The sequence below is a fragment of the Tabrizicola sp. genome (genome assembly GCF_041919135.1).
In the GTDB taxonomy this organism is placed as follows: Bacteria; Pseudomonadota; Alphaproteobacteria; order Rhodobacterales; family Rhodobacteraceae; genus Tabrizicola.
The window spans coordinates 54639-111259 of sequence record NZ_JAYRUJ010000011.1 but is presented as its reverse complement, the minus strand read 5'-3'; the positions used below and the strand labels follow the sequence as shown (position 1 = coordinate 111259).

The following is a 56621-nucleotide window of genomic DNA, read 5'->3' as shown; positions in this document are numbered from 1 at the left end:
TCAACCCGCGCTCCTCGATCTCCGGCTCGACCAACCTGGAGGTGCGCGAGACCAAGCACCTCTACCTCCGCCAGCGCGCGCTGCGCGACAAGCTGGAGGCCTGGATCGACTCGAAAACCGACTGGCCGATCCTGACCACCTCGATCGCGAAGAAATGGCTGAACGACGGCGACGGCTTGCAAGACCGGGGCATCACCCGCGACCTCTACTGGGGCATCCCGGTGAAGAAGGGCGACCAGCCCTGGCCGGGGATGGAGGGCAAGGTCTTCTACGTCTGGTTCGACGCCCCCATCGAATACATCGCCTGCACCGCCGAATGGGCCGATGCCAACGGCAAGGCCGAGGCCGACTGGGAACGCTGGTGGCGCACCGACAAGGGCGCCTCGGACGTGACCTATTACCAGTTCATGGGCAAGGACAACGTGCCCTTCCACACCCTCTCCTTCCCCGCCACGATCCTCGGGTCCGGCGAGCCGTGGAAGCTGGTCGACTACCTCAAGTCCTTCAACTACCTCAACTATGACGGCGGCCAGTTCTCCACCAGCCAAGGCCGGGGCGTGTTCATGGACCAGGCCCTGTCGATCCTGCCCGCCGACTACTGGCGCTGGTGGCTTCTGTCCCACGCGCCGGAATCCAGCGACAGCGAGTTCACCTGGGAAAACTTCCAGACCTCGGTGAACAAGGATCTCGCCGACGTCCTCGGCAATCTCGTCTCCCGCGTGACCAAGTTCGCGGTGTCCAAGTTCGGCGCCCAGGTCCCGGCGGGCGGCAGCTTCGGCCCGCTGGAAACCGCGCTGATCGCCGACCTCGGCGCGCGGATCGCCGACTATACCGCCCACATGCAGGCGATGGAGGTCCGCAAGGCCGCCGCCGAGCTGCGGGCGATCTGGGTGATCGGCAACGAATACCTGCAATCCGCCGCGCCCTGGTCGGTGGTCAAGACCGATCCCGAACAGGCGCAGGCGATCATCCGGCTAAGCCTGAACCTGATCCGGGTCTATGCCGTGCTCTCGGCCCCCTTCATCCCCGACGCCTCGGAAGCGATGCTGAAGGCGATGGGAACGACCGACCGCAGCTGGCCGCATGACGTCCCGGCCGCGATGCGCGCGCTGCCCGCGGGCCATGACTTCAGCGTGCCCGAGAACCTGTTCCGCAAGATCACCGACGAGGAGCGCGCCGACTGGCAGGCCCGCTTCTCGGGCATCCGCAGCTGACCTGACGGAAAAGAATCCGTTTGCAGCCGCAGAAACCGCCCGTCAGCGGCGGTTTTTTGCGCGGAACGCCGCCGATCGGGAAATAATTCCGACCCTCCGCATAACTTGAGGAGGCAAGAGATCGTGAACGGTGCTATCCCTGACGGCGTCGGAAACCCGAACCGCTGCCACGTCAGGAGAAACCGATATGTCGCAAGCTCTGCCCCGGCGCGCGCGCGCCTATGGCACATATGCCGCCATCGCGCTGTTCATCGTCGTCTATCTGGGGGTATTGGGTGTGGTTCTGGCCCCGCGTGAGACCATCGCGGTCCAGTCGGGGGCCATCTTCATGGATGAGGAGTGAAGGCGCGTTCAGATGATCGCGCCCTCGACCAGGGCGCGCCCTTCGGCGATCCGGTCGTAGTGGAAGGCTGACAGGTCCAGCGAGCGATAGCCGCCGTGGACGATCCATTCGGCCGTGCCGCGCCCCATGGCGGGCGATTGCTGCAGCCCGTGGCCGGAGAAGCCGTTCAGGAACAGGAAGTTCGCGACCTCGGGATGCGGGCCGGTGACGGCGTTCTGGTCCAGGAGGTTGAAGTCATAATGCCCGGCCCATTCGCTGATCACCTTCACCGCCTCGAAGGCGGGGATGCGGCTGGCGATGGCGGGCCAGATATGCTCCATCCAGATGTCCTGCTCCATGGCGAAGTCGTCGAACGCGGCCTCGCCGTCGGGTTCGGCATGGCCGCCCGCCATGTAGGTGCCGCCGCCGACCTCGCGCACATAGGCGCCCGAGGGGTCAATGGTCAGCGGCAGGGGCCGCGAGAGCGGCGCCTCCGCCTGGATCACCCAGTTGAAGCGTTTGCGCGGCTGGATCGGCAGGGCGATCCCGGCCATTGCGGCGACGCGCCCGCCCCGGGTTCCGGCCGCGTTGACCACCATGCCGCAGCCGATGGTCCGGCCGGATTTCAGCCGGACACCGGCGACGCGGCCCCGGGCCAGGTCCAGCCCCGCCACCTCGTCCGCCAGATATTCCACCCCCGCCTCGCGCGCCTTGCGGTGGAACCAGTCGAAGACGGTGGAGCCGTCGAAATAGCCCTCGTCCCGCAGGTTGAGGCTGCCGAGGGTGATGTCGTCCACCCGGTAGAACGGATATTCCTCTAGGATCTCCTCTGGCGTCAGAAGCCGCGTCCCCGCCCCCGCCGCGGCCTGCACGGCATGGTTCCGGCGCAGGACCTGGGCGAAATCCTCGTTGTCCGCGAGGTAGAGGTAACCAAAATTCTGGATCTTCAGCTCGGGCACACGCGGGTCGCCGCCCATGCGCTGGCGCAGGTTCTGCACGAAATCCGCCCCGAACTGCGAGATGCGGACGTTGAGTTCGGTCGAATACTGCTGGCGGATGCAGGAGAAGCTCAGCGTCGTGGCCGCCTGGGCATAGGTCGGGTCGCGCTCGATCACCAGGATGCGGCCCTGAAAGCCCAGCTGCGTCAGCCACCAGGCCGTGGACGAGCCCATGATCGCGCCGCCGATGATGATGACGTCATAGCGGTCGTGCCGCGGTTCCGCCTGAAAACCCTGCATCATGTTCTCCCTGCCCGGTGGCCGGGGTTTAGCCCGCCGTGCGGGTGGCGGCAACCGGCCGGGACCGGCTGCCGCAGGAAGGTCAGTTGCTCATCTGGGAATGGTCCATGCCTTCCATGCCGCCCTGCCCCATCGGCGGATCGATCTGGAACTCGATCTCCACCCGGCCGGCCTTTTCGAAGATCAGCGTGGCCTTGTGCATCTCGCCTTCGGTCAGGGCGCCGTTCAGGCCCATGAACATGATGTGATAGCCGCCGTGCTCCAGCTTCACGGTCTCGCCGGCGGGCAGGTCGATCGCCTCGATATGGACCATGGTGCCGACGCCATCGGCGCCGACGCGGCTTTCATGGACTTCGGACTTGGCGGCGATCTCGCTTTCGACGCCGATCAGGCGGTCGGCCTCGGTGCCGTTGTTGACGATGCCCATGAAGCCGCCGGCGGCCTTGGCGCTGGCTGCGGGCTGCGGGATATGGGGGTGGATGATCTGCAGATCGCCTGCGGTGACATCATGGGCCATTGCCGGGGCGGCAAGGAAAAGGGTGGCCAGAAGGGCCAGGATACGGGACATGACGGACTCCATCCGTTGCTGGGTTGGTCGGGAAAGTAAGGGAAGCGCGGTCAGGCCGCGGGCGGGCCCTGCGGGCTGTGGCCGGGGTCGCGGACGCGCGCCATCGCGCGGGGATCCTGCCTCGGCGCCGGCAGGGCCAGCGCCACGGGCATCAGCCGTTGCGGCAGCGCGGCCGGCGGCGGCAGGTCCAGCGCCGTGACGATCTGGCAGGCCAGGCATTGCACGCCCGGCGGGTGGCCCTCGGGGCCATCGCCGCACAGCTCGCCGCCATGGGCCTGCACGAAGGCCAGCGCGGCATCGCCACTGTCGGGTGCGCGGTGGCCATAGGCGCTCGCGGTCAGCGAGACCGCGAGGACGACCAGCAGGGCCAGCCGTTGCACCGTGAGGAGAAACCGCAGCAGCATGGCCCTGTCATGGGCCAAACCGCGCAGAGGGTCAACCGGCGATGCCGTCCTGCGGCATCGCGGCGGGCGGGACCAGCGCCGCGGCCAGTTCGGCCAGCTGCGGCGCCAGCGGGTTGGTCCGCCGCCAGACGAGCCCGATGGTCCGGCTTGGACGCGGATCGGGCAGCCGGTGCAGCACCACCTCGGCGGACCGCGTCTCGACCGTCGCCGCCATTTCGGGAATCAGCGTCACCCCGATCCCCGCCCCCACCATCTGCACCAGCGTCGAAAGCGAGGAGCCCTGCATGATCTCGCCCGCCAGCGCCGGGGGCAGCTTGCAATAGCTTATCGCCTGGTCGCGGAAGCAATGCCCCTCCTCCAGCAAGAGCAGCGGCATCTGGCGCAGGTCCTCCAGCGCGGGCACCGGCTCCCCGGCCATGGCAGAGGGGCGGACCAGCAGGAAATCCTCGTCGAAAAGCGGATGTTCGGCCAGCGAAGGCTCGGACACCGGCAGGGCGACCAGCGCCAGGTCCAGCCGCCCCTCGGCCAGGTCGCGCATCAGGCGCGGCGTCACCGCCTCGCGCGGGCGCAGGTCGAGGTCGGGGAAACGCTCCGACAGCTGGCGGATCAGTTGCGGCAGGAAATAGGGCGCGACGGTGGGGATGATCCCCAGCCGCAAGCGGCCGGCCAGCGGCCCGCTCCCGCTGCGGCCCAGCGCGGCCAGTTCATCCACCGCGCGCAGGATCTCGGCCCCGCGCAGGGCGAAATCCTCGCCCAGGGCGGTCAGCCGGACCTGACGCGGCCCGCGTTCGACCAGCGGCGCGCCCAGGATCTCCTCCAGTTCCTTGATCTGCAGCGAAAGCGCGGGTTGCGAGATCGACGAGGCCTCGGCCGCGCGGCCGAAATGGCGCTGCCGGGCCAGGGCGTCGAAATAGCGCAGGTGTTTCATGGTCAGTTGTGTCATAAGTTCAGCTTATCGCCATAATTGGAAAATGAAAATTCCCTTTATCGCGTGGCAGTGCTAGCAGCAGGCCGGACGGAAGGGACGAGTCGCTCGCCCCCTCGCGGCAAAGCAAGAAGGAGAGCAAGATGGACGGCAACGACAGCGCAGCGGCGGGCAAATGCCCGGTGATGCATGGGGCGATGACCACCACCACGACCTCGGTCACGGAGTGGTGGCCCAGGACGCTGAACCTGGACATCCTGCACCAGCATGATTCCAAGGTGAATCCGCTGACCGGCTTCGACTACCGCGAGGAAGTGAAGAAGCTGGACTTCGAGGCGGTGAAGCGCGACCTGATCGCTCTGATGACCGACAGCCAGGACTGGTGGCCGGCCGACTGGGGCCATTACGGCGGCCTCTTCATCCGCATGAGCTGGCACGTCGCCGGCACCTACCGCATGGCCGACGGCCGCGGCGGCGCGGGCACCGGCAACCAGCGGTTCGCGCCGCTGAACTCCTGGCCGGACAACGCCAACCTGGACAAGGCGCGCCGCCTTCTCTGGCCGATCAAGAAGAAATACGGCAACCGCCTGTCCTGGGCCGACCTTCTGGTCCTGGCCGGGACCGTCGCCTACGAATCCATGGGCCTCAAGACCTATGGCTTCGGCTTCGGCCGCGAGGACATCTGGGCCCCCGAGAAGGACATCTACTGGGGTTCGGAAAAGGAATGGCTGACCGACCAGCGCTATCCGACCAAGGAAGACCGCAAGTCGCTGGACAACCCGCTGGCCGCCGTGGTCATGGGGCTGATCTACGTCAACCCGCAGGGCGTGGACGGCCAGCCCGACCCGACCCGCACCGCCCATGACGTGCGCGAGACCTTCGCCCGCATGGCGATGAACGACGAGGAGACCGTGGCCCTGACCGCGGGCGGCCATACCGTCGGCAAGACCCATGGCAACGGCGACGCCTCGCTGATCGGGGCCGAGCCGGAAGGCGCGGGGCTCGAGGAGCAGGGCCTGGGCTGGATGATCCACGCCACCCGCTCGGTCGGCCGCGACACCGTGACGTCGGGCCTGGAGGGCGCCTGGACCACCCATCCGACGAAATGGGACGACGGCTATTTCAAGCTCCTGTTCAAATATGACTGGTGGCTGAAGAAATCCCCCGCCGGCGCCTGGCAATGGGAGCCGATCGGCATCGCCGAGGAGGACATGCCGGTCGATGTCGAGGATCCCTCGATCCGCCGCATGCCGATCATGACCGACGCCGACATGGCGCTGCGCTTCGACCCCGGCTTCCGCAAGATCGCCGAACGCTTCCGCGACGACCACGCCTATTTCAGCGAGGTCTTCGCCCGCGCCTGGTTCAAGCTGACCCACCGCGACATGGGTCCGAAGGCGCGTTACCTGGGTCCCTGGGTCCCGGCCGAGGATCTGATGTGGCAGGATCCGGTCCCGGCCGGCTCCACCGCCTGGGACGTGGCGGCGGTCAAGGCGAAGATCGCAGGCAGCGGCCTGTCGGTCCCGGACATGGTGGCGACCGCCTGGGATTCGGCCCGCACCTATCGCGGCTCGGACCACCGGGGCGGCGCGAACGGCGCGCGCCTCCGTCTCGCCCCGCAGAAGGACTGGGAGGGGAACGAACCCGCCCGCCTCGCCCGCGTGCTGGCGGTGCTGGAGCCGATCGCGCAGGCGGCCGGGGCCTCGATCGCCGATGTGATCGTGCTGGCGGGCAATGTCGGCGTGGAACAAGCGGCGAAGGCGGCCGGGTTCGAGGTGACGGTGCCCTTCCATGCCGGACGCGGCGATGCCACCGACGCCCAGACCGACGCCGAGAGCTTCTCGGTGCTGGAGCCGCTGGCGGACGGGTTCCGCAACTGGATGAAGCAGGACTATGCCGTCACGGCCGAGGAGCTGATGCTCGACCGCGCGCAGCTCATGGGCCTGACCGCGCCCGAGATGACCTGCCTTCTGGGCGGCATGCGGGTGATCGGCGCCAACCATGGCGGCACCCGGCACGGGGTCTTCACCGACCGCGTCGGGGCGCTGACCACGGACTTCTTCACCGCGCTGACCGACATGGGCTACAAATGGGTCCCGAAGGGGCCGAACCTCTATGACATCGCCGACCGCAAGACCGGCGCGGTGAAATGGACCGCCACCCGCGCGGACCTGGTGTTCGGCTCGAACTCGATCCTGCGCGCCTATGCCGAAGTCTATGCCCAGGACGACAACCGCGAGAAGTTCGTGAAGGACTTCGTTGCCGCCTGGACCAAGGTCATGGAGGCCGACCGCTTCGACCTCCGCACCTGATCGCTGTTACCAGTACCCCTGTTACCAGTGATGGACGGCCCGGGAGGAGACTTCCGGGCCGTTTGCATCAGCCGCTCCAGCCCGAGGCCGGGGTCTTCAGCACCACCTTGGTCCAGCGGTCCTGCTCGTCGCGGAAGCCTTCGTATCCCCTTGCGGCCTCCTCCAGCGGCAGGCGGTGGCTGATCAGGAAGGTCGTGTCGATCTCGCCCTCGGCGATGCGGTGCAGAAGGCTTGGCATATAGCGTTGCACATGCGTCTGGCCCGCGCGCAGCGTCAGCCCCTTCTGCATCACCGCGCCGGTCGGGAAGGTGTCGGCAAAGCCGCCGTGGACGCCGGGGACCGAGACCCGCCCCCCCTTGCGGCAGGCGTGGATCGCCGCGCGCAGGGCATGGATGCCATCCACCCCGATCCCCACCGCCTGTTTCGCCCGGTCCATCACCCGGTCGGGGGCAAGGCCGTGGCTCTCCATCCCCACCGCGTCGATCACCGCGTCGGGGCCGATGCCGCCGGTCATCTCCAGCAGCGCCTCGGCGACATGGGTCTCGCGGTAGTTGACCGGCTTCGCGCCCAGGCTTGCCGCCAGGTCCAGCCGGTGCGGGTGATGGTCGATGGCGATGACCTGCCCCGCCCCCATGAGCAGCGCCGACTGCGCGGCGAAAAGGCCGACCGGACCGCAACCCCAGACCGCAACCGTGTCGCCGGGCCGGATGTCGCAGTTCTCGGCCGCCATCCAGCCGGTCGGCAGGATGTCCGACAGGAACAGCACCTGGTCGTCCGGCAGGTCATCCGGCACCGGGATCGGCCCCACGTCCGAAAACGGCACCCGGACATATTCCGCCTGCCCGCCCGCATAGCCCCCGGTCAGATGGCTATAGCCGAAGATGCCGCTCATCGCATGGCCGAACAGCGTCTCGGTCGCGTCCTGGGTTTCCACCGGGTTGGAATTGTCGCAGGCCGAGTAAAGCCCCGAGGCGCAGAAGAAGCAGGTGCCGCAGGAGATGGTGAAGGGCACCACCACGCGCTGCCCCTTCCTCAGGCTGCTGCCGCGCCCGGCATCGACCACGCGGCCCATGAACTCGTGGCCCAGGATGTCGCCCGCCCGCATGCCCGGAATCACCCCGTCGTAGATATGCAGGTCCGAGCCGCAGATCGCCGTCGAGGTCACCTCGATGATCGCGTCGCGGGGATTGAGGATCTGCGGATCGGGGACGGTCTCCACCCGCACGTCCTTCGTGCCTTGCCAGGTCAAAGCGCGCATCGCGGCCTCCTATTCCTCGGGGCGGCGGCGCGCCGTCGCGATCTCGCCGGTTTCCATCAGCATCTTGAACCGCTTCAGCTCATGGCGCGACTGCACCCCCGGCGCGCGGCCCGAGGCCCTGGCGACCATCTGGCCCAGCGCGCCGAACGGCGGGTCCCAGGCGATGATCGCGGTGACGATGGTGCCGCGCCCGGCAGGCGCGTCGGCGAACATGACCTTGCCCGAGGTGTCGATCTCCGACCCCTCGACCGAGCGCCAGGCGATCACCTCGCCGGGCTGGTCGGTGACGATCCGGGTCCTGACCTCGACCGTCCGGCCCATGGGGGCGCGGATCGTCCAGCGGGTCAGCCCGTCCTCCTCCGAAACGCTGTCCAGGTTCGCCATGAACTGCGGCAGGTTGGCGAGGCGGCGCCAGAAGGCGTAAAGCTCGGCCCGCGGGCGGGCGATGGTGACGCTATGGCCGGTGACCGCGTATTCCCCCCAGCGCGTCCGCCGGGCGGTCCGTCCGGGGGCGCTGTCGCGGTTGCCCCGTGGCGGCTGTGCGCCCTGCCAGGCCAGCACCGCCACCGCCGCGACCCCGCCGCCCAGGATCAGCCAGCCCAATGTCCTGCGTCCCGCCATGCCCCTTCCCCCTGCCGTGCCGGGGGGGAACCGGCGGCGGCGGGCTTTGTTCCGGGGTCCGATTCCGCCCGCTTACACGATCAAAGCTATAGACATTTTCCGGTATCCCTGCATTCTACCCCGGACGCCCAGGGAAGGAGACGACCGCATGTCCGGGCCGGACGACCGCAAGACCGCTGCCGGGCAGGCCGCCTGCGGAGGACGCGCATGATCCGCCTTTTCCGCCGTCCCGAAGGCGGGGCCCGATCCTACGCCGCGCTTGGCCTTTTTGCCGCCGCCTACCTGGCCGCGCTGGCCCTGGTGCTGGCGCCGGGCGTGATCCGGCTGGCCGGCGCGCTGACAACCCCGTGACTCCGGCTTGACCCGGCCCCCGGACGGCCCTGCAATGGGACCATCCACCGCGAATCAGTGATGTTGCCGAACGAGCCCCTGATCCCCAAAGGCGCCGCCTATTTCCCGGCCCCCGATCCCGGGCCGACGCGGAACTATGCCTTCCTCCTGGTGCCGGGCTTCACCCTTCTCGCCTTCGTCTCGGCGGTAGAGCCGCTGCGCATCGCCAACCAGCTGTCGCAAAAGCCGCTCTACCGCTGGCGCCTGCTGTCCGAGACCGGCGAGATGGTCGCCAGCTCCTCGGGGATCCCGGTCGGCGTCGACGGCCGGATCGAGGTGCTGGACAAGACGACCCGGCTGATCGTCTGCGCCGGCAATCCGCAGATGGCCGCCGCCAGCCCCGCGATCGTGGCGGCGGTGCAGCGGCACCACCGTTTCGGCGGCATCGTCGGCGGGGTCTGCACCGGCGCGATCGCGCTGGCCAGGGCCGGGCTGCTGGACGGGCGGCGCTTCACCCTGCACTGGGAGAACCAGCCCGGCTTCGTCGAGACCTTCCCCCGCCTCGCCCCCAGCCCCGCCCGGTTCGAGGTCGACGGCCCGCTCCTGACCTGCGGCGGCGGCGCGGCCGCGACCGACATGATGCTGTCGATCATCGCCGAGGATCACGGCAGCGCCTTCGCCGCCATGGTCTCGGAAATGTGCCTGCGCACCGTGATGCCCGGGGTGAACGCCGAGCAGCGCAGCTCGACCGCGGCGCTGATGTCCTCGCGCAATCCGGTGCTGGTGGCCACGATCACGCTGATGAACCGCCATCTCGATCAGCCGCTCTCGATGGAGGAACTGGCCGCCGCCGCCGGCTATTCCCGCCGCCATCTCGAACGGCTGTTCCGCGATGCGGTCGGCAAGTCCCCGGCCGACTTCTACCGCGGCCTGCGGCTGGACCTGGGGCGCAACCTGCTCAGCACGACCGAGATGACCCTGCTCGAGGTCTCGCTCGCCTGCGGCTTCGCCACGGTGTCGCATTTCTCGAAAAGCTTCCGGGCCCGCTTCGGCACTGCGCCCACCCGGCTCGCCCAGGGGATGCGCCCGGCCGCCCGCACCGCGCCGGCCAGGGCCGCGCCGCAGGAACCCGCCGCCCGCCCGCTGCGCTGATCTTCCGGATTGTTGCCGTATTCGCGGCAACGGCGGTCGAGAATCGCGAATCGGCGGAAATCCGTCACCTGATTTTTCCGGCTTTGTCGCCGCCTCAAGCTCGGGTTATCCATTTTCTTACCCCTTTTCGCGGCAAGGTTGCGGGTCCGCCAGGCGTCTTCCTCCGGAAGAAACGCCCTTCGGCCCCAGATTGCGCACGGAAAGGCCATAATTCCCGTCCAGGTTAGGGCGGGCTCGCAGGCTTGGCAGAAGATCGGGCAGTGATCCGGCCTTGCCCAGTGATGTGTCAACATTCAATTCGGGCCTCGGGCCCGGGTCAGGATAGCTATGGCCTTGCAGTCCCTGAATGCCTTTCTCATCGCCTTGCGGATGATGGAAAGTGGCGGCGATTATCATGCGGTCAACACTCTGAACTTCCTCGGGGCCTATCAGTTCGGCGAGGCCGCGCTGATCGACCTCGGCTATGTCCGGCGCGATGGCGACCCCTACGACAACAACTATGCCGGCGGCTGGACCGGCAAGCACGGCGTCGATTCGGCCAAGGAATTCCTTGCCAGCCGCACCGTGCAGGACCGCGCGGCCGAGGCCTGGGTCAAGCTGATGTGGCATTATATCGAGGCCGAGAACCTTGACCGCCACGCCTGGACCGAGGTCGGCGGCAGGGAACTCGCGCCCAGCGGGATGCTGGCGGCCAGCCATCTTCTGGGCACCTACGCACTGGAAGAATACATCCGCACCGACGGCCGGGCCGATCTGCGCGATCCCTACGGGATGCCGATCTCCAGCTACATCGCCCGGATGGCCGATGTCGACGTGCCCTTCGGCCCGAAGGAACCGCGCAAGACGCTGTCGACCTCGGGGCGCAACGACTCCTGACCTGTCAGCGGCCGCCCGGCCGGATCTCGCTCTTGGCGGGTTCCAGCCGGGCGCCGCCGTTGGCCGCCATCAGCCGGGTGCCCATGCGCTCGATCTTGTACCAGCCGGTCGGGTGGCCGGTCGCCGCGCGGAACAGCCCGCGGATCGCCGTCAGATACAGCAGCTGGCGATAGCCGAAGCGCAGGATCGGGATCAGCAGCAGGGTCTTCACCTCGAACCGCCGCTCGAACCAGAAGGCGGTCAGCGTGCGCAGGACCTCGATCCCCGTCATCACGAAATAGCTGGCGAACAGCAGCACCGGCAGGGTCGAGCCGGGGAAGGCCTCGCGCAGGAAGAACATGTAATAGGCCGAGGTCAGCGCCGTGATCAGCAGGATGTCGTCCAGCATCGCGAACATCAGCGAGACCGGCCCGAACCAGATCGAATCGACCAGCGCGAAGCCCACCGGCATCCCCGAGGTCAGCACGCTCCGGTGCTTCCAGCTGACCTGCAGCATCCCCAACTGCCAGCGCAGCCTTTGCCGCATGAAGGCCCGCACGTTGACCGGCGCCTCGGTGATCGAGCGCGCGCGCTCCTCGAAGCGCACGCGATAGCCGGCGCGATGCACCGCCACGGTCAGGTCGGCATCCTCTGTGATCGTCTCGCCCGAGAAGCTGCCCCCCTCGCGCACCGCCTTCAGCCGCCAGGCCCCCGCCGCGCCCGGCACCACCAGGATGCCGTCGAAGAATTCCTGCGCGCGGCGCAGGACGTTCTGGGTGACCATGTATTCCTGGTGCTGGAAGTCGCTCAGGATGTTCTGCCGGTTTCCGACCTCGACCAGCCCGGCCACCGCCCCCACCGCCTCGTCCCTGAAGGGCTGCACCAGCCAGCGGATGGTGTCGGGCAGGAAGATGGAATCGGCATCCGCCACCACCAGGATCGGCGTCTCGATCTCGGACAGCGCGAAATTCGCCGCATGCCACTTGCCCGCGTTCTCCTCTTGCAGCAGCCGGACCTGCGGATGCTTCTCCACCAGGCCGCGCACCACCTCGGCGGTGCGGTCGGTCGAACCGTCATCCACCACGATGACCCGAAGGTCGGGATAGTCCGAGCGCAGGACGGACTCGAGGCAGGCCGCGATGACCTTTTCCTCGTTGAAGGCGGGGATCACCACGGTAACGGGCGGGGTGAAGCCGGGGTCGACCTTCCCGTGCGACTGCCGCAGCAGCGACAGGGCGATATAGGCCAGCGAGAATACGGCCGAGATCACCAGCATCACGAAGAACAGCACCGTCACGCTGTTCAGGAAGAAGTTGGCCACCCGGAAGGCAAGCCAGTCGCCAAGGCTGGTCGGGGGGGCCTCGGCCGCGGGCGCCGGCGCCGGCTCCTGGGTCATGGTGGCCAGCCCCGGCGACAGGAAGCTGAAACCGTCCCGCGCCAGGCGCGTCAGCAGGTCGGGCAGCACCGTAATCGCCCCCTTGCCCGGCACCCGCAGGTCCAGCGTGATCACCTGGGTCAGCTCCGGCTCGCCCTCGCGCAGGATGCGGTCGGCGAATTCGTCGGGGTCGATCGGGCCGAACGGGCTGTCAAAGCTTGACCGCACCGGAATGAGACCGCGCTCCAGCAGCCCGGATTCGGCCAGGAAGGCATCCTCGCTGAACGACGGCGGCCCCGCCCCCGGCCGCAGCAGGACCAGCCGCGCGGGCTTTTGCAGCAGCGCGGTCAGGTACAGCTGCTCGAAGTTCAGCATCATCCGGCCCGAAATCTCGGATTCGGCCCGGCCCGGCAGCGGCGGCAGCATCCGCAGCCCCAGCACATGCCCCGCGGCGGCCAGCTTGCGGGCCGAGCCGTCATGCTGCAGCACGCTGGCCAGGTCGGCGAAGAAGGCGGCCTTGACCCCGTGGCTCAGCAGCGTCGCGATCACGGTATCGGCGTCCTCCTCATCGGGCAGGCCGTCGAAGGCCAGCATCAGCCCGCCCCGCACCTCCAGCCCGCGCCGCGCGACCTGCCAGGGCAGCGGCAAGGGATCGTAGCGTTGCCCGACGATCTTCTCGCCCGCCCCGTCCAGAAGGACGAAGCGCCGCCCGGTCCGCGCCGGAGTGATGGCCGCGATCGCCGGCCCCCCGGCCTCGGTCAGCACCTGCCGCGACAGGTCTACCTTCTCCTCCAGCAGGATCTGCGCCAGCCGGCCCTGGGCATCGGCCTGCAGGATCCGCCAGATCGCCGGATCCTCATAGCCAAGCGGCCAGACCGCGACCGCCTGGCCGGGGTCCAGCACCGCCAGCTGGTTGTGCATCGAGGCCGCATCCATGAGCCACAGGTCGTTGACCTGCCGCTCGGCATCCAGAAAGCGCAGGCGCGAGGCCCCGGCCCCGGCATCCATCACCGGCATCGCCCCGGAACGGTCGGCATGCGACAGGGCCTCGGCATAGCCCAGCCGCTCGGGCCAGCCCTGCCCTTGCCAGGACCGGGCAAAGGTGCCCAGCGCGACCACCAGCTTTTCCGCCGGGATCAGCGCGCGCACCTCGGTCACGGCGGTCTCGAACCAGTCCTGCGGCGCGGGAGAGGCCAGGGGCGAGCTGTCGCTGCGAAAGCCCAGCACCACCGCCCGCTCCAGAAGCGTGACCAGCTCGGGATCGCGCCAGAACCCCGCATCGGGCGTGGCGATCAGGCACAGGCCAAGCGGCCGCCCCGCCTGCGTGGCCATGACATATTTCAGCCGCGACAGGGCCCGGCGCAGCAGGATCGGGTCCAGCCGCGGATGTTCCTCCAGGTTGATGCAAAGCTCCGGCCGTGCCTCGCGCGACAGAAGATCGGCCAGTTCGGAGGCCAGCCGTTCCAGCGTCGGGCCGGGCGAGAGCAGCGCGGCAAGTTCATCGGTGCGGGTGCTGGCCGTGATCCGCGCCACCGGCAGGATCCCCTCTCCCGGCAGGTCCAGCTCCTCGGCCAGTTCGTCCAGCGCCAGGTTGCGGTTTTCCCACAGCGGCACCACGGTTCCGTTCGGCGCGCCCAGCAGGAAGGCGTCGGCCATGACCCGGTCCAGCTGGCCGCAGCGGGCGCGCATGCCGGTAAGCGCCGTGCTGTCGGCCGCCGGCAGATAGCCCAGCACCTCCCGCTTGCGCCCCTCGGCCCGCCGGTCGCAGGGCGAGGCCGAATTGCCCTGCAACGTGACCAGCGCATCCAGGGGCCGGGCCGCATGTTCGCTCGCCTCGAAGTCGGGGGACCGGGGCAAGGGCGGGTCGACCAGCAACCTCTGGCCCAGGTCCCAAAGCCATATGCAACCCAGGATTGCAAGAACGACCAGAAGAAAGACAACGACCCTGCCGCGAACGCCGCTCCGGTCTTCAAAGACATGATCCGGCTCTTTATCAGAAGCCTTGTCCAAGCAGCGCACTCTCTGATCGGCCCGAACGACCCAGACCAAAGGATAGTTGCATTACCCATTTGGCGCAAACCATGCCGCCAGATGGCGCAGGCTCACCGCAGGGCGTGCCCAATCGCCGCAAGGATCACGCCATTGGTGTTCAGATCGCTGTAATCCGGCATCGCCTGCATCGTGCTGGTGAAGACCCCGACCGAGAATCCCAGCCCCTCGATTCTCGCCTTGTCGCGCATGATGGCCAGCAGGGCGTCGCAATAGGGATGGCTGCGCAGCGCCGCCCAGAGGTAGGCCGACTTCGCGCTCAGCAGCTCGGCCCGGTCGCGGAACTCCTCGGTGTCATGCTCCGGCGCCTCGCCCAGCGCGCGCACCACCCAGGCCGCCGGCCCCAGCTGGCCGATCCGCAACCCCTGGTACGAGAACCAGGGCGCAAAGTTCAGCGGCGCTTCCGAGGCGCATTTCATCCGGCCGGTCGTCTCGAACCAGTCCAGCTGCGCGTCGAACAGCACTTCGGCGACCAGCTCCGCCTTCGGCTCGGGGCCCTGTTCGATCAGGTCCAGCAGCACCGGCTCCACGCCGACCGGGGCGATCGCCGCCACATCGTAAAGCACCCCGATCTGCCGGTCGGCGGCGCTGCCCGCCACCGCATCGGCCAGGGGCGAGACCAGCCCGAAACCCCAGGGCGCCAGCCCGCGCCGGATATAGGCCGTGCAATGCGAGGCGGTGGTGTCGATCCAGCGGCCCAGCACATGGCTGTAGGGCCGCCCCCCCGGCAGCGCCGCCGCCAGATCCCAACCCGCCAGAACCAGGGCCGCCCGCTCCCGTTCTAGCAGCCCCGCCGCCACCGTCGCGTCCAGCGCCACCGCAAAGCGGCCCGCATCGCAGATGTCGAAACCGGGCGTGACCACCGCCTTGTCGTCGGTGCGGAACATCGCGGGCGGCAGGGGGTGGCCATCGACCTGGGCCAGGGGCAGGTTGTCGACCAGAAGCGCCACGCGGGCGCGGGCCTCGTCCGCGCCGATCAGCGCCAGCTGGCGCGCGACGCGGATCCCGTGCAACTGGCTTGCCAGGTCCCACATCGTCGCCTCGCGGTTGACGATGCGCGTCCGCCCCTGCTGCACCGTCCCGGCGCAAAGCCCGGTCGCCGGATCGGTGAACCGCTCGATGAAGCGCCAGGCCAGCCGCGCATCCGCCATCAGCCGGGCGCGCTCGCCGGCGTCGGGGCCGCGCGCCAGCACCGGATCCGTCAGCCGGCGCCGCCGCAGCGACCAGAGGCGCTCCAGCACCGGCTCGGAGGCGACCAGATGGCTGGCCAGGCCGGGCAGCGTGTGAAAGAAGGCCTGCCGCGACTGGGCCGCCTGCAGGAACCGCTGCACCATCCCGGCGCGCAGCACGGGCTGCAGCACATGCTCGGGCCGGATCACGATGACATGGTCCTCCAGCGCCGAGAGCCGCAGCACGGCATCCGGCCCGGCCGGACCCAGTTCGCGCGGCGTCAGGCGCAGGCGGCCGTCCGCGCCGATCCCCTGGCGCGGCCAGACCGCCGGCTCGGCCGAAAGGTGCAGCGCGATCGCGCCCTCGTCCGGCCGCGCGCCGTCCTCGATGCATCGCGGCAGCGGCGGGCCGGGGTCGGTGGCGCCGGTGGCGCAGAAATGCACCGTGCCGGGCAGTTCGCCGAATTCCTCCGCCCGGCCCGCCAGCGTCAGCGGCACGCCCGCGCCCGCCAGTTCGCGCACGAAGGCCAGCACCGCCTCGCGCTCCTCCTGGATAAAGCCGGTCTCGACCAGAAGCGCCACGTCCAGCGTCAGGCCGGTGCCCGCGTACAGCCGGCGCCGGGCCGGGCTGGCCATGTCGATCCGGCCCTCGCGCAGGCCATCGGCCAAAAGCGCCGCGATCCCCGCCGCGCCCTCGGCCAGCCCCTTCGCCTCGCCCCCCGCCAGCGACAGCGCCAGAAGGACATCGCCCCCCCCGGCCAGCGCCGCCCCGATCCGCGCCTCCAGCCCCGGCGCATCCAGCCGGGTCCAGATCCCGCCGGTCGCCACCAACTCGCCCCGTCCGGCGACGGTGGGGGTGAAGGGCCCGTCGCCCGCGCGCAGATGCACCCGGAATCCCGCCCCGCGAAAGGCGGTGTGGTCGATGTCCGCGACATCGCCCCGGTCGACCAGCGTCACCACCGGAAAGCCCCGGTCCGCGGCCGGCCCCTCGGCAAAGGCGCGCACCACCGCGTCGCGCAACGCGCCCGCGCGGCGCAGCTGGTAATAGCGTTCGTTCCGCCCCGTCATCCCGATCGGCAGCGCCAGATCGAACAGCCCCGGCTCCTGCCGCGCCAGCCGCGCGAGAAGGTCGCACAACGGCGCATGCCCGACCCCCGGCGCAGTCAGCCCCGCCAGATCCGCCACACAGGTCAGCGGCAGCCCCGCCGCCAGGAAGGTCGTCGCGATCCGCTCCACCAGGCCCGGATCCATCCCCGGCCCGATCCCGTCCAACAGCAGCGAGACCTGCGCGACCTTGCCCTGCGCCCGCGCCGCACCGCCGATCACCGGCAAGAGGGCTACGCCGCCCTGCAGCAGCCGACGGCGGGTCAGGCGGATCATTGCCCCACCTCCACCTCGGACAAGGCATCGCGGACGGTCCGCAGCTCGATCAGGCCGCGCGCATCCAGGAAGGCGGCGCAGGAAAAGATCTCGTCCATCATGTCCGCCGACACCTCATATTCGCCCGGCACGCCCGGCGTGATCCCATGGAACAGCAGCACCAGCCAGGTTCCGTCCCGCGCGCTGGCGACCATCTCGCCGCAGACCTCGGCCGCGGTCATCGTGTTCACCACCTCCAGCCGCCCGATATGGCGCGGGTCGAGGGCGTCGCGCGGGTTGCGCCCGCCATGGCCCTGCCAGGACAGATGCGCCCGGAAATGCGCCATGACCACGTCCAGCGTCGCATCCGAAAAGGCCCCGAAGGGCGAGGAGAAGGAGACCGGCGCCACCCCGGTCCGCTGCGTGAGATCCGCGGCCGAGCCCGCGACCTCGGCCGCCATGGCGGCGGGGTCCATCTCCGTCAGCCGGGTATGGCTTCGCGCATGCGAGCCGATCTCCCAGCCCGCCGCCTGGAATTCGCGCACCTCGTCCCAGGTCATCGTCCAGTCCTCGGGCGCCCTCGTCTCGCCGATCAGCCCGGTCGGCACGAACAGCGTTCCCGCCAGCCCGTGTTTCCGCGCCAGGCGCAGCCCGTGCTCGTATTGCGCCCGCGAGGCATCGTCGAAGGTGATCGTGACCAGCCCCGTCGGCGTCTCGGCCCCGGCCGGGGGGCAGAGGGCCAGCAGCAGGGCGGCAAGGGCAAGGATCCTCATGGCGCGACCTCCATGACCACGCTCCGGCTCAGGCTGCTCTCGGCCGGGCCGGCGGTCTCGCTCACCCGCCCATCGGCGCGGATCACCCCGACATAGGGTTCCCGGAATCCGATCGCCGGGGCCTTGACCAGGGGCGACCCCGCGAACAGCGGCGCGATCGCCACCCCCTCGCAAAAGGCGCTGTCATGCACCACCACCGCAAGCGCCGCCTTGCGCGCCAGCCCTTCGGCCAGGGCGGTATGGAAAGGCGCCGGATCGGGCAGGCCGCCGCCGTCCAGCTGCGCGCAGCCGTCGAACCGGGCCAGAAGCCTTGGCGCCTCGCCCAGCTCGACCAGGTTCACCCCGCGCGCGAGGTCCAGCTCGCCCCCCGCCGACCGCAGCCCCGACGCCCCCGCGACATCGCCCGAGGATTCCACCTCATACCGCAGGATCGGCGCCGGTTTCAGCACATCGGTAAAGACCTCGGAGGCCCCGGCCTCCAGCACCGCCTCCAGTTCGGCCCGGCTGTTGATCGTATGCACCCAGGTCAGCACCCCCGTCGCCGCGCGCGCCCGCAGGGCAAGGCCCGCCTCCAGCCGCTCGGGCGGCATCACCAGGCCCGGCAGGTCCATCCTCGCCAGCCAGCCCAGCACCGCGTCGCTGTCGCCATCATACTGGTACAGCGTCCAGATCACGTCATCATATCCCATGTCGCGCACCCTGGCCCAGTCCTCGGGCTGGTAGACCTGCGGGATCAGACGCCCCAGCAGGTCCGGATAGGTCTCGGCGATCGCGCCATAGGCGTCCAGCGCGCCCGCCTTCAGGTCCAGCACGACCCGCACCCCCTCATGCCCGCGCAGCCAGTCGGCCAGGCTCGCCAGGGTGCAGGGATGCCAGGGGGCGGCCCTGGCCCGCGCCTCGAACTCGGCCATCGGCAGCGGCCCCGCGGGCAGCGCGCCGTCCTTGGCCAGAAAGCCCGCATCCCAGTCGTGCAGGCAGACCAGCCGTTCGTCCGAGGTCCAGGCCAGGTCGATCTCGATCAACTCGAAATCCCCGCCATTCGCCTCCAGCGCCTCATGCGAGTTGGTGTAGTCCATCCCGTTCCAGCGCCCCCCCGCATGGGCGATGCGCGGCAAGGCGTCCAGCACGCGCTGGCGGTCGTTCCGGGGCAGGCGCAGGATGTCGCGCAGATGCAGGCCCAGCGCCGTCTGCCGCGCGCCGGTGAATTCCTCGACCCGCCCGTCGCCCGCGATCAGCGCGACATAGGGCTCCTCGTACCACAGGTCGCGCCATTTGCTCAGGCCCGTGCCCGCGAACAGGGGCTCCAGCCCCGGCTCGATCTCGTAGCACACCACGCTGTCATGCGAGACGATGACATAGGCGGCATAATCCTTGCCAGCGGCTTCCATCGCCGCCTGGAACCCGCCCTCCAGCGGCACCTCGTCCACCTGCCGGCCGCCATAGCCGCAGGTATCGACATGGCCCAGCTTCACCGGCGTGCTGTCCGGGTTCAGGCCCAAAAGCGTAAGGCCCCGAATCAGCGCCACCTTCTCGCCGGTATCGGGATTCATCACCCAGGAATTCCCGGTCAGATACCCGGCCGAGCGGATCGCGACCTCGCCGCCCAGCCCGTTGGGCGGGGTATAGTCGATCACCTTCTCGGCGGCGAACTGGCGCCGCGCGGCAAGGTCCTGCCTCACCTCGTCGCGGAAGGGCGCCGCATCCGGCGCGAAGGCCGCCGCCAGCACCTCGGGCGCGACCGGCACCCCGTCCCCGACCGCGATCTGGCGCAGCCCGGGGCTGTCCAGGCTTCCCGCCAGCAGGCAGGTCTCGGCCCCCGCGGGCGCCGGGGTCGCCGCCAGCACCGAGGTGCGGGCGCAGCGGTCCAGCCAGGCGAACCGCTGGTCCCCCGGGAACCCCGCCACCAGTTCCGGCAGGGTGATGTCGGCGCTCAGGTCGAAATCCACCGCCGTCACCGCCAGCGCCGGGTTCAGCTGAAACAGGACCGGCACCTTCAGCCGCCGGTCGCCCAGCACCACCTCGCCCCCGGCGGCATCCAGCACCAGCCCCTCGGCGATCTGCGGAAAGGCCCACATCGCGGCAAGATAGCCCCGCCCCGCCCCGATCAGCCCGTCCACCCGGTCGCCCAGCGTCGGCCCGTCGGCCAGAAGGTCGCGCCCGAAGCCCAGCGCCGGCGTCGGCGCCCCCATGAGGCCCAGCACCGTCGGCCCGGTGTCCAGCGTGGTGCCCGGCTTGTCCACCAGCCGGGGCGCCAGGCCGGGCGCGAACAGCATCAGAAGATTGCGCCGCTCGCCCGACTCCAGCGCCTCGCGCGCCAGGTTCGGCATCGCCATATGGTCCGAGGCGACGACCAGCAGCGTGTCCTTGAAGGCCGGGTTCGCCCGCACATGCCGGATGAACCCCGCCGCCAGCCGGTCGGCGCAATGGACGGCGTTCAGGAACTCGTTCCCGCCGTCGCCATAGGGCCGGTCCGCGCAGGCGGCCGAGGCGAAGCCGAAGGGGTGATGCGTGTCCAGCGTCAGCATCACCAGCCCGAAGGGCCCCTCCCCCGCCGCCAGCGCATCGAAGCGGTCGGTCGCCAGGGTGTAAAGGCTGTCGTCGAACAGCCCCCATTCGTTGACATAGGCCGGATCGGGCAAGAGCGGCTGGAGCTGGGTCTTGCCCTCGACCAGGCCGAAGCCGTGGCTGTCGTAGAAGGTGCCCTTGCCGGCAAAGCCCAGGTCCGCCCCGCCAAGATAGGACAGGGCGTAGCCCTGCGCCTTCAAGAGGTCGCCCAGGCAGCTCGCCCCCGGCAGGAACTCGTCGAACCCCGCGCCCGAGCCGATCAGCGGCATCCCGCACTGGCTGGCCACCATGCCGGCAATGGTCCAGCCCGCCTCCTCGACCTCGCCCAGATCGGTGAAGCTGACCGCCTCGGCCTCCAGCGCCTTCAGTTCCGGCATCAGGCCGGGAAAGCGGGTCTCGTCGAAATAGCTGCGCTCGACCGATTCCAGATACAGGAACACCAGGTTGCGCCTTTCCCCCGCAAAGGCCAGCCGGCCGACCGGGACAAAGCCCTCGGGCGGCGGCCCGGCGCTGGCCATGGCGCCGTGCCGCGCGCTTTCCTCCAGCCGGACAAGGTCGCCCACCGCCGGATGCAACCACAAGGCGGCAGCCAGCAGCGCCGTCCCGGCCAGCCCGCGCGCGTGCCCGAAGCGCGGCGCCGCCGGGGTGCGGACCAGCCACCAGACCAGCCCCGCCGCCAGAAGGCACCCCGCCACCGCCGCCACCGCCGCCGCGATCAGCCCGTAGAAGGCCCCGAACCCGGCCGCCGCCAGCCCCGTCCGCAGATGATAGACCACCGAGGCGTCGATCCCCGAGCCGGTCAGCCGGTCCGCGACCAGCCAGGCCACCGACAGCAAGAGGCAGGCCAGCACCCCCGCCACCGCCAGCGCCACCCCGGCGCGAGAGCCCAGCGCCCGCCACCAGGCCGCCACCGCCAGGGCGGCAAGGCCCAGGCTAATCCACATCGGCGCCCCCGAAGGCAACGGAACGGTCGCGGCATGCACTCATTTCGGCGTGTGAGGGACCACCTCCAGCGCATCGCGGGCGGTCATCAGCCGGATGGCGCCCTCGTCGCGCAGCCGGGCGGCGCAGTCCAGCACGCCCTCGAACTGCGCGACCGAATTCTCGTATTCATAGCTCGGCACCTCCACCACCCGGTGCCAGATGTAGACCAGCCAGTACCCCTCGCGGCCCGCCCGTTCCATCTCGGCGCAGATCTCGTCCACCGACTTCTGGTTCGACACATGCTCGCGGTTGATGTGGTAATGGTCGGTCCGGTCCATGAGGTTGATCCCCTCGTTGCCCCAGCCGCGGAAATGCGCCTTGTAATAGACGCGCACCCGCTGCAGCACCCGCTCGTCGTAATCCCCGTTGGGCGAGGCGAAGGTCACCGGGAAGATGCCCGTCCCCAGATAGATCTGCGACGCCGGGACGCCCAGTTCCATCTCCAGCACCTCGTCGCTGGCCTGGCTCAGCATGTAGGCATGGGTATAGCCATGCGCGCCGAACTCCCAGCCATGGCCCGCCAGGCTGCGCGCATCCTCCCAGGTCATGTCCCCCGGCGCGCCGGTGATCGGCCGGGTCTGGCCGAACAGCGTGCCGGGAATCCCGCGCTCGAAGAACTCGGGCATCTGGTTGCGGAAGAACTGCGACGTGACGTTGTCCACGGTGAAGGTGACGATCCCGACCTCGGCCCCCGCCGGAGCGGCAAGGAGCGCGACCGCAAGACCGAAGGCCCGGGACAGACCGGAACGCCAAGGTCCGGGCCCGACTTCGGTGCGGGAAACCTCGCGCATGGCTACTCCCGGTGACGAATGCGACTCTGGCCCCGACAAGGGCCATGCCGCGACTCTAGCCGCGAGGGCGACTTTGGAAAACGGGAACTTGTTGCCCCGGCGCGGGATTTCCCAGGGCGCGGCCTTGCGCCGCACCCCAGGCCCGCCGGATCGCGGCCCCGGCACCCGGATCGGCCGCGAAGGCCGGGATCGACGGCGCGAACCGCCCGCCGGTCCCGGCCGGGATCGTCGCGCCGCCCTAGGCCGCCGCCTTCAGCGCAGCCGCGCGCGCCGAGCGGTAATACTCCTGCGCCGCCGCCACGCCCGAGCCCAGCCGGATCTCCAGCCCCAGGTCCGCCATGCACATCTCGGCCGTGGCCAGGCCCGACAGCATCATCACGTCGGTCAGGCTGCCCAGGTGGCCGATGCGGAACACCTTGCCCGCCACCTCGCCCAGCCCGGTGCCGAAGGCCACGCCATAGCGTTCCGCCGCATGGGCGACGATGGAGGTCGCGTCAAAACCCTCGGGCGTGCGGATCGCGCTGACCGTGTCGGAATACAGCGACGGATCCGCCGCGCACAGCTCCAGCCCCCAGGCCTGCACCGCCCGGCGCACGCCCTCGGCGATGCGGTGGTGGCGGGCAAAGACCGCCTCCAGCCCCTCGGCCAGCAAGAGGCCGCTGGAATATTTCAGCCCGTTCATCAGCCCGACCGCCGGCGTATAGGGATAGGCATTGGCGCCGTAGCCCCGGCTCATGTCCGCGATGTCGAAGAAGGTCCGCGGCAGCCTGGCCGTGCGCGAGGCCGCGACCGCCCGCTCCGAAAAGCCCAGGATCGCCAGCCCCGCCGGCAGCATGAAGCCCTTCTGGCTCCCCGTCACCGCGACATCGACGCCCCAGTCGTCAAAGCGGAAGTCCATCGACCCGATCGAGGACACGCCATCGACGAACAGCATCGCCGGATGCCCCGCCGCATCCATCGCCCGCCGGATCGCCCCGATGTCCGAGCGCACGCCGGTCGCGGTCTCGTTGTGGGTGGCCAGCACCGCCTTGATCTTGTGTTCCTTGTCGGCGGTCAGGATCTCCTCGTAGCGCGCGGCCGGGATGCCCTCGCCCCAGGGGGTCTCGACCACATGCATCCCCAGCCCGTGGCGCTGGCACATGTCGATCCAGCGGTGGCTGAACATCCCGTTGCGCGCCGCCAGCACCGTGTCGCCGGGCGAAAGCGTGTTGGTCAGCGCCGTCTCCCAGCCGCCGGTCCCGGTCGAGGGGAAGATGAAGACCCGCGCGCTTTCCGATTTCATCACCTTGCGCACATTCTCCAGGCAGGGATGCAGGATCGTGCCGAACAGCGGCGAGCGGTGGTCGATCGTCGGCATGTCGCAGGCCTTGCGGACGTCCTCGGGCATGTTGGTCGGGCCGGGGATGAAGACGGGGTTCTGGAAGCTCATGGCGGATCTCCTCTGTTCGCTGCACCCAGCCTAGCCGCCCCCCGGCGCGATGCAATTTTTTTGAAAAACCATTTCAGAAATGCGATTAACGGAAAATACCCATACTTGTCATATACTTCCGTTTTTCATATCCTGAACCGAATTTTCACTATCCGGGAAAAGTTTCATGCAATCCCCCCGCAAGGCCCGTGGCCGCCCGCGCGACTGGAACGACGATCCCGACCAGAACACCATCAAGTCGCTGGACCGCGCGATGGATGTGTTCGACTATCTCAGCCAGGCCCAGGGCAAGACCCTCTCCGCCCTGGCCGAGGAGACCGGCCAGTCCCCGGCCACGATCTACCGCATCCTCACCACGCTTCAGGGCAAGGGCCTGGTCGAATTCGACGCCCAGGAACAGCTCTGGCACATCGGCCCCCGCGCCTTCGTGATCGGCGCGCGCTTCCTGCGCCGCACCAGCCTGGTGGAACGCGCCCGCCCCGTCATGCGCCGCCTGATGGAGGACACCGGCGAGACCGCCAACCTCGGGATCGAGAGGGAAGGCGCGGTCCTCTTCCTGTCCCAGGTCGAGACCCATGCCTCGATCCGCGCCTTCTTCCCGCCAGGCACCCTCTCGCCGATGCACGCCTCCGGCATCGGCAAGGCCCTGCTGGCGCAGATGGAACCCGAGCGGCTGGAGCGTTGGCTCTCCGCGCGTCCCCTCCAGGCCTTCACCGAACGCACCATCACCGATCCCGCCGCCCTGCGCGACAGCCTGCATCAGGTGCGCGCCCGGGGCTTCTCGCTGGATGACGAGGAACGCAACGACGGCATGCGCTGCATCGCCGCGCCGGTCTTCGACGTCAACCGCGAGGCGGTGGCCGGGCTTTCCGTCTCGGGCCCGACCAGCCGGATCAGCCTGCGCCAGCTCGACAGCCTCTCGCGCCCGGTGATCGAGGCCGCCGCCCGGCTGACCGAAGCCATCGGCGGCGCCGCTCCGGATTGAAGGGGACACAAGGCCGTGACTGCGGCATGGTTGCGCATTGCCCCCGCCGCCCGCAGGCGCAAGACTCCGCCCGACGACGCTTCATCGAAATCGAAGGCAGACCATGACCCACCTCAGCCGCCGCACCGCCCTTCTGGCCCTTGCCGCCTCCGGCCTCGCCTTCCGCCCCGCGCTGGCGCAGGCCGCGCCGATGCTGCGCGTCGTCAAGGACCCGAACTGCGGCTGCTGCGAATCCTGGGTCGAGATCCTGCAAGCCGAGGGCTTCGCCGCCAAGGTCGAGCTGATGGAATTCGACGCGCTCCAGGCCCACAAGGCCGCAAGCGGCATCCCCGCCGCGATGGTCTCCTGCCACACCGCCCATGTCGAGGGCTATGCGCTGGAAGGCCATGTCCCGGCGGCCGACATCCGCCGCCTTCTCGCCGAACGGCCCCAGGCCGTGGGCCTCGCGGTGCCGGGAATGCCCTTCGGCTCGCCCGGCATGGGCCCGGAGAGCGAGCGTGAGGCCTATGAGGTCCACCTGATCCGCAAGGACGGCACGACCGAGGTCTTCAGCAGTTACGACGCCGCCTGAGCGGCAGGGGCGCGGCGCTCAGTCCGCGTCCCCCGCCACCTGGCTGAGGACCGAGCCGCGCCCGCGCAGCCGCATCAGCATCGGCACCAGCAGGAACACCGCCGAAATCCCCAGCAGCACCGCCGAGACCGGGGTCGAGACCAGCGTGCCCCAGTCGCCCTGCGCAATCGCCAGCGCCCGGCGCAATTGCTGCTCCGCCATCGGGCCCAGGATCAGCCCCACCACCACGGGTGCTACCGGATAGCCGTAAAGCCGCATCCCATAGCCCATGACGCCGAACAGGATCAGCATCCCCAGCTCGACGGGCGAGGGGTTCACCCCGATGGTTCCCAGCGTGGCGAACAGCAGGATCCCGCCGTAAAGCCAGGGCCGGGGGATCGACAGGAGTTTGATCCACAGCCCGATCAGCGGCAGGTTCAGCACCACCAGCATGACGTTTGCGATCAAGAGGCTGGCGATCAGCCCCCAGACCAGTTCCGCGTTCATCACGAAGAGAAGCGGCCCCGGCTGCAGCCCGAATTGCTGGAACCCCGCCAGCATGATCGCCGCCGTCGCCGTCGTCGGCAGGCCCAGCGTCAGAAGCGGCACCAGCGTCCCGGCGGCGGCGGCGTTGTTCGCCGCCTCCGGCCCCGCCACGCCCTCGATCGCGCCATTGCCGAACTCCTCGGGGTGCCGGGTCAACTTGCGTTCCGCCGCATAGGACAGGAAGGACGCCACATCCGCGCCCCCTGCCGGCATCGAGCCGATGGGAAAGCCGATGAACGTGCCCCGCAGCCAGGCCTTCCACGACCGCCGCCAGTCCTCGCCCGTCATCCGGACGCTGCCCTTGACCTTGTGCATCCCGTCCGGCGGCTGCAGCGTCGCCGCCACCGCCAGCGCCTCGCCGATGGCGAAAAGCGCGACCGCCAGCGTCGTCGTCTCGATCCCGTCCATCAGCTGCGGCACGCCATAGGTCAGCCGCGCCGCGCCGGTCAGCCCGTCGATCCCGACGCAGGCCAGCGCCAGCCCGATGAACAGCGAGGTCAGCCCCCGCAGCGTGCTGTCCCCGAAGGTCGCCGAGACGGTGACGAAGGCCAGCACCATCAGCGCGAAATACTCGCGCGGCCCCAGCATCAGCGCCAGCTTCACCACCTGCGGCGCAAGGAAGGCCAGCAGCAGCGTCGCGATCAGCCCCGCCACGAAACTTCCGATCGCCGCCGTCGCCAGCGCCGGACCCCCGCGCCCGGCCCGCGCCATCCGGTTGCCCTCGATCGCGGTGACGATCGACGCGCTTTCCCCCGGCGTGTTCAGAAGGATCGAGGTCGTCGAGCCCCCGTACATGCCCCCGTAATAGATCCCCGCGAACATGATCAGCGACCCCGCCGGGTCCAGCCCGTACGTCACCGGCAGCAGCAGCGCCACCGTCAGCGCCGGCCCGATCCCCGGCAGCACGCCCACCGCCGTTCCCAGCGTCACGCCCACCAGCGCGTAAAGCAGGATCATCGGCTCCAGCGCCGTCGACAGGCCCTGCAGCAGCAGCGAAAAGCTCTCCATCCCACTACCCCCGGAAGATCAGCAGTTCCAGCGGCCCGCCCGGCAGGTTCAGCTTCAGAACCCGGTCGAAGACGCCATAGATCACCAGCGCCAGCACGAAGCCCACGGCCACCGCCTTCCACAGCGGCCGCTGCCCGAAGCCCCGCGCCGTCATTCCGAACAGCAAGGCACCCGAGATCACGAACCCCACCACATGCAACAGCGCCAGTTGCAGGCCCAGCCCGCCCAGGATCCACATCACCGGCGCCGGGGCCTGCCGCGGCGGCCGCGGCAGGTCGCCGCGCAGGCCCGCGACCACCGTCATCACCGCCAGCCCCAAGAGCCCATAGGCCACGATCCGCGGCACATCCGCCGGACCCACCCCCGCATAGCCCCCGTCCTGCTTCAGCCCCGCCGCGTCGAGCAGGAGCATCGCCGCCAGCCCCGCAAGGCCGCCCGCAATGACGAACGCCGCCCACCTGGGGCGGCGTTCCAAGGGAAATCCCTCGCTCATTTCACCAGACCGATGTCGCGCAACACCGTCTCCGTCGCCGCGATGTCGGCATCCAGCTGCGCCGCGAAGGCATCCCCGGCCAGATAGGTGTTGGTCCAGCCCTTGTCGGCCAGCATCTTGGTCCAGCCTGCCGAGGCGTTCAGCTTCTCGATGTCGCCCGAGATCTTCGCCACCTGCTCCGGCGTCAGCCCCGGCGCCGCCGCGACCATGCGCCAGTTCTCGACCACCACGTCAAAGCCCGATTCCTTGATCGTCGGCGCGTCGATCCCCTCCAGCCGCTCGGCCGAGGACACCGCCAGAAGCCGCATCGTCCCGGCCTTCACCTGCTCCTGGAACTCGCCGACCGAGGAGACCCCCGCCGTCACCTGGTTGCCCAGGATCGCCGCCATCGCCTCGCCGCCGCCCGAGAAGGCGACATAGTTGATCTTGGTCGGATCGACCCCGGCCGCCTTGGCCAGCAGCCCGACAAGGATATGGTCGGTCCCGCCCGCCGAACCGCCGGCCCAGCTGACCGAGCCCGGATCGGCCTTCATCTTCTCGACCAGATCGGCCAGCGTCTGGATCTCCGAGGCCGCCGGGACCACGATCGCCTCGGTATCCCCGGTCAGCCGCGCGATCGGCGTCACGTCCTTCAGCGTCACCGGCGCGGCATTGGTCAGGATCGCCCCCACCATCACATAGCCGCCCACGATCAGCTTGGTCGGATCGCCCGCGCTGTCGGCCACGAACTGCGCCAGCCCCACCGTGCCGCCCGCACCGGGGACGTTCACCACCTCGACCGAGGGCGCGATGCCTTCGGCCTGCAGCACCTCCTGCATGGCCCGCGCCGTGCCGTCCCAGCCGCCGCCCGGATTGGCCGGCGCCATGATGGTATAATCCTGCGCAAAGGCCGGAACTGCCAGCGCAGCCGCAAGGGCCGCGCCAAGGAACGCGTGTTTCATCTGTCTTCCTCCCATGGGGCGGCACGGGGCCGCCAGACCTCCCCGGGGCTCCCCCGCCCCGGAACGCCCTTACAGAACCACGGCAACCTGTCACCAACCTGACATGTTCCGCGCCTATTCGTGGCTCTCCAGCGCCTTGCGCCATTCCGCCAGCACCCGCGCCCGGCTGGCCGCGTCGAGATAGGCCAGAAGCCCCGGTGAGACCGGCACCGGCCGCAGCCGCGCGCCCAGCGCCTCCTGCATCGCCGCCGCGCTGTCCTTGCCCGAAACCTCCAGGCTGACGGCCGGCAGCCGCAACCGCTCGGCCAGCACCGTCTGGCCCTCGCGCGACATCAGGAACTCGAGGAAGGCCTCGCCCAGATCGGGGGCCGCCGCCGCCCGCGGCACCAGCGCCACCCGGCTGACCACCACCACATAATCGCGCGGCAGCACCAGCCCCAGGTCCGGCAGCCGCAACGCCTGATCCGCCGCATAGGACCCCAGCACGTTGTAGCCCAGTCGCAACCGGCCGGCGTTCACCCCCTCGATCACCTCGCGCGAGGTCGGAAAGACCTGCACCCCCGCCCGCCCCATCGCCCGCACCAGCGGCCAGAGGTCGGCGAAATGCTCCTGGTCCCGCATCAGGAACAGATAGCCCACCGCCGAGCGCGCGATGTCATAGGTTCCCACCGCCCCCTTCGGCGCCGTCGCCAGCCAGTCGATCAGCGCCGCCCGCGTGTCCGGCGGTCCGTTGGGGAACGAGGGCTTGTGGTAGACGATCACCGCCGGCTCGAAGGTCAGGGCAAAGACCATGTCCCGCCAGCCCGCCCAACCGGGCCAGTCCTGCGCGCCACGAACCTGCACCGGGCGCGCATAGCCGTCATTGGCCAGCTTCACCGTCACGTCCATGGCCGAGGAGAACACCAGGTCCGCCGTCGCCCGCCCGGCATCGGTCTCCGCCGTGACCCGTTCGGCGATCTCCCCGGTCAGCAGGTCCTCATAGCGCACCGCCACATCCGGGGCCTCGCGCTGGAAAGCCTCGATCAGCGGCCGGGCAAGCGGGGAATCCAGCGAGGAATAGACCACCAGCTCGCGTCCGCCGCCCTCCGGCGCGGGAAAGACCACGACATCGCCCCTGGCGGGCAGGGCAAGGCAGAGGAGCAGGACGAACGGCAGGCGCATCGCGGCAGACTAGCGCATCGCCCGCGTCCCGAAACCCTCCTCGTTCGACTTCGTCTCCTCGTCGGAGCGGCGAGGTCCCGGACAAACGCGCCCGCCCGCGAGGAGGGACGAAGTCATCGACGAGCATCCCCGCCCGCGAGGAGGGACGAAGTCACCGACGAGCACCCCGCGCCCACGAGGAGGGACGAAGTCATCGACGAGCACCCCGCGCCCGCGAGGAGGGACGAAGTCATCGACGAGCACCCCGCCCGCGGGGAGGGACGAAGTCACCGACGAGCAGCCCCGCCCACGAGGAGGGACGAAGTCACCGACGAGCGCCCCGCGCCCACGAGGAGGGACGAAGTCACCGACGAGCACCCAGCGTCCACGAGGAGGGACGAAGTCACCGACGAGCAGCCCCTCGACAAGGGACGACATCATCGACGAGCAGCGCCCCCCGCGAGGAGGGACGGGCAGCCTCCCCGTCCCGCCTCGCGCCCTGATTCGCCCGTCATGGTTAACCTCCGCCGGACCCGCCCCGCGTCTGGACAGGTGCCAGACGGATGCCAGACGGGTGCCAGACAGGTTCCGCCCTGGCAAACCCCAGGATTAACGCCGCGATTCCCGATGCTTGCACCCCCGGCCCCTCGGTCCCGGCCGTGGCCCCGTTAACCCTTCCGCAACCTTCCCGTCCGCCTTACCCTCCCCCGATGCGAATCCTGCTTGTCGAGGACGACCTACCCCTGGCCGAGGCGCTGACCACGCTGCTTCTTGGCGCGGGCTATGCTGTGGACGTGACCCACGACGGCCTCTCTGCCGAAGCCCTGATCGGGGCCGAGCGGTTCGATCTGGTGATCCTGGACCTGAACCTGCCGGAAAAGGACGGGCTTTCCGTCCTGCGCTCGCTTCGGGCAAGGAAGAATCCCGTTCCGATCCTGATACTTACGGCGCGGGGCGAGCCTGCCGAGCGGGTGGCGGGCCTTGACCTCGGGGCCGACGACTACATGGTCAAGCCCTTCGACGTCCGCGAATTCGAGGCCCGCGTCCGCTCGATCCTGCGCCGGCAGGCCGGCCTGCACGCGGCCGAGCTGCACATCGGCGCGGTCCGTTTCGACATGACCGCCCGCCGCTTCAGCGTCGGGGAGGAGGAACTCGACCTCCCGGCGCGCGAGCTGGCGCTGCTGGAACTGTTCTTCCTCCGCGCCGGGCGGGTGGTCGGAAAAGAGGCGATAGTTCAATCGCTTACCTCGCTCGACGACAGCCTTTCGGACAATGCGATCGAACAATACGTCAGCCGCCTCCGCCGCCGCCTGCAGCCGCACGGCCTGACCCTGCGCACCGCAAGGGGGCTTGGCTACATGCTGGAACGCCCGGCCGAGCATGGCTGACCACCCCGCCTCGCTCCGCCGCTCGATCCTGGTCTGGCTCCTCCTTGCCACCGCGGCCATCGGCATCCTCGCCCTCCTCGACACCCGGATCGAGGCCCTGCGCACCGCCCGCGAGGTCTCGGACCGCGTCCTCGTCGGCTCGGCCATGGCCATCGCCGAGGGCGTCACCGTCGATGCCGAGGGCGGGCTGGCCGTCGCGATCCCCTTCTCCGCGCTCGACATGCTGTCCTCGACCGCGCAGGATCAGGTCTTCTACCGGGTGGATGGGCCCTTGGGAATCCTCACGGGTTATCAGGACCTTGCGCCAGCCGCCCTTGCCGCCGGGCAGGAAACCGGCCTTGCCGACGGCACCCATGGGGGCATCGCCGTGCGCACCGCAACCATCCTGCGCGAGCTGACCAGCGGCGAGGGGAGCCTGCCCTTCACCGTCACCGTGGCCGAGACCACCCGGGCCCGCGACGCGCTTGCGCGGTCCATCCTCACCCGCTCGGCGCTGCGCATCGCCGGGCTGATCGCCGGGGCGGCGCTGGTCGCCTGGGCTGCGGCGACCTACGCGCTGCGCCCGCTGGACCGGCTGTCGCGCGCAATCGCCTCGCGGGCGCCGCACGACCTGACGCCGATCGCGACCGATGCCCCGGCCGAGCTGCGCCCGGTGCTGGACGCGCTGAACGGCTTTCTGGCGCGGCTGCACAAGGCCATGGCGGCATTGCAGAATTTCGCCGGAAACGCCAACCACCAGATCCGCACGCCGCTGACCGTGGCCCGCACCCAGCTGGCGGTTTCCACCAGGACCGGCGGCCGGAACGAGGCCCTGGACAAGGCCGACGCCGCCCTGGTCCGCATCGAGCGCGTGCTGGAACAGGTCCTCCTCCTGGCCCGGGTCGAGGCGACGGGGGCCCGTCCCGCCTTGGCGAAGGTGGATGTCGCCGCGCTTGCGCGCGAGGTGACGGCCGAGTTGATGCCGCAGGCCCTGCGGCTGGGCAAGGATCTTGGTTACGACGGCCCCGACCACGCCCCCGCCGCCTCGGAGGAGGTCCTGCTGGGAGAGCTATTGCGCAATCTCGTTGACAATGCGTTACGGCACTGTCCGCCGGGGACGCTGGTCACGGTTCATTGCCAGCCGTCCGGCAAGGGCCTGCGGCTTTGCGTGACGGACAACGGGCCGCCCCTCTCCGGGACCGAGTTCGCGGCCCTTTCGGCGCGGCTCGATCCCACGACCGGCGAGACCGGGCCACGCAGCGGGCCGCATGGGCTGGGCCTGAGCATCGTCGCCGAAATCGCCCGGGCCCTGCGGACCCGCGTGCGGGTGGAACGCGCGGGCGAGGCGGGAGGGCTGGAGATCTCGGTGATGCTGGCGGAGGCGGGCTGAAGGGTCAAGCCATTGGTCAGGCCAGATTTTCCGGCTTCAGCCCCAAGCGGGGACGGCCCGCCGGCCCAACCGCCGCATTGGCCCGGGTGCGGGGTCTGTCCGGCATCGTGACGCTTGCATGCGGCGCTGACCCATGTCTCGGGCCGGTCGATATGCCCGCATTCCTTTCGCTGACCGGGCCTATGGCCGAGATGGAGGTGGTTCAGGTCCGATCCTGCTCGATCACGCCGCGCAGGCCCTCGAGGGTCGTGGTGTAGTGATCGGCGAGCAGCGCGCAGGCCCGGTCCGCATCGCGGTCGATGGCGGCGTTCAGAAGCGCCTGATGCTCGGCCGCCGCCCCCTCGCGGCGCTGGATGCTGGGATGGACGTTCATCGACAGGCTGCGGTAGCGCACCGCCTGATCCATCATCGTCGAACAGAACCCCAGGAGCCAGCCGGACCCGCAACGGTCCAGCAGAAGCATGTGGAACTCCTTGTGGCGCAACTCCCATTCCTCGGACAATTCGCGCCCCGCTTCGGCCGGAAGGCGGCGATGGGTGCGGGCAAGGCGGTGGTAGGCCAGGACCAGCTGTTCCTCCCAGTCCTCGGTGGCGTTGCGGATCGATTCGCGCAGGGCCAGCGTCTCCAGCCAGATCCGGGTCTTGACCAGTTCTTCCAGCGCCGTCATCGAGATCCCGGCGACGAAAAAGCCGCGCTGGCTTTTCCGATCGACCAGACCCTCGGAGGACAGCCGGTTCAGCGCGTCGCGCACCGGCGCGATGCCGATGCCGTAACGCTCGGAGATCGCTTCGATATGCAGCTTCTCGCCGGGGAACAGCTCGCCGTTCAGGATGTCGCGGCGGATGCACTCATGCGCCTTTTCGGACAGGGTCTTCGCATCGCCCAATGCCTTGTCGGCGGCATTCATCACCCAACTCCACCCGGCCGGTCGCCCTTGTTCCAGAACACCAGACGTCTTTGCACCCAGGCGACGGCAAAGAAAAGGGCCAGGCCCAGCAGGCTGAGGTAGAGGATCAGCGAAAAGACGCGCGGGGTGTCCAGCATCGAGGCCGATTCCCGGATCAGCGCGCCAAAGCCCTTGCCGCCGCCGAGGAATTCGCCGGTGATCACGCCGGCCATGACCCCGACCGAGGCGATCTTGAGCCCGGTGAAGATATAGGGCAGCCCGTTCGGCAGCTTCAGCCGGACCAGCGTCTGCCAGCGCGACGCGCCCATCGCCTTGAACAGCATCCGCTCGTTCTCGGAGGCGGCGTAAAGCCCGGCCGCGGTCGAGACGATGATCGGGAAGGTCGCGATGAAGGTCGCCAGCGCCACCTTGGAGGCGATGTCGAAGCCCAGCCAGGCGATGAACAGCGGCGCGAAGGCGATCTTCGGCATGATGTCGATGGCGACGAGATAGGGCATGACGGCGCGTTCGCCGAACTTGGTCTCGCCGACCAGAACCCCCAGCGAGAAGCCGATCAGGGCCGAGAGCAGGAAGGCCCAGAACACCGTGCGCGTGGTGGTCCAGAGCGCCCCCAGCATGTAGCCGCCGCCGAGCAGGTTGGTGCCGACCATGACCAGCTCGTCCAGCGTCTCCTTCGGGCTGGGCAGGATGATCGGCGAGACCCAGCCCGTCCGGGCGGTCGCCAGGTCCCAGATCAGCAGGACGACGGCGGCCAGCCCCAGCATCGCCAGCCAGCGCGGGATGCGGTCGATCAGGGCGACATGCTCGACCCAGACGGTATCCGGGCCGTGATCGGGGGCATCGGTCATTGGAAGGCCTCCTTGCCCAGAAGCTCGCGGATATGGGCGACGTACTGGCCGAAGCGGGGGGTGTTGACCATGTCCAGCGTCCGGGGGCGCGGCAGGTCGATCACGATCTCCTCGACGATGCGGCCGGGGCGCGGCTTCATCACCAGGATGCGGTCCGACAGGATCACCGCCTCGGCCAGCGAATGGGTGACGAGAAAGGCGGTGGACTGCTGCTCGGCGCAGATGCGTTGCAGTTCCATGTTCATGAAGTCGCGGGTCAGCTCGTCCAGCGCGCTGAAGGGTTCGTCCAGGAGCAGCACCGCCGGATTGGCGATCAGCATCCGGCAGATCGAGGCGCGCTGCGCCATGCCGCCCGAAAGCTCTCCGGGATAGACATGGGCGAAATCGCCCAGGCCGACCAGCGTCAGCAACTCCAGCGCGCGCGGGATCGCGGCCCTGGCGGCGGCCCGGCCCTCGCGGATCTCGATCGGCAGGACGATATTCTCGACCGTGGTCTTCCAGGGCAGGAGCGTGGCCTGCTGGAACATCATCCCGATGTCGGCGCGCGTGCCGGTCACGGGTTTTCCCTCCAGCACGACACGCCCCTTCGTGGGCGGCAAGAGCCCCGACATGATCTTCAGCAGCGTCGATTTCCCGCAGCCCGAGGATCCGACGACCGACACGAACTCGCCCTTGTGGAGGGTCAGGTTCACATCGGTGAGCGCCGTGAGCATGTTCCGGGCATAGGTCTTCGACAGCCGTTCGATCTGATAGACCGGACGCAGGGGGGCGGCCGGGCTGGCGGTCAGGGGTCGGGGCTCTGCCATCATCATCAGGCGTTCCAGCCTGCCACGAATTCGTTCGTGTAGACAGCGGCAAGATCGGGCAGCGGCGCCTCCAGCGCGCCCGAGGCCACGGCGCTGTCGTGGATCGCCTGCCAGTGCTCGGGCGGCTGGTAGCCGTAGCCCTGGCCAAGGAAGGCCTCGGTCGGAGTCATCCGGTTGACGACGCCGTCATAGAGCGCCGGCGCATAGTCCTGCTCGCCCTCCTGCGGGTTGCCGGCCGCGCAATGCGCCAGCGCCTTTTCCTTGTTCGCCGGGTCGCTGGCGAACCTGGTGCCACGGACCAGCGCCCGCCCGAATTTCGGCGCGAGGTCGGGCGTCGCGGCCATCTGGCTTTCCAGCATCGCGATGCCGTTGCCGAAGAAGCCGAGATAGGCCTCGGGCGTGATCTCGCGCAGGGTCAGGCCGCGCGCCGCGAGAATGGCGGCGTCGGACACCGCGCCGGCATAGCTGTTCACCTCGTCGCGCAGGAAGGCCACCGCCGCCGTGCCGCCGTCGCCGACCGGCAGGAAGGTGTAATCCGTGCCCTCCGCCATCCCCAGATCGGTGAGGATCGCCTTCGAGAACGACACCTCCGCCCCGTCCGCCGTGCCGACGCCGATGATCGTGCCCTTGAGGTCGGCGGGCGTCTGGTAGGCGCTGTCCGCCTTTACCAGAAGGCCGAAGACCGACTTGGGATAGAGATTGTAGAGGAACTTCACATCCACCCCGCGCGCCCAGCGTGGGCCCCGGCCCCGGCGCGCCGATCTGCGCCTGGCCGGCGGTCATCGCCTGCAGCACGGCGGACGAGCCGTCGATCGCCTCGAGCCGCAGGTCCAGGCCCTCTTCGGCGAAATAGCCCTCGCCCACCGCCACCCAATAGGGCAGCCAGGTCAGGGCCGAGGGGTTGGGGACCGCGAAGGTCACCGCCGTCTGCGCCCGCAAGAGCGAGGGCGCGCCAAGCGCAAGCCCGGCCGCCCCGCCCGCCGCCAGAAGCCCGAAGCCCCGACGCGTCACTCTGGTCGTGTTGGTCATGGTCTCTCCTCCCGTTGTGCGAAGGCGGCCCCGCTTCTTCCCGGGCGGGGCCAGCCTCTCGCCACAGGATATGCGATTCTTTCCAGAACGCAAAAATATATATGAAACGTCCGAATAAGAGATTTCATATCTTGATCTGCGGCGGGAAGCGGGAAATCCTGATCCCAGCGTGATTCACCAGCCAACCGGGCCCGGCCCGACCAGACAGGAGCTTTCCATGGTTGCTTTCGCCCTCACCCCGCCGCCGCAGGTGCATCTCGACATCACCGGGACAGAGGAGAAATTCCCCGTCCGCCGCATCTACTGCATCGGCAAGAACTACGTCGCCCATATCATCGAGATGAACGCGGACGAGCGCGACCCGCCGGTCGTCTTCATGAAGCCGACCGATGCCATCGTGAGGAACGGCGGCGAGATCCCCTATCCGGTCCTGACCAACAACTTCCACTATGAATGCGAGCTGGTCGTGGCGCTGAAATCCGGCGGCTACCACATTCCGGTGGCGGAAGCCGCAAGCCACATCTACGGCTATGCCATCGGCCTGGACATGACGCGGCGCGACCACCAGGCGGCCGCGCTGGAGAAGGGCCTGCCCTGGGAAGTGACGAAAGCCTTTGACCATTCCGCCCCGATCGGCCCGATCACCCGCGCCAGCGACTGCGGCATCCTCACCTCGGGCCATGTCCGGCTGAAGGTGAACGGCGAGACCCGGCAGGACGCCGACATCTCGCTGATGATCTGGAAGGTGGACGAGATCATCGCGAAACTGTCCGAGCAGCACCGCCTGATGCCGGGCGACATCATCATGACCGGCACACCCGCCGGCGTGGGCGCGGTGGTGACGGGCGACGTGCTGGACTGCAGCATGGACGGGGTCCAGCCGATGCAGCTGCGCATCGGCCCCAAGGCTTCGTGACCGCCACCGACCTCCTGGCGCTGGGCACCGCCACCCTGGGCGAGGCCTGGCCCGCCGCCCGGCTGGTCGCGGCGCCGCTGCGCCCGTTGGCGGCCGGCATGGCGCTGGCGGGCACCGCATTGCCGCTGCGCTGCCGGCCCGGCGACAATCTGGCGCTGCACCTGGCCATCGCGGCGGCCCGGCCCGGCGACGTGCTGGTGGTCGACTATGGCGGCAGCCTGGAAAGCGGCCCCTTCGGCGAGATCATGGCGCTGGCCTGCCGGATGCGCGGCATCGCCGGGCTGGTGATCGACGGCGCGGTGCGTGATTCGGCCCAGATCGCCGCGCTTGGCTTTCCGGTCTTTGCCCGTGGCCTGAACATCCGCGGCACGACAAAAGCCGACCGGGGCGAGATCGGGGTTCCGGTCGTGCTCGGCGGGGTGACAATCGCTCCGGGGGATGTGATCCTTGCCGATGCGGACGCGATCCTTGCCCTTGACGCGGGTGACCTGCCCCCGGCGCTGGCCGCCGCGCAGGCGCGGGCGGCCCGCGAGGCGCTGATGATGGCGCGGCTGCGCGCGGGCGAGACGACGCTTTCGATCCTGGGGCTTGACGGAGGGACAGAGGGATGAGCCGGACCATCGGCATTGCAGGCACCGGGCGCATGGGCACCGCCTTTGCCCGCCGGCTGGTCGAGACCGGCCACCGGGTCCGGGTCTGGAACCGCAGCCCGGAGCGCACCGCCGCTGCCCTGGCCGCCGGGGCCGAGCCGGTGGACCTGCCCACCCTCGCCGCCTGCGAGGTGATCCTTCTGTCGCTGACCGATGCCGCGGCCTGCCGTTCGGTGCTGCACGAGCTGACCGGGGCCGGGCTGCGGGGTCGGCTGGTGGTGGACATGTCCACCCACCTGCCCGACGAAGCCGGGTCCCTGGCCGCGATCGCGGCGCAGGCGGAGGCCGACTTCCTGCATTGTCCGGTCGGCGGCACCGTGGGCCCGGCGCTGAAGGGCCAGCTTCTGGGCATGGCGGGCGGAACGGAAGCCGCCTTTGCCCGGGCGAAACCCGTGCTCGACCTGCTTTGCCGCCGGGTGGAGCATCTGGGCCCTCCGGCCGCGGCGGCGCGGATGAAGCTGGCGCTGAACCTGCCGCTGGCGGTCTACTGGCAGGTGCTGGGCGAAAGCCTCGCGCTTCTGCGCGGGGCGGGGGTGGCGGACGACCTGGCGATCAGCCTGATCGCCGACAGTTCCGCCGGGCCGACCGTCCTGAAGAACCGTGCGCAGGTCGTGGTCGACACCCTGGCGGGAACCGACCAGCCCGGCACGTTCGACATCGCGGGCCTTGCCAAGGACCTCGGGCTGGCACTGACCCTTGCCGAGGCGGAGGGGGCGGACCTCCCCCTCGCCCGGGCAACCCGGCCCCGCTATGGCGCGGCGCTTGCCGCCGGGCTTGGCGGCTTTGACGGGGCCAGCCTGACCCGCAGGACGGCCGAAGGGTGAGCGGGTTCATGGATCCCGCCACGCTTCTGCCCCTGGTCGCCGCGCTGGCCGTCGCCGGGGCGCTGATCGGCTTTCTGGCCGGGCTGTTCGGCATCGGCGGCGGGGCGATCTCGGTCCCGGTCTTCTACGAGGTGTTCCAGAGCCTCGGCCATGCGCCCGAGGTGGCGATGCCGATGGCGGTCGGCACCTCGCTGGCGGTGATCATCCCGACCTCGATCCAGTCCTCGCGCGGGCATTTCAGGCGCGGGACGGTCGACCTCGGCCTGCTGCGGCTCTGGGCGCTGCCGGTGCTGGCGGGGGTGGCGGTCGGCTCGGTCATCGCGCGCTTCGCCCCGCCGCAGCTGTTCCAGATGGTCTTTGCCGTGGTGGCCGCGATCAATGCCGCCAAGCTTCTGGCCGGAGGCTCGGGCTGGCGGTTGCGCGACAGCCTGCCCGGAAAGGCGGCGATGCGGGCCTATGGCGCCGGCGTCGGGCTGGTTTCCGCCCTGATGGGCATCGGCGGCGGCGCGGTCTCGACCCTGATCCTGACGCTGCATGACGTCCCGATCCACCGCGCGGTCTCGACCTCGGCGGGGGTGGGGGTGCTGATCGCCATCCCCGGAACGCTGGGCTACATGGCGGCGGGCTGGGGACGGGCCGACCTGCCGGCGGACGCGATCGGCTTCGTCTCGCTGGCGACCTTCGCGCTCACGATCCCCACCTCGATCCTGACCACCCGCTTCGGCGTGGCGCTGGCCCATGGCCTGAGCCGCCGCCGCCTGGAAACCGCCTTCGGCCTGTTCCTGGCCGCCGTCTGCCTGCGCTTCATCTGGGCGATCCTGCGGGGATAGGCCCCCCGGATGAGCCCCCGCCGTCAGCCGTTGAACAGGAAATGCAGGACGTCGCCGTCCTTGACCTCGTAGGTCTTGCCTTCCACCCGGAACTTGCCGGCCTCCTTGGCCCCCGCCTCGCCATTGCCGGCGATGTAATCGTCATAGGCGATGGTCTCGGCCCGGATGAAGCCCTTCTCGAAATCGCCATGGATCACCCCGGCCGCCTGCGGCGCCAGCGTGCCCTTCGGGATCGTCCAGGCGCGGGCCTCCTTCGGGCCGACGGTGAAATAGGTCTGCAGGCCCAGAAGCGCATGGCCCGCGCGGATCAGCCGGTCGAGCCCGGCCTCGTGCAGGCCCATCTCCTCCAGGAACATCGCGGCCTCGTCCTCGGGAAGCTGCGCCAGCTCCTCCTCGATCCGGGCCGAGATCACCACCGCGCCCGCGCCCTGTTTCGCGGCCATCTCGGCCACGCGGGCCGACTGGCTGTTGCCCGATGCGGCCGATGCCTCCTCGACGTTGCAGACGTAAAGCACCGGCTTCGCGGTCAGGAGCTGCAGCATCCGCCATTGCTTCTGGTCATCCTCGGCGACCTGGATCGTGCGGGCGGGCCTGCCCTCCTCCAGCACCTTCTGCGCCAGCTCCAGCAGCCGGTCCTGGTCCAGGCTTTCCTTGTCGCCCCCCTTGAGCTTGCGCGCCAGGTTCGCCCGGCGCCGCTCGATCGATTCCAGATCGGCCAGCATCAGCTCGGTCTCGATGGTCTCGGCATCGGCCACCGGGTCGATCCGGCCCTCGACATGGGTGATGTCGCCATCCTCGAAGCAGCGCAGCACATGGGCGATGGCGTCGCATTCGCGGATATTGGCGAGGAACTGGTTGCCGAGGCCCTCGCCCCGCGATGCCCCGCGCACCAGGCCCGCGATGTCGACGAAGGTCATCCGCGTCGGAATGATCTGCTTGCTGCCCGCGATCGCCGCCAGCTTGTCCAGCCGCGCATCGGGGACCGCGACCTCGCCCACGTTGGGCTCGATGGTGCAGAAGGGAAAGTTCGCCGCCTGCGCCGCCGCCGTGCGGGTCAGCGCGTTGAAGAGGGTGGACTTGCCCACGTTCGGCAGCCCGACGATGCCCATTCTGAAACCCATGATACCCTCCGCTGGCGACGGGCCGCTTCTACGGGGGGGACGCGGCGGGATCAAGCTTCTGCGACTCGGGCCCCGGGCGTAGGCTGGCGGGCAGGAGGTGCGCCATGAGTTTCGACCCCTATATCCATTTCCAGGGCAATGCCCGCGCCGCGCTGGAGGCCTATCGCGACCTGTTCGGCGGCACGCTGGAAATGATGACCTATGCCCAGATGCCCGAGGCCCCGGCCGAGATGCAGGGTTCGGACCTGATCCTGCATGCGACCCTGCGCGTCGGCGGCCGCAGCCTGATGGCCTCGGACTTTCCGCCGGGGATGGCGGGCGATCCGCAGAAGGCGGTGTCGACCAGCCACGAGGCCGCTTCCGAGGCCGAGGCCCGCCGCGTCTTTGCCGCCCTGGGCGAGGGCGGCGCGGTGATCATGGAGTTCCAGCCGACCTTCTGGTCCGACGGATTCGGCATGGTGAAGGACCGCTTCGGGACGCATTGGATGATCTCCTCGCCCTGGCGGCAGCCGGGCTGAGTCCCATTGATTTCCCCGTCTCGGCCATGGCAGATGGAGCCGACCAGCAGGGGGACCGCCATGACACGGATCGACGACACCTTCGCGCGGCTGAAGGCCGAGGGGAAGAAGGCCTTCGTCGCCTATATCATGGGCGGCGATCCCGACGAGGCGACCTCGCTTGCCGTGATGCAGGGCCTTCCGGCCGCCGGGGTGGACGTGATCGAACTGGGGATGCCCTTCACCGATCCGATGGCGGACGGCCCGACGATCCAGGCGGCCGGGCAGCGGGCGCTGGAAGGCGGCATGAAGATGGACCGGGTGCTGGCCATGGTCCGCGCCTTCCGGGCCGCGGACGACAGGACGCCCATCGTCCTCATGGGCTATTACAACCCGATCTATTCGCGCGGCGTCGACCGCTTCCTGGCCGAGGCGCTGGAGGCGGGGATCGACGGCCTGATCGTGGTGGACCTGCCGCCCGAGGAGGATGCCGAGCTTTGCATCCCGGCGCAGAAGGCCGGGCTGAACTTCATCCGGCTGGCGACGCCCACCACCGACGACAAGCGCCTGCCGAAGGTGCTGCAGAACACCTCCGGCTTCGTCTACTATGTCTCGATCACCGGCATCACCGGGGCGGCGGCGGCGCAGGCGACCGACGTGGGACCGGAGGTCGCGCGGATCAAGCGGTCGACCGGCCTGCCGGTGATCGTCGGCTTCGGCATCAACACGCCCGAGGCCGCGAAGACCATCGCCGGCGTGGCGGATGGCTGCGTCGTGGGCTCGGCCATCGTCAAGGACATCGGCGCGGGCGTGCCGGTCGCGCAGGTGCTGGCCCGGGTCAAGGCGCTGGCGGACGGCGCACATTCGGCCTGACCCGCGCGCGACGCCGATTTCCGTTCGGAAATCGGTCCGGAATTCGTTCGAATTCCGGTGTTGCGCCCGTGCCGGACGTATGGACGGAAGCCCGCAATATTGGTAACAGGAATTGACCAATATCGGGAGCCACCGCCCATGCCCGTGATCACCTGCATCGAGGATCTGAAGCGCCTGCACCAAAAGCGCACGCCGCGCATGTTCTGGGACTATTGCGAAAGCGGCAGCTACACCGAGCAGACCTTCCACGAGAATTCCTCGGACTTCGCGAAGCTCCGCTTCCGCCAGCGGGTCGCGCGCGACCTGACCGGGCGTGACCTCTCCAGCACGATGGCCGGGCACGAGGTCTCGATGCCGGTGGCGCTGGCCCCGGTCGGATCGACCGGGATGCAGCATCCCGACGGCGAGATCCATGCGGCGCGGGCGGCAGCCAGGGCCGGGGTGCCCTTCACCCTCTCGACCATGTCGATCTGTTCGATCGAGGATGTCGCGGCGGCAAGCCCCGATCCGTTCTGGTTCCAGCTTTACGTCATGAAGGACGAGGATTTCGTCGATGCGGCCATCGAACGCGCCCGGGCCGCGAAATGCAGCGCCCTGGTGCTGACGCTGGACCTGCAGATCCTCGGCCAGCGTCACAAGGACCTGAAGAACGGCCTGACCTCGCCGCCGCGCCCGACGATCCCGAACCTGATCGACATGGCGCTGAAGCCGCGCTGGTCGCTGAACATGCTGAAGACCCCGCGCCGGCAGTTCCGCAACATCGTCGGCCATGTGAAGGGCGTGACCAGCCTTTCCGACCTGACCGCCTGGACGAACGAGCAGTTCGATCCCCAGCTCGACTGGGCCAAGGTCGCCCGGATCCGCGACCAGTGGAAGGGCAAGTTCATCCTCAAGGGCGTCCTCGACCCCGAGGATGCAAGGATGGCCGCCGATGCGGGCGCCGATGCGGTGATCGTCTCGAACCACGGCGGGCGGCAACTGGACGGCGCGCTCAGTTCGATCCGCATGCTGCCCTCGATTGCCCGGGCGATCGGCGACCGGACCGAGGTCTGGCTGGATTCGGGCATCCGTTCGGGCCAGGACGTGCTGAAGGCGCTCAGCCTCGGCGCCAGGGGCACGATGATCGGCCGGGCCTATATCCACGGCCTTGGCGCGATGGGCGAGAAGGGCGTGACCGCCGCGCTGGAGGTGATCCGCAAGGAGATGGACATCACCATGGCGCTGTGCGGCGAACGCGACGTCAAGGCGATGGGCCGTCACAACCTGTTGGTGCCGAGGGATTTCGAAGGCGACTGGGCCTGACAGCGCGCCAAGCCGTTCAACGCGTGACGAGGCGCTTGCAATTTGATCAAATTCAGGCGCATAAACGCGGCGACGTCCCAAGGGGCCTGCCATGCCTGCCGAAACCATCGCCGGAATAAGTACCGACCGCCTTGCCGCTTACGCCGCACGCGAGGCTGCGGCCTATGCCAAGGCCCGTCCGAAATCCGCCAAGGCGCTGGCGAAAGACGCTGACGTCTTTCTTGGCCGCGTGCCGATGCACTGGATGGCCGACTGGCCGATGCCGCATCTGCCGCTGGTCGCGAAAGCCCAGGGCGCGCAGATCTGGGACATCGACGGGGTGAAGCTTGACGACTTCTGCCTTGGCGACACCGGGTCGATGTTCGGCCATTCCCCCGCCCCGGTGGCAAAGGCCATCCGGCATCAGGCCCGCCGCGGCCTGACCTACATGCTGCCGACCGAGGCCGCACTGGAGGCGGGCCGCCTCCTGACCGAGCGTTTCGGTGATTTCCGCTGGCAGGTCGCCACCACCGCCACCGACGCCAACCGCTTTGCGCTGCGCGTCGCCCGGGCGATCACCGGCAAGCCCAAGGTGCTGGTGTTCAACGGCTGCTACCACGGCACGGTGGATGACACTTTCGTCAGCCTGGAAAACGGCAGGACGGTCAACTCCCCCGGCCTGCTCGGCCAGGTGAATGACCTGACACAGACCGCAGTCTGTTGCGAATTCAACGACCTGGGCAGCGTCGAGGCCGCGCTCGCCGAGGGTGACGTCGCCGCGATCCTGACCGAACCCGTGATGACCAACTCCTGCATGGTCCTGCCCGAAGCCGGGTTCCACGACGGTCTCCGCCAGCTGTCGCTGAAATACGGCGCGCTGCTGATCATGGACGAGACGCACACGATCTCCTCCGGCCTTGGCGGCTATACCCGCGTCCATTCGCTGCGGCCCGACATCTTCGTCGTCGGCAAATGCGTCGCGGGCGGGATGCCGACTGCAGTCTGGGGCCTGACCGACGAGACCGCGAAGCGGTACGAGGAGGCGGATGCGAAACGCGAACCCGGTCGCACCGGCATGGGCACCACGCTTTCCGCCAACCCGATGCAGTTCGCCTGTCTGGTCGCCAACCTGTCCGAAGTGATGACCCCGGAAAACTACGCCCATATGGAGAAACTGGCCGAACGTCTTGCCCACGGGTTGAAGCGCGTCATCGACCGCCACCGCGCCCCCTGGCATGTCATCCGCGTCGGCGCGCGGGTGGAGTTCATCTGCGCCCCCGGCCCCTTGAAGAACGGCACCGAGGCCGGTTTCGCCCACCACCCGCAGGTCGAGGCCGCGATCCACACCGGCCTCATCAACCGGGGCACCCTCATCGCGCCCTTCCACAACATGATGCTCATCAGCCCGGCGACGAAGAAGGCGCAGGTCGACCGCCTGATCGCCAGTTTCGACGCTATCCTTTCCCAGCTTTTCCAGGCAGCCTGAAAAATGACCACGCACAGCCCCTCCGGTTCCACCCCCGCCGAGGCCGAAGCCTTCCTCGCCGCCCATCCCGAGATCGAGGCTTTTGACATTATCCTGCATGATGCCAACGGGATCGGCCGGGGAAAGATCATCCGGCGCCATGAGCTTTTGTCCTTTTACAATAATGGCCGCCATCTGCCGATTTCCATCCTCGGCCTCGACATCTGTGGCGAGGACGTCCACGAGACCGGCCTGATCTGGGACCAGGGCGACGGCGACCTGCGCGCCTGGCCGGTTCCCGGCACGCTGAAGCCCTTGCACAACACCCAGCCGCCGCGCGGCGAGGTGTTCATGTCGATGTACACCCTCGACGGCGCGCCGATGACCTCGGACCCCCGCCACGCGCTGCAACGGCAGGTGGACCTCCTGGCCAAGGACGGCCTGCATCCGGCTGGCGCCTTCGAGCTGGAGTTCTTCCTCCTCGACCCCGAACGCGGCCCGGACGGCAAGATGCAGCCCGCCCGCGACGTCCTTGACCGCCGCGCCAGCCACAAGACCGAGGTCTATTCCGTCGACCACCTGCACGGGATGCTGCCGCTCTTCTCCGACATCTACGCCGGGGCGGAGAAAGCCGGGATCAAGGCCGAAACGCTGATCTCGGAATACGCCCCCGGCCAGTATGAACTGACGCTGCACTACCGCACCGACGTGATGCAGGCCGCCGACGACCTGATGCGGCTGAAGCGCATCGTCCGGGCACAGGCCCGCGCGCATGGCGTCGTCGCCTGCTTCATGGCCAAGCCGAACGAGAACTACGCCGGGTCCGGCATGCATTTCCACGTCTCGATGCTGGACGATGCGGGCAGGAACGTCTTTGTCGAGCAGGACGAGGGCCATTGGAACCCCACCATCCTGCACGCGCTTGGCGGGCTCAAGCAGACGATGGGCGAATCGATGCTGGTCTTCGCGCCCCACGCGAACAGCTGGCGCCGCTTCGCCAGCCAGTCCTATGCCCCCGTCAGCCCGACCTGGGGCGTCAACAACCGCTCGGTCGCGCTGCGCATCCCCGCGGGTGACATCAAGGCCCGCCGGATCGAGCATCGCCCGGCGGGAGTGGACGCGAATCCCTATCTGGTGGCCGCCACCGTGCTGGCGGGCGTGCGCAAGGGCATGAAGGAGCAGATCGACCCCGGCCCCGAGACCACCGGCAACGGCTATGCCGACGAGGACAACGCCGGCATCCCGTCGGACTGGAAATCCGCCATCGAGGCCGCGAAACGGTCGGAATTCCTGCGGGATGCGCTGGGCGAGGACATGCACCGCACCTTCACCGCGATCATGGCGGCGGAATATGCCCGCGTGATGCGGACGGTCAGCGAGGTGGACTTCGACCTCTACCTGCACACGGTCTGAGGTTGCGGCCCAAATTTCTTGAGCAAGAAATTTGTCAAAATCCTTGCTTAAGGATTTTGGCCCTTCGCCCAGCGGCAGGCCCCCGCGCAGACCGCCTCGCCCCGCGTGATCGCGGCCGCGACGATCCCCGGCACCCGCGCGTCCAGCCCCACCGGCGGCAGGATGCGCCCCCGGAACCCGGCCTTGGCCAGGGCGGCGGGCACATCCTCGCCGACATGATCGCCCCCGGCGGCGAAGAACGGCAGGCAGATCCCCGCGCCGCCCGGCAGGGTCGACAGTTGCGGCGCCTGGTCGATGAACCCGACCAGAACCTCCGCCCCGGTTTCCGCGCCGATCCGCCCGGCCACATGCCGCGCGATCCGTGACGGAGCGGGCGACTTGAACGACCCATGCGCCGCAAGGACCACCCGGTCCGCGCCCGCCTCGCGCACCAGCGTCACACACAGGTCATGCACCGCCGGATCGCAGCCCAAGGGTTCCAGCACCCGCCAGCCCTCCGCCCCCGCTTCGGCCAGCCGCTCGGGGATCTGCACCCGGGTGAACCACCCGCCCGCCATGAACATCGGGAAGATCACGCCGCCCGCACGGCCCGCCACCGCCCGGGCCAGTGCGCCGGGTTCGGCCAGCGTCGCGGCGGCAACCTTCCGGTCGGGGAGCAGCGCCTGCACCTGCACCGCCAGATCCTCCAGCGCCTCGGCGGCAGGGCGGGGGTCCGAGGGCTGGCCATGGGCCACGATCAGGGCATGCTGCGTCATGCCCCGGATAGGTGACGCCTCCTGCGCCGGGGTCAAGCCCCTACGGCATCCGGCTGGCGATGTAGCGGGCGAAATCGTAGTTCGGCCGCTCCAGATGGCTTAGCGATCCGGGCGAGGACATGCCGGCGCACAGCCCCTTCCAGACCTTCTCGACGCAGCCCTTGTCCTCGACGTTCACGTCGTCGAGCAGCGCCTTCACGCTGGCCAGATGCCGCTCCGCCTCGGGGTCGGCCATCCATTCGGCGCTCATGCCGCCGCCGAACAGCACCCGCACCGAGCCCGGCCCGTCGGCCGTGAGCGAAAGATACCAGAAATAGCCCGGCGTCAGGGTGATGAGGAGCGAGGGGTAGATCGCCAGAAGCCAGGTGATCCGCCGGTCATCCCCTTGAAGCGTGGTGTTCGACGGATGCGCCAGCGCCAGCGGGACCATGTCGTTCTTGATGATCCAGTGATGGTTGAAGGCTTCCTCGCCCTCGGGGCATTCCATCTTGTTCAGGTCCGAGGCCCCGCCGATGGTGCCCGCATGGCAGACCGGCAGGTGGTAGCTTTCCATGAAATTCTCGGCCAGCACCTTCCAGTTGGTGTCCCAGCGGAATTCCTCGCGAAAGACCTCGCGGTAGTCCTTCATCGGCAGGTGGCCGACCAGCCGGTCCACCCCCGCCAGACGCTCGGCCACCGGCGGGGCGTGTTCGTTCAGCGTCACCATGATCCAGCCCTGCCAGTCCTCGACCCGGATGGCGGGAAGCTTGACGTCCTCCTTGCAGAACCCCTCGTTCCGCGCCATCGCCGGGGCGCCCCTGAGCGAGCCATCCAGATTGTAGGTCCAGGCATGATAGGGGCAGACGATCGACCGCACATTGCCCCGGCCCTCCAGCAGGGTGCTCATCCGGTGGCGGCAGACGTTGGACATGCCGCGCAGGGCGCCCTCGCGGTCGCGCAGGATGATCACCGGCTCGCCCGCGATGGTCATCGTCAGATAGTCGCCGGGATTGGCCAGCGCATCGGCCCGCCCGGCGCAAAGCCATTCCTTCGCGAAGATATGCTCCTGTTCGGCACGGGCGAACTCGGGCGAGGTATAGACCGCCTTCGGCATCGCCTGCGCCCGTTCGAAGGGCACCGAGACATTGGCGCGCAATTCGGCGATGGCGGCAAGGGCGGTATCGTGGCTGGTCATGGCTGGTCCTCCTCGGCCGATCCTGCGGTCGAAGCCTGACGCGGGCAAGTTCGATCCCGACCTCAACCGGGAAAATTCTGGCGGATTGCGACGGCGAAAGCTTCGGCCAGGGCCGGATTCGCCTCGGGGTCATAGTGGATCCCGTCGATGGGCGAGACCCGGACCACCGCGCCCGCGTCGAGGAACGGCACATCCAGCCGCGTCGCCGCCGCCCGGATCTCGGCCGCAAGGGCCTGCGACTTCGCCGCCCCCCCGGCGAACATGCCGGCAAGGCAGCCGACCTCCACGATCGGCGGCGGCGCCACCAGCAGCACGCCCGGAGCCCCCCGCCCCGGCCCCGCCTCCGAGGCGCGGATCACCCGCACCAGCCGCTCCAGCGACAGGGCGATGTCGCTTGCGGTGACCGAGAACCGCGCCTTCAGGTCATTGGTCCCCAGCATCAGAAGGACCACATCCACCGGCCGGTGGCTTTCCAGGATCGCGGGCAGCACGGTCAGCCCGTTGCGATGCGCCCCCTCGACCGGGTCGTCATGCAGCGTGGTGCGGCCCGGGTGCCCCTCGGCGATCACCTCCCAACCGGGCAGAAGCTTCGCCAGCCGCCCCGGCCAGCGGTCGTCGCGCGGGAAACGGCCCGAGACCCCAAGCCCCTGCATCGGCATCGTGCCATGGGTGTTGCTGTCGCCGTACAGCAGTAACGTGCGCATCCGGTGCCTCCCTTGCATCCGCGCACAGGATGCACCGGCGCCCGCGCGGACTGAAGGCGGATTTCTAGACCGGCACGTTCAGCGTGTGCTTGACCCGCTTCAACGTGAAGCTGGTGTTGATCGACTGCACATTGGGCAACTCGACCAGCGCGTTCTTCACCGTCGCCTCGTAGTCGCGCACGCTGGTCGCCACGACCTGCAGCACATAGTCGTATTCGCCGCTCAGCGAATGGCACTGCATGACCTCGGGCACCTTGACCACTGCCTCCTCGAAGGCGCGCAGGCGGTCGCGCTGGTGGTGCGAGATCTTGACGAAGCACAGGACCAGGATCTCGAACCCGACCGCCTCGGGGTCGACGACAAAGCGCCTAGGGCTGATCGCCCCCTCGTCCTGCAACCGCTTGAGCCGCCGCCAGCAGGGCGAATGGCTGAGGCCGGTGACCTCGCCCAGTTCGCGCAGGGTCAGTTCGGGCCTATCCTGCAGGGCACGCAGGATGCGGCGGTCGGGTTCGTCCAGCTGCATCTTTCCTCCTGAAGCGACAGGCAGGTGGAAACCTGCCCGGCAGAACACCATATTGCCCTGAGGACGCAAGGAACAGGTACGGTGTTCCAAAGTTGCCGACAAGAAGGTCGACAATAGAGACCTTGTCCCTCCGGCCGGTTCTAGGGTGTTGCCACAGGGGTCCGGGAGAAAGGACGCGCGCATGGCCATCTCGCTTGACGACAAATACGCGGCCGAGGCGGGTTCGGTCTTCATGACCGGGACGCAGGCCCTGGTCCGCCTGCCGATGACGCAGATGCGCCGCGACCGGGCGGCGGGGCTGGACACCGGCTGTTTCATCTCAGGCTATCGCGGCTCTCCGCTGGGCGGCTATGACCAGCAGCTGGTCAAGGCGCGGAAGTTCCTGGACCGGCATGGGGTGGTGTTCCAGCCGGGCCTGAACGAGGACCTGGCCGCCACGGCGGTCTGGGGCAGCCAGCAGGTGCATCTGTCGAAGGGCGCGCGCAAGGACGGGGTCCTGGGCATCTGGTATGGCAAGGGTCCGGGCGTGGATCGCTCGGGCGATGTGTTCAAGCACGCGAACGCGGCGGGCACCGCCCCGCATGGCGGCGTGCTGGCGATCGCCGGGGATGACCACACCTGCAAGTCCAGCTCGATCCCGCACCAGTCGGACCATGCCTTCATCTCGGCGCTGATGCCGATGCTCTACCCCTCGTCGATCCATGAGTTCCTGGAGATGGGCCTGCTGGGCATCGCCATGTCGCGCTATTCGGGCTGCTGGGTCGGCTTCAAGGTGATCTCGGAGACGGTCGAGATTTCCTCGGTGGTGGATCTGGCGCAGGAGGCGCGGCAATTCGTGCTGCCCGCGGATTTCGAGCTGCCGCCCGGCGGCCTCGGATTGCGCTGGCCCGATCCGCCGCTGGTGCAGGACGAACGGTTGCAAGAGCACAAGGGCTATGCCGCCATCGCCTTCGCCCGCGCCAACGGAGTGGACCGGCTGATCACCACTCACGGCCGCGACCGTTTCGGGATCGTGGCCTCGGGCAAGGCCTATGAGGACGTGCGGCAGGCGCTGGCGGAGCTTGGCCTTGGCGCGGCGGAGCAGGCGGTGATCGGACTGCGGCTTTACAAGGTGCGGATGCCCTGGCCGCTGGAGCCCGAGGGCATCCGCGCCTTCTCGCAGGGGCTGGAGGAGGTGCTGGTCGTCGAGGAACGCCGCGAGATCATCGAGAACCAGATCAAGCAGGAGCTGTTCAACTGGCGCAGCGACGTCCGCCCCCGGATCGTCGGCAAGTTCGACGAGAAGGACCAGCCGTTCCTCAGCCTGTCCGCCGGGCTGACGGTGGCGCGGGTGGCGGGCGCCATCGCCGAGCGGCTGTTGCGGCTGGACCTGCCCGAAAGCCTTGCTGCCCATCTGCGCAGCCGGGCCGAGGCGCTGCACCGGGCCGAGGCGCGGGCCGCCGACCATGTGCCCCCCGTCCTGCGCGTGCCCTATTACTGCGCGGGCTGCCCGCACAACACCTCGACCCGCGTGCCGGAGGGATCGACGGCCATGGCGGGGATCGGCTGCCATTACATGGCGATCTGGATGGACCGCCGGACCGAGACCCTGTCGCAGATGGGCGGCGAGGGCGTGCCCTGGATCGCGATCCGCCATTTCACCGACGAAAAGCACCGTTTCGTCAATCTGGGCGACGGCACCTATTTCCACTCGGGCCATCTGGCGATCCGCCAGTCGGTCGCGGCGGGGGCCAATGTCACCTACAAGATCCTGTTCAACGACGCCGTCGCCATGACCGGCGGCCAGCCGATCGACGGCGTGCTGACGCCCGAGCAGATCACCCACCTGGTCCACAACGAGCGGGTGGCCCGCGTCATCCTGATGTCGGACAGGCCCGAGGCCTATCGCGCCGCCGACCTGGCCAAGGGCACCGAGGTCCGCCATCGCGACGAGATCGACGCGGTGATGCTGGAACTGCGCGAGGTGCCGGGCGTGACGGTCATCGTCTACGAGCAGACCTGCGCCGCCGAAAAGCGCCGCCGCCGCAAGCGCGGTGAGATGGCGGACCCGGCCATGCGGCTCTGGATCAACCCGGCGGTCTGCGAGGGCTGCGGCGATTGTTCCGAGACCTCGAACTGCGTGGCGGTCGAGCCTTTGGAGACCGACCTCGGCCGCAAGCGCAGGATCAACCAGTCGGCCTGCAACAAGGATTATTCCTGTCTCAAGGGCTTCTGCCCCTCTTTCGTCACCGTCCGGGGCGGGGCCTTGCGCAAGGCGCGGCCGCAGGCGGGGGCGGATGTCTCCTCGCTGCCCGAGCCGGTCCTGCCGAAGATCGAACGCGCCTGGAACCTGGCGCTGGCGGGGGTGGGCGGCACCGGCGTCCTGACGATCAGCGCGATCCTGGGCATGGCGGCGCATGTCGACGGCAAGATCCCGATGGTGCTGGACATGGCCGGCCTTGCGCAGAAGGGCGGCGCGGTGATGAGCAACGTCCGCATCTCGCGCCCCGACCGGCCCATCGCCGCGCCCCGGATCGCGGCGGGCTCGGCCGATCTGCTGCTGGCGGCGGATTCGGTGGTGGCGGCGTCGAAGGACAGCATCCTTCTTTGCGATCCGGCCCGGACCGAGGTGGTGCTGAACACCCGCATCACCCCGGTTTCGGACTTCATCCGCCACCGGGATTTCGACTTCAAGGAGGCGCAGGTCGAGGCCTCGGTCGCGCGCGCGGCCCGGTCGTCGCGGAATTTCCTGAACTTCTCGGCGCTGGCGCGGGCGCTGACCGGCGACGAGATCGGCGCGAACCTGATGATGGTCGGCTATGCCTGGCAACTCGGCCTCATCCCGCTGGCGCGCGACTCGATCCTGCAGGCCATCGCGCTGAACGGCACGGCGGTGCAGTCCACCACCGATGCCTTCAACTGGGGCCGACTGCTTGCCCATGATCCCGCGCGCATCATGGCCCTCGCCGGTGAGGCGGGCGCGCCCGAACCGCCCGCCCTTGCCGTGCTGATCGACCGCCGCGCGGCGCATCTGCGCGCCTATCAGGACGCGGCCCTTGCCGACCGCTACCGCGCCCGGCTGGAGCGGATCGGCAGGGCCGCGGACCGGATCGGGGCCGGCGCGCTGACCCGCACCGCCGCCGAGACCTATGCCAAGGTCCTGGCCTACAAGGACGAATACGAAGTCGCGCGGCTTTACTCCGACCCCGCCTTCCGCGCCGGGCTCGAGGCCGAGTTCGAAGGCCCCTACCGTATCGCCCTGAACCTCGCCCCGCCGATCCTGCCGGGCAAGGCCGCCGACGGCCGCCCGCGCAAGCGCGAGTTCGGGCCCTGGATCCTGCCGGTCCTCGGCCTCCTCGCCCGGCTGAAACGCCTGCGCGGCACCTGGGCCGATCCCTTCGGCCATACCGCCGACCGCCGGATGGAACGCCGGCTGATCGCGCTTTACGAGGCCGACCTTGACCTGGCCGAACGGGTGCTTTCGCCCGAAACCCTGCCGCTCCTGCATGAGCTTCTTACCCTGCCGCAGGAGATTCGGGGCTATGGTCCGGTCAAGGAGGCGGCCTTCGCCCGGCAGATGGAACGGCGCGAGGCGCTGCGGGCGGCGCTGCAGGAAACAAGACCGCTGGCAACGGCGGCGGAATAGGGGGACGGAATGTTTCTGGGTTCGATGGGTTTCGATCTGGGCGAGGATGTCGAGGCGCTGCGCGGGATGGTCCACCGCTGGGCGCAGGAAAGGCTCAGGCCGATGGCGGCGGAGATCGACCGGCGGAACGCCTTCCCGGCGGAGCTTTGGCCCGAGATGGGCGCGCTTGGCCTTCTCGGCATCACCGTGCCCGAGGAACATGGCGGCGCGGGGATGGGCTACCTCGCCCATGTCGTCGCGGTCGAGGAGATCGCCCGCGCCTCGGCCTCGGTCTCGCTGAGCTATGGCGCGCATTCCAACCTCTGCGTTAACCAGATCGCCCTGAACGGGACCGAGGCGCAGAAGCGGACATACCTGCCCGGCCTGATCGCGGGCACCCGGGTCGGCGCCTTGGCCATGTCCGAGGCGGGGGCCGGGTCGGATGTGGTGTCGATGACGCTGCGCGCCGAGAAGCGGGGCGACCACTACATCCTCAACGGCACGAAATACTGGATCACCAACGGCCCGGACGCCGATGTGCTGGTGGTCTATGCCAAGACCGACCCGCAGGCGGGATCGAAGGGCATCACCGCCTTTCTTGTCGAACGGACCATGCCGGGTTTCCGCACCTCGCCGCATTTCGACAAGCTGGGGATGCGGGGCTCGAACACCGGCGAGCTGATCTTCGAGAATGTCGCCGTCCCCGCCGGGAACCTGCTGGGGGCCGAGGGCAAGGGCGTGCGCGTGCTGATGTCGGGGCTGGATTACGAGCGCGTGGTGCTGTCCGGCATCGGCACCGGCATCATGGCCGCCTGCCTGGACGAGATCATGCCCTATATGGTCACCCGCAAGCAGTTCGGGCAAAGCATCGGGCAGTTCCAGCTGATGCAGGGCAAGATCGCCGACATCTACACTAGGCTCAACTCGGCCCGGGCCTATGTCTACGCCGTCGCCCGCGCCTGCGACCGGGGCCGCGTGACCCGCGCCGATGCGGCGGCCTGCGTGCTTTACGCCTCGGAGATGGCGATGCAGGTGGCGCATCAGGCGGTGCAGGCGATGGGCGGCGCGGGCTTTCTGAACGACGCAGCCGTCGCCCGCATCTTCCGCGACGCCAAGCTGATGGAGATCGGCGCGGGCACCTCCGAGATCCGCCGCATGCTGATCGGACGCGAGCTGATGGGGGCGATGGGGGCATGACGATCCTGACCTCGGCCGTATCGCCGCGCAGCGAGGCGTTCCGCGCCAATCGAGCGGCCAACCTTGCCGCGCTGGAGGTCGTGACGGCCGCCGCCACGCTGGCCCTTGCCAGTGGCGGCGAACAGGCCCGCGACCGGCACCGCAGCCGGGGCAAGCTGCTGCCGCGCGAACGCATCGACCGGCTGCTCGACCCCGGCTCGCCCTTCCTGGAGATCGGCATCTTCGCCGCGCAGGGGCTTTACGACGGCGCCAGCCCTTCGGCCGGGCTGATCGCCGGGATCGGCCGGGTCGAGGGGCAGGAGGTGATGATCCTTGCCAATGACGCCACGGTGAAGGGCGGCACCTATTTCCCGATGACGGTGAAAAAGCACCTGCGCGCGCAGGAGATCGCGGCCGAGAACCGCCTGCCCTGCGTCTATCTGGTGGATTCCGGCGGCGCGAACCTGCCGAACCAGGACGAGGTCTTTCCCGACCGCGACCATTTCGGCCGCATCTTCTTCAACCAGGCCAACATGTCGGCGCAGGGCATCGCGCAGATCGCGGTGGTCATGGGCTCCTGCACCGCGGGCGGGGCCTATGTGCCGGCGATGTCGGATGTGACGATCATCGTGAAGGACCAGGGGACGATCTTCCTCGCCGGCCCGCCGCTGGTGCGCGCCGCGACCGGAGAGGTCGTCAGCGCCGAGGAACTTGGCGGCGGCGACGTGCATACGCGGCTGTCCGGCGTGGCCGACCTTCTGGCCGAGGACGACGCCCATGCCCTTGCGCTGGCCCGCCGCGCGGTGGCGAACCTGAACCGCGAGAAGCGACCGGCTGTCGCCCTGCAAGCCCCCGAGGACCCGGCCTTCGACCCCGAAGACATCCTCGGCCTTGTCCCGCCCGGCCTGAAAACCCCCTGGGACATCCGCGAGTTGATCGCCCGCATCGTCGACGGCTCACGCTATGACGAGTTCAAGCCGCGCTATGGCACCACCATCACCTGCGGTTTCGCGCATGTGATGGGCATCCCGGTCGGAATCATCGGCAACAACGGGGTGATCTTCTCGGAAAGCGCGCTGAAGGCCGCGCATTTCGTGGAGCTGTGTTCGCAGCGCGGCATCCCGCTGGTGTTCCTGCAGAACATCTCGGGCTTCATGGTGGGCAAGACCGCCGAGAACCGGGGCATCGCCAAGGATGGCGCAAAGCTGGTCACCGCCGTGGCCACGACGCAGGTGCCGAAGATCACGCTGATCGTCGGCGGCTCGTTCGGGGCGGGCAATTACGGCATGTGCGGCCGCGCCTACGGGCCGCGCTTTCTCTGGACCTGGCCGAACAGCCGGATCTCGGTCATGGGCGGCGAGCAGGCGGCAGGCGTCCTTGCCACCGTCCGCCGCGACGGGATCGAACGGCAGGGCGGCACCTGGTCACCCGAGGCGGAGGCGGAGTTCAAGCGCCCGACGCTGGAAATGTTCGAGCGCCAGTCGCATCCGCTCTACGCCTCGGCCCGGCTGTGGGACGACGGGATCATCGACCCGCGCCGGACGCGTCAGGTGCTGGCGCTGTCGCTGTCCGCCACGCTGAACGCCCCGATCCCGCCGACGCGCTTTGGCCTGTTCCGCATGTGAGGCCCGAATGTTCCGCAAGATCCTGATCGCCAACCGGGGCGAGATCGCCGCCCGCGTCATCACCACCGCCCGCCGCCTGGGGCTGGCTACGGTGGCCGTCCATTCCGACGCCGATGCCGGCGCGCTGCATGTCGCGCTGGCCGACGAGGCGGTGCGGATCGGTCCCGCCCCGGTGGCGGAAAGCTACCTGCGCGGCGAGGCGATCATCGCGGCCGCGCTGAAGACCGGCGCAGAGGCGATCCATCCCGGCTATGGCTTCCTGTCGGAGAACCCCGGATTCGTGGCCGAGGTGGAAGCGGCGGGCCTCGTCTTCATCGGCCCGCCTGCGCAGGCGATCCGCGCCATGGGCCTGAAGGATGCCGCCAAGGCATTGATGCAATCGGCCGGGGTGCCGGTGGTGCCCGGCTATCATGGCGAGACCCGCGATCCCGCCTTCCTGGCCGGGCAGGCCGCCGCCCTCGGCTATCCGGTCCTGATCAAGGCCCGCGCCGGCGGCGGCGGCAAGGGGATGCGGCTGGTGGAACACCCGGCCGATTTCGCCGCAGCCCTGCAGGGCGCGGAACGCGAGGCGCAGGCCAGCTTCGGCGACCCGGCCTGCCTGATCGAGAAATACGTCACCCGCCCCCGCCATATCGAGATCCAGGTCTTCGCCGATGCCCATGGCAATGCGGTGCATCTGTTCGAGCGCGATTGCTCGCTCCAGCGCCGGCACCAGAAGGTGATCGAGGAGGCCCCCGCCCCCGGCATGACCGATGCCGTCCGCGCCGCCATGGGCCGCGCCGCGGTCCAGGCCGCCCGCGCCATCGGCTATCGCGGCGCCGGGACGGTGGAATTCATCGCCGACGGCTCCGGCCCGCTGCGCGAGGACGGCTTCTGGTTCATGGAGATGAACACCCGGCTTCAGGTCGAACACCCGGTCTCCGAGGCGATCACCGGGCTGGATTTCGTCGAGCTGCAACTGCGCGTCGCCTCGGGCGAGGCGCTGCCCTTCCGGCAGGAGGAGCTGGCGATCGACGGCCATGCCTTCGAGGCCCGGCTTTACGCCGAGGATGCGGAAAGGGGCTTCCTGCCCGCGACCGGACGGCTGACGCATCTCTCCTTCCCGCCCGCTGCTGCCTTTGCCCCCGGCCCGGTGCGGATCGACGCGGGCGTGCGCGAGGGCGATGAGGTCTCGCCCTGGTATGACCCGATGCTCGCCAAGATCATCGTCCACGGGCCCGACCGCGCCTCGGCGCTGGCCCGGCTGGCCACCGTGCTTGACGAATGCCGGATCGCCGGATCGACCACCAATGTCGAGTTCCTGGCCGCGCTGGCCCGGCATCCCGACTTTCGCGCGGGCGCGGTCGATACCGGCCTGATCGCGCGGGAACTGGAGGGCCTGACCGCCCGCCCGCCCCTGCCGCCCGAGGCCCCCGCCCTTGCGGCGCTGGCGGTGCTGGACCTGCTCTCCGCCCCGGCCGATCCCGACCCCTGGCGCAGCCTGACCG

Annotated in this window: 47 protein-coding genes and 1 pseudogene (2 of these 48 cut by a window edge); 23 read left to right on the top strand and 25 right to left on the bottom strand. The window is 69.2% G+C overall.

Features of this window, described 5'->3' with window-relative positions; translation table 11 throughout:
• Together metG and ACE3UA_RS10520 are read left to right on the top strand one after the other, a co-directional pair.
• On the top strand, positions 1-1214 hold the 3' portion of the coding sequence (gene metG / locus ACE3UA_RS10525; RefSeq protein WP_374644848.1) for a methionine--tRNA ligase. The gene continues 505 nt to the left of window position 1, outside the view; the window shows 1214 of its 1719 coding nt (coding positions 506-1719); its start codon lies beyond the left edge, outside the window; its stop codon occupies positions 1212-1214.
• A 187-nt stretch (positions 1215-1401) separates the two neighbouring features.
• Complete coding sequence (locus ACE3UA_RS10520; protein WP_374644846.1) at positions 1402-1557, top strand: hypothetical protein; 156 nt, start codon at positions 1402-1404, stop codon at positions 1555-1557.
• A gap of 8 nt (positions 1558-1565) precedes the next feature.
• On the opposite strand, the gene ACE3UA_RS10515 is transcribed toward ACE3UA_RS10520, so the two are convergent.
• From ACE3UA_RS10515 to ACE3UA_RS10500, 4 genes are all read right to left on the bottom strand, one after another.
• Positions 1566-2774 (bottom strand): NAD(P)/FAD-dependent oxidoreductase, encoded by a 1209-nt coding sequence (locus tag ACE3UA_RS10515; RefSeq protein ID WP_374644844.1) that lies wholly within the window; start codon positions 2772-2774, stop codon positions 1566-1568.
• An 82-nt stretch (positions 2775-2856) separates the two neighbouring features.
• A complete protein-coding gene (locus tag ACE3UA_RS10510) occupies positions 2857-3342 on the bottom strand; it encodes a copper chaperone PCu(A)C (RefSeq protein ID WP_374644842.1) in 486 nt (161 codons plus the stop codon).
• 50 nt (positions 3343-3392) lie between these two features.
• Complete coding sequence (locus ACE3UA_RS10505) at positions 3393-3746, bottom strand: hypothetical protein (protein ID WP_374644840.1); 354 nt, start codon at positions 3744-3746, stop codon at positions 3393-3395.
• Between the two features lie 31 nt (positions 3747-3777).
• On the bottom strand, positions 3778-4689 hold the full coding sequence (locus ACE3UA_RS10500) for a LysR substrate-binding domain-containing protein (protein WP_374644838.1): 912 nt from the start codon (positions 4687-4689) through the stop codon (positions 3778-3780).
• A 125-nt stretch (positions 4690-4814) separates the two neighbouring features.
• Here ACE3UA_RS10500 and katG point away from each other — a divergent pair, with 125 nt between their 5' ends.
• Positions 4815-6983 carry a catalase/peroxidase HPI gene (gene katG / locus ACE3UA_RS10495; RefSeq protein ID WP_374644836.1) on the top strand — a complete coding sequence of 723 codons (2169 nt, stop codon included), beginning with the start codon at positions 4815-4817 and terminating at the stop codon, positions 6981-6983.
• 67 nt (positions 6984-7050) lie between these two features.
• On the opposite strand, the gene ACE3UA_RS10490 is transcribed toward katG, so the two are convergent.
• Together ACE3UA_RS10490 and ACE3UA_RS10485 are read right to left on the bottom strand one after the other, a co-directional pair.
• Entirely contained in the window at positions 7051-8241 is a 1191-nt protein-coding gene (locus tag ACE3UA_RS10490) for a zinc-dependent alcohol dehydrogenase (RefSeq protein WP_374644834.1), read from the bottom strand.
• Between the two features lie 9 nt (positions 8242-8250).
• The gene (locus ACE3UA_RS10485; protein ID WP_374644832.1) at positions 8251-8862 is read right to left on the bottom strand and encodes an SRPBCC family protein; all 612 of its coding nucleotides are present in this window, start codon (positions 8860-8862) and stop codon (positions 8251-8253) included.
• A 207-nt stretch (positions 8863-9069) separates the two neighbouring features.
• Between ACE3UA_RS10485 and ACE3UA_RS10480 the strand changes: the two genes are divergently transcribed.
• The 3 genes from ACE3UA_RS10480 to ACE3UA_RS10470 all read left to right on the top strand — a co-directional run bounded on the left by ACE3UA_RS10480 (position 9070) and on the right by ACE3UA_RS10470 (position 11220).
• A complete protein-coding gene (locus tag ACE3UA_RS10480; RefSeq protein ID WP_374644830.1) occupies positions 9070-9213 on the top strand; it encodes a hypothetical protein in 144 nt (47 codons plus the stop codon).
• A 60-nt stretch (positions 9214-9273) separates the two neighbouring features.
• Positions 9274-10344, top strand: a complete 1071-nt coding sequence (locus ACE3UA_RS10475; RefSeq protein WP_374644828.1) for a GlxA family transcriptional regulator — start codon at positions 9274-9276, stop codon at positions 10342-10344.
• A 327-nt stretch (positions 10345-10671) separates the two neighbouring features.
• Positions 10672-11220, top strand: coding sequence for a hypothetical protein (locus ACE3UA_RS10470; RefSeq protein ID WP_374644826.1), 549 nt, complete (start codon positions 10672-10674; stop codon positions 11218-11220).
• Between the two features lie 4 nt (positions 11221-11224).
• Here the strand turns inward: ACE3UA_RS10470 and ACE3UA_RS10465 are convergent, their stop codons facing one another.
• From ACE3UA_RS10465 to bhcA, 6 genes are all read right to left on the bottom strand, one after another.
• Positions 11225-14449, bottom strand: coding sequence for a glycosyltransferase (locus ACE3UA_RS10465; RefSeq protein ID WP_374644824.1), 3225 nt, complete (start codon positions 14447-14449; stop codon positions 11225-11227).
• A gap of 227 nt (positions 14450-14676) precedes the next feature.
• Positions 14677-17172: a DUF3131 domain-containing protein gene (locus ACE3UA_RS10460; RefSeq protein ID WP_374644822.1), complete on the bottom strand. Its 2496-nt coding sequence runs from the start codon at positions 17170-17172 to the stop codon at positions 14677-14679.
• Complete coding sequence (locus ACE3UA_RS10455; RefSeq protein WP_374644820.1) at positions 17169-17924, bottom strand: polysaccharide deacetylase family protein; 756 nt, start codon at positions 17922-17924, stop codon at positions 17169-17171. The genes ACE3UA_RS10460 and ACE3UA_RS10455 overlap by 4 nt, the downstream gene beginning before the upstream one ends.
• Positions 17921-21433, bottom strand: a complete 3513-nt coding sequence (locus tag ACE3UA_RS10450) for a sulfatase-like hydrolase/transferase (protein WP_374644818.1) — start codon at positions 21431-21433, stop codon at positions 17921-17923. The genes ACE3UA_RS10455 and ACE3UA_RS10450 overlap by 4 nt, the downstream gene beginning before the upstream one ends.
• 39 nt (positions 21434-21472) lie before the next feature.
• Positions 21473-22264, bottom strand: coding sequence for a polysaccharide deacetylase family protein (locus tag ACE3UA_RS10445; RefSeq protein WP_374644816.1), 792 nt, complete (start codon positions 22262-22264; stop codon positions 21473-21475).
• Between the two features lie 238 nt (positions 22265-22502).
• Positions 22503-23693: an L-aspartate--glyoxylate aminotransferase BhcA gene (bhcA, locus tag ACE3UA_RS10440; RefSeq protein WP_374644814.1), complete on the bottom strand. Its 1191-nt coding sequence runs from the start codon at positions 23691-23693 to the stop codon at positions 22503-22505.
• 166 nt (positions 23694-23859) lie between these two features.
• Between bhcA and bhcR the strand changes: the two genes are divergently transcribed.
• Both bhcR and ACE3UA_RS10430 read left to right on the top strand, forming a co-directional pair.
• Positions 23860-24678 (top strand): HTH-type transcriptional regulator BhcR, encoded by an 819-nt coding sequence (gene bhcR, locus ACE3UA_RS10435; RefSeq protein ID WP_374644812.1) that lies wholly within the window; start codon positions 23860-23862, stop codon positions 24676-24678.
• Between the two features lie 103 nt (positions 24679-24781).
• Positions 24782-25249: a DUF411 domain-containing protein gene (locus tag ACE3UA_RS10430; RefSeq protein WP_374644810.1), complete on the top strand. Its 468-nt coding sequence runs from the start codon at positions 24782-24784 to the stop codon at positions 25247-25249.
• Between the two features lie 18 nt (positions 25250-25267).
• Here the strand turns inward: ACE3UA_RS10430 and ACE3UA_RS10425 are convergent, their stop codons facing one another.
• The 4 genes from ACE3UA_RS10425 to ACE3UA_RS10410 all read right to left on the bottom strand — a co-directional run bounded on the left by ACE3UA_RS10425 (position 25268) and on the right by ACE3UA_RS10410 (position 29377).
• A complete protein-coding gene (locus tag ACE3UA_RS10425) occupies positions 25268-26782 on the bottom strand; it encodes a tripartite tricarboxylate transporter permease (protein WP_374644808.1) in 1515 nt (504 codons plus the stop codon).
• Between the two features lie 4 nt (positions 26783-26786).
• Positions 26787-27257 carry a tripartite tricarboxylate transporter TctB family protein gene (locus tag ACE3UA_RS10420; protein ID WP_374644806.1) on the bottom strand — a complete coding sequence of 157 codons (471 nt, stop codon included), beginning with the start codon at positions 27255-27257 and terminating at the stop codon, positions 26787-26789.
• Positions 27258-27271: 14 nt separating this feature from the next.
• A complete protein-coding gene (locus tag ACE3UA_RS10415) occupies positions 27272-28216 on the bottom strand; it encodes a tripartite tricarboxylate transporter substrate binding protein (RefSeq protein WP_374644804.1) in 945 nt (314 codons plus the stop codon).
• A 114-nt stretch (positions 28217-28330) separates the two neighbouring features.
• On the bottom strand, positions 28331-29377 hold the full coding sequence (locus ACE3UA_RS10410) for an ABC transporter substrate-binding protein (protein ID WP_374644802.1): 1047 nt from the start codon (positions 29375-29377) through the stop codon (positions 28331-28333).
• A gap of 689 nt (positions 29378-30066) precedes the next feature.
• Here ACE3UA_RS10410 and ACE3UA_RS10405 point away from each other — a divergent pair.
• Both ACE3UA_RS10405 and ACE3UA_RS10400 read left to right on the top strand, forming a co-directional pair.
• Positions 30067-30744, top strand: coding sequence for a response regulator (locus ACE3UA_RS10405; protein ID WP_374644800.1), 678 nt, complete (start codon positions 30067-30069; stop codon positions 30742-30744).
• On the top strand, positions 30737-32113 hold the full coding sequence (locus ACE3UA_RS10400) for a sensor histidine kinase N-terminal domain-containing protein (protein WP_374644798.1): 1377 nt from the start codon (positions 30737-30739) through the stop codon (positions 32111-32113). Before ACE3UA_RS10405 ends, ACE3UA_RS10400 begins: the two co-directional genes overlap by 8 nt.
• A gap of 202 nt (positions 32114-32315) precedes the next feature.
• Here ACE3UA_RS10400 and ACE3UA_RS10395 read toward each other — a convergent pair whose 3' ends face one another.
• From ACE3UA_RS10395 to ACE3UA_RS10380, 4 genes and pseudogenes are all read right to left on the bottom strand, one after another.
• Positions 32316-33020 (bottom strand): GntR family transcriptional regulator, encoded by a 705-nt coding sequence (locus ACE3UA_RS10395; protein WP_374644796.1) that lies wholly within the window; start codon positions 33018-33020, stop codon positions 32316-32318.
• Positions 33020-33868 (bottom strand): ABC transporter permease, encoded by an 849-nt coding sequence (locus ACE3UA_RS10390; RefSeq protein WP_374644794.1) that lies wholly within the window; start codon positions 33866-33868, stop codon positions 33020-33022. Before ACE3UA_RS10390 ends, ACE3UA_RS10395 begins: the two co-directional genes overlap by 1 nt.
• On the bottom strand, positions 33865-34680 hold the full coding sequence (locus ACE3UA_RS10385) for an ABC transporter ATP-binding protein (RefSeq protein ID WP_374644792.1): 816 nt from the start codon (positions 34678-34680) through the stop codon (positions 33865-33867). Before ACE3UA_RS10385 ends, ACE3UA_RS10390 begins: the two co-directional genes overlap by 4 nt.
• A pseudogene (locus ACE3UA_RS10380) lies at positions 34680-35703 on the bottom strand (ABC transporter substrate-binding protein). The gene ACE3UA_RS10385 and the pseudogene ACE3UA_RS10380 overlap by 1 nt, the downstream one beginning before the upstream one ends.
• A 217-nt stretch (positions 35704-35920) precedes the next feature.
• Between ACE3UA_RS10380 and ACE3UA_RS10375 the strand changes: the two are divergent.
• From ACE3UA_RS10375 to ACE3UA_RS10360, 4 genes are read left to right on the top strand one after another with little or no spacing between them, the layout of a single operon-like run.
• Positions 35921-36619, top strand: a complete 699-nt coding sequence (locus ACE3UA_RS10375) for a fumarylacetoacetate hydrolase family protein (protein ID WP_374644790.1) — start codon at positions 35921-35923, stop codon at positions 36617-36619.
• A complete protein-coding gene (locus tag ACE3UA_RS10370) occupies positions 36616-37230 on the top strand; it encodes an RraA family protein (RefSeq protein ID WP_374644788.1) in 615 nt (204 codons plus the stop codon). The genes ACE3UA_RS10375 and ACE3UA_RS10370 overlap by 4 nt, the downstream gene beginning before the upstream one ends.
• The gene (locus ACE3UA_RS10365; RefSeq protein WP_374644786.1) at positions 37227-38093 is read left to right on the top strand and encodes an NAD(P)-dependent oxidoreductase; all 867 of its coding nucleotides are present in this window, start codon (positions 37227-37229) and stop codon (positions 38091-38093) included. The genes ACE3UA_RS10370 and ACE3UA_RS10365 overlap by 4 nt, the downstream gene beginning before the upstream one ends.
• Before the next feature lie 8 nt (positions 38094-38101).
• The gene (locus tag ACE3UA_RS10360; protein WP_374644878.1) at positions 38102-38923 is read left to right on the top strand and encodes a sulfite exporter TauE/SafE family protein; all 822 of its coding nucleotides are present in this window, start codon (positions 38102-38104) and stop codon (positions 38921-38923) included.
• A gap of 23 nt (positions 38924-38946) precedes the next feature.
• On the opposite strand, the gene ychF is transcribed toward ACE3UA_RS10360, so the two are convergent.
• The gene (ychF, locus tag ACE3UA_RS10355; protein ID WP_374644784.1) at positions 38947-40044 is read right to left on the bottom strand and encodes a redox-regulated ATPase YchF; all 1098 of its coding nucleotides are present in this window, start codon (positions 40042-40044) and stop codon (positions 38947-38949) included.
• A 104-nt stretch (positions 40045-40148) separates the two neighbouring features.
• Here ychF and ACE3UA_RS10350 point away from each other — a divergent pair, with 104 nt between their 5' ends.
• The 5 genes from ACE3UA_RS10350 (at position 40149) to ACE3UA_RS10330 (ending at position 45573) form a co-directional block, all read left to right on the top strand.
• Positions 40149-40562 (top strand): VOC family protein, encoded by a 414-nt coding sequence (locus ACE3UA_RS10350; RefSeq protein ID WP_374644782.1) that lies wholly within the window; start codon positions 40149-40151, stop codon positions 40560-40562.
• 60 nt (positions 40563-40622) lie between these two features.
• On the top strand, positions 40623-41414 hold the full coding sequence (trpA, locus tag ACE3UA_RS10345; protein WP_374644780.1) for a tryptophan synthase subunit alpha: 792 nt from the start codon (positions 40623-40625) through the stop codon (positions 41412-41414).
• A 138-nt stretch (positions 41415-41552) separates the two neighbouring features.
• Entirely contained in the window at positions 41553-42716 is a 1164-nt protein-coding gene (locus tag ACE3UA_RS10340; RefSeq protein WP_374644778.1) for an L-lactate dehydrogenase, read from the top strand.
• A 91-nt stretch (positions 42717-42807) separates the two neighbouring features.
• Entirely contained in the window at positions 42808-44181 is a 1374-nt protein-coding gene (locus ACE3UA_RS10335) for an aspartate aminotransferase family protein (RefSeq protein WP_374644776.1), read from the top strand.
• Between the two features lie 3 nt (positions 44182-44184).
• Positions 44185-45573 (top strand): glutamine synthetase family protein, encoded by a 1389-nt coding sequence (locus tag ACE3UA_RS10330; RefSeq protein WP_374644774.1) that lies wholly within the window; start codon positions 44185-44187, stop codon positions 45571-45573.
• A 47-nt stretch (positions 45574-45620) separates the two neighbouring features.
• Here ACE3UA_RS10330 and ACE3UA_RS10325 read toward each other — a convergent pair whose 3' ends face one another.
• From ACE3UA_RS10325 to ACE3UA_RS10310, 4 genes are all read right to left on the bottom strand, one after another.
• The gene (locus ACE3UA_RS10325; RefSeq protein ID WP_374644772.1) at positions 45621-46328 is read right to left on the bottom strand and encodes a sirohydrochlorin chelatase; all 708 of its coding nucleotides are present in this window, start codon (positions 46326-46328) and stop codon (positions 45621-45623) included.
• A gap of 40 nt (positions 46329-46368) precedes the next feature.
• Positions 46369-47502: an aromatic ring-hydroxylating dioxygenase subunit alpha gene (locus ACE3UA_RS10320; RefSeq protein ID WP_374644770.1), complete on the bottom strand. Its 1134-nt coding sequence runs from the start codon at positions 47500-47502 to the stop codon at positions 46369-46371.
• Between the two features lie 62 nt (positions 47503-47564).
• On the bottom strand, positions 47565-48206 hold the full coding sequence (locus ACE3UA_RS10315) for an SGNH/GDSL hydrolase family protein (RefSeq protein WP_374644768.1): 642 nt from the start codon (positions 48204-48206) through the stop codon (positions 47565-47567).
• Positions 48207-48270: 64 nt separating this feature from the next.
• The gene (locus ACE3UA_RS10310) at positions 48271-48729 is read right to left on the bottom strand and encodes an Lrp/AsnC family transcriptional regulator (protein ID WP_374644766.1); all 459 of its coding nucleotides are present in this window, start codon (positions 48727-48729) and stop codon (positions 48271-48273) included.
• Between the two features lie 145 nt (positions 48730-48874).
• On the opposite strand from ACE3UA_RS10310, the gene ACE3UA_RS10305 reads away from it, so the two are divergent.
• The 4 genes in view from ACE3UA_RS10305 to ACE3UA_RS10290 are tightly spaced (at most 9 nt apart) and all read left to right on the top strand, a layout consistent with a single transcriptional unit that may run on beyond the window.
• Complete coding sequence (locus tag ACE3UA_RS10305) at positions 48875-52354, top strand: indolepyruvate ferredoxin oxidoreductase family protein (RefSeq protein WP_374644764.1); 3480 nt, start codon at positions 48875-48877, stop codon at positions 52352-52354.
• Positions 52355-52363: 9 nt separating this feature from the next.
• The gene (locus ACE3UA_RS10300) at positions 52364-53530 is read left to right on the top strand and encodes an acyl-CoA dehydrogenase family protein (protein ID WP_374644762.1); all 1167 of its coding nucleotides are present in this window, start codon (positions 52364-52366) and stop codon (positions 53528-53530) included.
• Entirely contained in the window at positions 53527-55134 is a 1608-nt protein-coding gene (locus tag ACE3UA_RS10295) for a carboxyl transferase domain-containing protein (RefSeq protein WP_374644760.1), read from the top strand. The genes ACE3UA_RS10300 and ACE3UA_RS10295 overlap by 4 nt, the downstream gene beginning before the upstream one ends.
• Before the next feature lie 7 nt (positions 55135-55141).
• A protein-coding gene (locus tag ACE3UA_RS10290) for a biotin carboxylase N-terminal domain-containing protein (RefSeq protein ID WP_374644758.1) crosses the window boundary here: on the top strand, positions 55142-56621 show its 5' portion. The gene runs 524 nt beyond the window's last position; 1480 of the gene's 2004 nt are visible here — the first part of the coding sequence; the start codon lies at positions 55142-55144; its stop codon lies off the right edge, out of view.

What these genes read in the sequence shown, in the direction of transcription:
- ACE3UA_RS10425 (WP_374644808.1), bottom strand. Translation starts at nt 26,782, where the DNA reads ATGGAGAGCTTTTCGCTGCTGCTGCAGGGCCTGTCGACGGCGCTGGAG.
- ACE3UA_RS10320 (WP_374644770.1), bottom strand. Translation starts at nt 47,502, where the DNA reads ATGACCAGCCACGATACCGCCCTTGCCGCCATCGCCGAATTGCGCGCC.
- ACE3UA_RS10315 (WP_374644768.1), bottom strand. Translation starts at nt 48,206, where the DNA reads ATGCGCACGTTACTGCTGTACGGCGACAGCAACACCCATGGCACGATG.
- ACE3UA_RS10340 (WP_374644778.1), top strand. Translation starts at nt 41,553, where the DNA reads ATGCCCGTGATCACCTGCATCGAGGATCTGAAGCGCCTGCACCAAAAG.
- ACE3UA_RS10390 (WP_374644794.1), bottom strand. Translation starts at nt 33,868, where the DNA reads ATGACCGATGCCCCCGATCACGGCCCGGATACCGTCTGGGTCGAGCAT.
- ACE3UA_RS10510 (WP_374644842.1), bottom strand. Translation starts at nt 3,342, where the DNA reads ATGTCCCGTATCCTGGCCCTTCTGGCCACCCTTTTCCTTGCCGCCCCG.
- ACE3UA_RS10350 (WP_374644782.1), top strand. Translation starts at nt 40,149, where the DNA reads ATGAGTTTCGACCCCTATATCCATTTCCAGGGCAATGCCCGCGCCGCG.
- ACE3UA_RS10430 (WP_374644810.1), top strand. Translation starts at nt 24,782, where the DNA reads ATGACCCACCTCAGCCGCCGCACCGCCCTTCTGGCCCTTGCCGCCTCC.
- ACE3UA_RS10460 (WP_374644822.1), bottom strand. Translation starts at nt 17,172, where the DNA reads ATGATCCGCCTGACCCGCCGTCGGCTGCTGCAGGGCGGCGTAGCCCTC.
- ACE3UA_RS10405 (WP_374644800.1), top strand. Translation starts at nt 30,067, where the DNA reads ATGCGAATCCTGCTTGTCGAGGACGACCTACCCCTGGCCGAGGCGCTG.
- ACE3UA_RS10520 (WP_374644846.1), top strand. Translation starts at nt 1,402, where the DNA reads ATGTCGCAAGCTCTGCCCCGGCGCGCGCGCGCCTATGGCACATATGCC.
- ACE3UA_RS10310 (WP_374644766.1), bottom strand. Translation starts at nt 48,729, where the DNA reads ATGCAGCTGGACGAACCCGACCGCCGCATCCTGCGTGCCCTGCAGGAT.
- ACE3UA_RS10375 (WP_374644790.1), top strand. Translation starts at nt 35,921, where the DNA reads ATGGTTGCTTTCGCCCTCACCCCGCCGCCGCAGGTGCATCTCGACATC.
- ACE3UA_RS10365 (WP_374644786.1), top strand. Translation starts at nt 37,227, where the DNA reads ATGAGCCGGACCATCGGCATTGCAGGCACCGGGCGCATGGGCACCGCC.
- ACE3UA_RS10335 (WP_374644776.1), top strand. Translation starts at nt 42,808, where the DNA reads ATGCCTGCCGAAACCATCGCCGGAATAAGTACCGACCGCCTTGCCGCT.
- katG (WP_374644836.1), top strand. Translation starts at nt 4,815, where the DNA reads ATGGACGGCAACGACAGCGCAGCGGCGGGCAAATGCCCGGTGATGCAT.
- ACE3UA_RS10450 (WP_374644818.1), bottom strand. Translation starts at nt 21,433, where the DNA reads ATGTGGATTAGCCTGGGCCTTGCCGCCCTGGCGGTGGCGGCCTGGTGG.
- ACE3UA_RS10330 (WP_374644774.1), top strand. Translation starts at nt 44,185, where the DNA reads ATGACCACGCACAGCCCCTCCGGTTCCACCCCCGCCGAGGCCGAAGCC.
- ACE3UA_RS10295 (WP_374644760.1), top strand. Translation starts at nt 53,527, where the DNA reads ATGACGATCCTGACCTCGGCCGTATCGCCGCGCAGCGAGGCGTTCCGC.
- ACE3UA_RS10325 (WP_374644772.1), bottom strand. Translation starts at nt 46,328, where the DNA reads ATGACGCAGCATGCCCTGATCGTGGCCCATGGCCAGCCCTCGGACCCC.
- trpA (WP_374644780.1), top strand. Translation starts at nt 40,623, where the DNA reads ATGACACGGATCGACGACACCTTCGCGCGGCTGAAGGCCGAGGGGAAG.
- ychF (WP_374644784.1), bottom strand. Translation starts at nt 40,044, where the DNA reads ATGGGTTTCAGAATGGGCATCGTCGGGCTGCCGAACGTGGGCAAGTCC.
- bhcR (WP_374644812.1), top strand. Translation starts at nt 23,860, where the DNA reads ATGCAATCCCCCCGCAAGGCCCGTGGCCGCCCGCGCGACTGGAACGAC.
- ACE3UA_RS10485 (WP_374644832.1), bottom strand. Translation starts at nt 8,862, where the DNA reads ATGGCGGGACGCAGGACATTGGGCTGGCTGATCCTGGGCGGCGGGGTC.
- ACE3UA_RS10395 (WP_374644796.1), bottom strand. Translation starts at nt 33,020, where the DNA reads ATGAATGCCGCCGACAAGGCATTGGGCGATGCGAAGACCCTGTCCGAA.
- ACE3UA_RS10515 (WP_374644844.1), bottom strand. Translation starts at nt 2,774, where the DNA reads ATGCAGGGTTTTCAGGCGGAACCGCGGCACGACCGCTATGACGTCATC.
- ACE3UA_RS10400 (WP_374644798.1), top strand. Translation starts at nt 30,737, where the DNA reads ATGGCTGACCACCCCGCCTCGCTCCGCCGCTCGATCCTGGTCTGGCTC.
- ACE3UA_RS10385 (WP_374644792.1), bottom strand. Translation starts at nt 34,680, where the DNA reads ATGATGATGGCAGAGCCCCGACCCCTGACCGCCAGCCCGGCCGCCCCC.
- ACE3UA_RS10445 (WP_374644816.1), bottom strand. Translation starts at nt 22,264, where the DNA reads ATGCGCGAGGTTTCCCGCACCGAAGTCGGGCCCGGACCTTGGCGTTCC.
- ACE3UA_RS10475 (WP_374644828.1), top strand. Translation starts at nt 9,274, where the DNA reads ATGTTGCCGAACGAGCCCCTGATCCCCAAAGGCGCCGCCTATTTCCCG.
- bhcA (WP_374644814.1), bottom strand. Translation starts at nt 23,693, where the DNA reads ATGAGCTTCCAGAACCCCGTCTTCATCCCCGGCCCGACCAACATGCCC.
- ACE3UA_RS10360 (WP_374644878.1), top strand. Translation starts at nt 38,102, where the DNA reads ATGGATCCCGCCACGCTTCTGCCCCTGGTCGCCGCGCTGGCCGTCGCC.
- ACE3UA_RS10505 (WP_374644840.1), bottom strand. Translation starts at nt 3,746, where the DNA reads ATGCTGCTGCGGTTTCTCCTCACGGTGCAACGGCTGGCCCTGCTGGTC.
- ACE3UA_RS10490 (WP_374644834.1), bottom strand. Translation starts at nt 8,241, where the DNA reads ATGCGCGCTTTGACCTGGCAAGGCACGAAGGACGTGCGGGTGGAGACC.
- ACE3UA_RS10470 (WP_374644826.1), top strand. Translation starts at nt 10,672, where the DNA reads ATGGCCTTGCAGTCCCTGAATGCCTTTCTCATCGCCTTGCGGATGATG.
- ACE3UA_RS10415 (WP_374644804.1), bottom strand. Translation starts at nt 28,216, where the DNA reads ATGAAACACGCGTTCCTTGGCGCGGCCCTTGCGGCTGCGCTGGCAGTT.
- ACE3UA_RS10455 (WP_374644820.1), bottom strand. Translation starts at nt 17,924, where the DNA reads ATGAGGATCCTTGCCCTTGCCGCCCTGCTGCTGGCCCTCTGCCCCCCG.
- ACE3UA_RS10410 (WP_374644802.1), bottom strand. Translation starts at nt 29,377, where the DNA reads ATGCGCCTGCCGTTCGTCCTGCTCCTCTGCCTTGCCCTGCCCGCCAGG.
- ACE3UA_RS10480 (WP_374644830.1), top strand. Translation starts at nt 9,070, where the DNA reads ATGATCCGCCTTTTCCGCCGTCCCGAAGGCGGGGCCCGATCCTACGCC.
- ACE3UA_RS10300 (WP_374644762.1), top strand. Translation starts at nt 52,364, where the DNA reads ATGTTTCTGGGTTCGATGGGTTTCGATCTGGGCGAGGATGTCGAGGCG.
- ACE3UA_RS10500 (WP_374644838.1), bottom strand. Translation starts at nt 4,689, where the DNA reads ATGACACAACTGACCATGAAACACCTGCGCTATTTCGACGCCCTGGCC.